A 57671-nucleotide genomic window follows, 5' to 3' on the forward strand; every position below is an offset into this window, starting at 1 on the left:
TCGGCGCCGACCGACCGCAGTGCATGCCGGCCGGCACCTGTGACTAGCCCTTGACGCACACCACCTGCCGTAGGGTGTGCACGATCTCCACCAGGTCGCGCTGCGCGGCCATCACCGCCTCGATCGGCTTGTAGGCCGCCGGCGACTCGTCCACCACGTCCTGGTCCTTGCGACACTCCACATGCGCGGTGGCCTTGACGTGCTCGTCGACGCTGATGCGGCGACGCGCCTCGGTGCGGCTCATCACCCGGCCGGCCCCATGGCTGCAGCTGTGGAAGCTGTCGGCATTGCCCAGCCCGCGCACGATGAAGCTTTTGGCGCCCATGCTGCCCGGAATGATACCCAGCTCACCCTTGCGCGCGCTCACCGCGCCCTTGCGGGTCACGAACACGTCCTTGCCGAAGTGGTGCTCGCGGCTGACGTAGTTGTGGTGGCAGTTCACCGCCTCGGCCTGCGCCTCGAACGGCTTGGCGATCACCGTGCGGACCGCCTCGACCACGCTGCGCATCATGATCTCGCGGTTGATCCGCGCATAGCGCTGCGCCCAGTCCACCGCGAACACGTAGTCCCCGTAGTACTGGCTGCCTTCCGGCAGATAGGCCAGGTCCTGGTCCGGCAGGTTGATCATCCAGCGCCGCATTTCCTCCTTGGCGAGCTGGATGAAGTGGTTGCCGATCGCATTGCCGACGCCGCGCGAACCGGAGTGCAGCATGAACCAGACCCGCTGCGCCTCGTCCAGGCACATCTCCACGAAGTGGTTGCCGGTGCCGAGAGTGCCGAGATGCTGCAGGTTGTTGGTCTTGCGCAGGCGCGGATGACGCTCGCAGATCAACGCGAAGTCGCTGGCCAGCTGCGCCCAGCCGTCCACCGCCGCGCCCGGCGGCGTCTGCCACGCGCCCTTGTCGCGCGCGCCGGGCGTGCGCCCGTGCGGCACCGCACGCTCGATCGCGCTGCGGATCGGCGCCAGGTTGTCCGGCAGGTCGCTGGCGACCAGCGAGGTGCGCGCGGCGATCATCCCGCAGCCGATGTCCACACCCACCGCGGCCGGCACGATCGCGCCGATCGTCGGCACCACCGAGCCGACGGTCGCGCCCTTGCCCAGGTGCACGTCCGGCATCACCGCGATCCAGCGATGGATGAAGGGCAGCTTGGCGATGTTCTGCAGCTGCTGGCGCGCCTCGTCCTCCAGCGGCACGCCGCGGGTCCACAGCTTGATCGGCGCCGCTCCCGGCTGCGCGATGACGTCGTACTGCTCGGCATTCATGGTGTTGCTCCTTGTGTAACGCATGTTCAAAGAAAAAAAGCGCGGTGACGAGGGAGGGTGGAACCTTCCGCATGGCGCCACTGACGCCGTGCGGCCGGGGCTCGAACCCGACCCTTAAAGGGCTACCAGATGGAGTTCCACCTGCATTCACCGCAAAACCAACGCATCGCCTCACGCGGCAAGTCCATACGCGGAACGATCGCTCTACCGCTGAGCTACCGCCATAGGGCGGGCGGGATTCGAACCCGCGACCGATGGAGTTCCGCCTGCATCCGCCAGGCAACGCGCACAACAGGACCGACGACGTCCGCGACAAGAGAGATGGAACATTCCCGCTCTACCAACTGAGCTACCGACCCCATCCCTGGAGTGGGCGGGATTCGAACCCGCGACCTGGAGCTTCGGAGGCTGTAGTTCCATCGGCATTCGTGGACGCCGGCGGCGAAACATGGAGGCCGCCATTGCCGCCTCCGTCAACGCGAATCTTGGTTCTCCCGCGGCCCGGCGGGCCCCATTGCCCGCCGGGTAACACCTTCCTTCAAGGCCTCACACCACGATCGAGCCGATCCGCTCGACCCAGCGCTTGGCGCCGGCGCCTTCGGCCGCGAACGTGGCCAGCAGGTCGAACACCGCGTCGCTGAAGCCGCCGACATGCAGGATGTCGTCGCGTTCGACCGTCTGGCTGGTGGCGACCGGCTGCAGGTCGATGCAGACCATGCGTGCCTGCGGGCACCGCGCCTTCAACTCGGCCCAGGCCTGCATGGTCGCGGTCGCGCCGCTACGGGTGTCGCGCCAGCTCTCGTTGTCCGACACCAGCACCAGCAGATCGACCGGCGCACGCTGCGCGTTCAACTGCAGCAGCGGCGCGCTGACGCTGGTCCCGCCACCGCACAACGCGGCCAGTTGCTGCGCCTGCGCGATCACGTCCTGGCGCTGCCGCAAGCGCAGCGACCGCACCTCGGTGTCGAACGGCAACACCGTGGCGCGCGGATTGACCCGCTGCACGCAGGCCGCGATCAGCGCGGCCACATCCACGCAGCGCACGCTGCTGCTGGCGCCACGGCGGAAGCCGGTCACCGGCGCCGCCATCGAGCCGGACACATCCACTGCCACCACCACGTTGCCGTCCAGCCGCGGCACCTGCCGCGTCGCGATCTCCATCGCCTCGCGCAGCGCCTGGCCGATCGGCGGCGGCAACTGGCTGGCCGCGGTGCTGGCCACCAGCAACTGGTACGGAAACACCCGGGCGCGCTGGATCTGCGCCGGATCGCGCAAGCGTGCCGCGACCTGCGCCACCATCGCCGGATCCTCGAACACCCCATGCCGCGCGAAGGTGTTGAGGTTCATGCGCAGGGTCTGCCACGAGGCGTTGCGGGCCAGCGCCGCCCAATGCGCCGCGGTCAGCGGCAAGGCGGTGTAGTACTGGAACGGCAACTCGGGCAACGCCCCGGACGGTGCGCGCTTGAACGCCTCGTACGCCTGCAGCAGTGCCGGCAGCGCCTCCTCGCGGTACGGCTTGCCGACCACCCACGCATACAGCGCCTCGCGCTCGGCGTCGGCCGGCTTCGGGTGGACCATGCGGATCACGTCGGCCAGCGACGGCTGCTGGCCGATCGCCGCCTGCACGATGGTCTGCGCCGAGGCCTGCTGCAGCCACCGCCGCACCAGGCACTTGGGCCGCGACCCCAGCGACTTGCGCCCGAGTTGGCCGCTGCGCACGATCTGCACGAAGTTGCGCAGCAGGCGGCCGTTGTCGATCACGCGCGGGAAAGCCCGTGCGAACAGGTCGGGATCGCGCGTGGTCAACGTGGCCAACAACAACGCCGGCATGTCCTTCATGTACGCGACCTGGCGTGCGTAGATCGCGGTCTGCGCGACGAAGGCCGGATCGACCTGCGCGCACAGCCCGAGCACCTGCTGCAGTTGCACCTCGGCACCCGCATAGTAGGTGCCGTTCAAGCAGCCGGTGGCCGCATACAGCGCAAGCGCCGCCTGCGGCGAGCGCGCATAGGCGGCGCCACCGGCGTCGTTGCGCACCGTCGCCGGCGGCAGCAGCGCGCCACGCGAGGACGAGAACAGAGAGAGGTTGGCCATGTCAGGCTCCTGGCGGGAACGGCCCGCGTTGGTGATGCCCAGATATCGCAATGGCCGTGCCAACTTTTTCGCGAACACCTCAACGCATTGATTAAAATAAGAAAATTGAGAAACGAGAGGCAGCGCTCGCTTGTTCGATGCCGAACATTCCTATAACTTCAGCGACACTCTTATAAGGATGGATATGGACAGGCCACAGGTGGTGTTCGGCATGCTCGGCACCCAACTGGATTCCGGCAGCGGCCCCGGGCGCTGGGAGAAGTGGCGCCCGACGGTGGCGCTGGGCATGCACGAGGACTTTCTGCTCAGCCGCCTGGAGCTGCTGACCGACCTGCGCCGCTACCAGAAGCTGGCGCAGCTAGTGAGCGAGGACCTGGGCCAGGTCTCGCCCGACACACAGGTGCAGTTGCACGACACCTACCTGGCCGATCCCTGGGACTTCGAAGGGGTGTACGCCACCCTGCACGACTTCTTCGCCGGCTACGCGTTCCGCCCGGACGAAGAGGACTACTATCTGCACATCACCACCGGCAGCCACGTCAGCCAGATCTGCGGCTTCCTGCTGACCGAGAGCCGGCACTTCCCCGGGCGCCTGCTGCAGACCTCGCCGCCGCGCAAACAGGGCAGCGGCGAGGCCGGCGCCTACACCGTGATCGACCTGGACCTGTCGCGTTACGACCGCATCGCGCAGCGCTTCCAGCAGCAGCAACTGCAGGACCGTGCGTTGCTGAAGAGCGGTATCGCCACGCGCAATGCGGCGTTCAACCGCATGATCGAACAGATCGAGACCGTGGCCACGCGCTCCAGGGCGCCGATGCTGTTGATGGGCCCGACCGGCGCCGGCAAGAGCCAGTTGGCCAAGCGCGTGTTCGAGCTGAAGAAGCTCAAGCACCAGTTGCCGGGGCGTTTCGTCGAGGTCAATTGCGCCACGCTGCGCGGCGACGGCGCGATGAGCGCGCTGTTCGGCCATACCAAGGGCGCCTACACCGGCGCGGTCAGCGACCGCCCGGGGCTGCTGCGCTCGGCGCACCAGGGCTTGCTGTTCCTCGACGAGATCGGCGAACTGGGCCTGGACGAGCAGGCCATGTTGTTGCGGGCACTGGAGGAAAAGCGCTTCCTGCCGGTCGGCAGCGACCGCGAGGTGGAGAGCGAGTTCCAGCTGATCGCCGGCACCAACCGCGACCTGCACCAGCACGTCGCGCATGGCCGCTTCCGCGAGGACCTGCTGGCGCGCCTGAACCTGTGGACCTACCACCTGCCCGGCCTGGCCGAGCGCCGCGAGGACATCGAGCCGAACCTGGACTTCGAACTGGAGCGCTGGTCGCGCGAGCAGCACCAGCGGGTGACCTTCAATCGCGAGGCGCGCAGCCGCTACCTCGCCTTCGCCACCGGCGCGGAGGCGCGCTGGCACGGCAACTTCCGCGACCTCAGCGCCTCGGTGATGCGCCTGGCGACACTGGCCAATGCCGGGCGCATCCAGCGCGAGCTGGTGGAGGAAGAAATCGAGCGCCTGCGTCGGCAATGGCGCGATGGCACCCCACCCTCGCCGCTGGACGCCCTGCTCGGCGACGCGGCGGCCCAGCTGGACCGTTTCGACCGCGTGCAACTGGAAGACGTGGTGCGGGTCTGCGCCACCGCCAGGTCGTTGTCGCAGGCCGGACGCGAACTGTTCGCCGTGTCCCGCACGCAGCGCGCCAGCACCAACGACGCCGACCGCCTGCGCAAGTACCTGGCGCGGTTCGGACTGGACTGGGAGCAGGTGCGCGAGGGTGGGCGCGTCGCGTCGCAGGACTGAGCCAGGCGGGCACGCCGGTGCCTTGCGGCCGGTCGCGCGGCGCGGCCGACTGGCCGGCAGGAAGCGGATCAGGAATCAGGTGGACCGGCGTCGCACCGGGCGCCAGCACCCTGCCCTGCGGCGCGCGCCGGGCTCAACCCGCGCACTTCGCACACAGCCCGTGCACTTCCAGGGTCTGCGCCTGCGGCTGGAAGCCCAGCGCCTTGGCGCGCTGTTCCAGTTGCGCGACCACGTCGCGGTCCTCCAGCTCCACCGCGCTGTGGCAGCGGTCGCAGATCAGGAACGGCACCGAATGCTGGGCGCTGCTCGGGTGGTGGCAGGCGACGAAGGCGTTGACCGATTCGAGCTTGTGCACGAAGCCGTTGGCCATCAGGAAATCCAGCGCGCGGTACACCGTGGGCGGCGCGTCGGCGCCCACGCCCTTGCCTTCGCGCACCCATTCCAGCAGGTCGTAGGCCTTGACCGGGCGCCCGGCCTCGGCGATCAGCCGCAGCACGTTGGCGCGGATCGGGGTCAGGCGCAGACCGCGCTCGCGGCTGACCCGCTCCACCACCTTGACGAAGTCGGCAGCGTCGTGGACGTGGTGGTGCGGCTCGGTGCAGGCGGTCTTCTTGCTGGACATGGCGGTCTCCCGGGAATCAGCTTCCCGCTGGGATCTTGATGAGCGCGGCGTCGATGCGTTTCAAGGCCTCTTCGCGACCGGCCAGGTAGACGGTCTGCGAGATGTCGGGGCTGACCTGGGTGCCGGTGATGGCCACGCGCAGCGGCTGCGCCACCTTGCCCATGCCGATCTCCAGGGCGGCGGCCGTGTCGTGCAGCGCGGCGGCGACGCCGTCCAGGCTCCACTGCGGCAGCGCGGCCAGAAGTTCGCGGGCCTTGCCCAGCGCCAGTTCGGCGCCCGGTTTGAAATGCTTGGCCACCGCCGCGTCGTCGTAGCTGGTCAGCGGGCGATACCAGACTTCGGCCTTCTCGGCCATTTCCTTCAGGGTCTGCACGCGCTCGCGCAGCGCCACCACCACCTCGGCCGCGGACGGGCCGGCGGCCGGGTCGATGCCGAGCTTGCGCAACTGGAATTCCAGCTGCGGCGCGATCGTCGCCGGGTCGTCGCTCTTGAGGTAGTGCTGGTTGACCCAGCCCAGCTTGGCCATGTCCAGGCGCGCAGCCTTGGAATTGACGTCCTTGACGTCGAACAGGTCGATCAACTCCTGGCGCCCGAACAACTCCTGGTCGCCGTGCGACCAGCCCAGCCGCGCCAGGTAGTTGATCAGCGCGTGCGGCAGGTAGCCGGCGTCCTTGTACTGCATCACGTCGGCCGCGCCGGTGCGCTTGGACAGCTTGGCGCCCTGCTCGTCGAGGATCATCGGCATGTGCGCGAACTTCGGCACCGGCGCGCCCAGCGCCTGGTAGATGTTGATCTGCCGCGGGGTGTTATTGATGTGGTCGTCGCCGCGGATCACCTCGGTGATGCCCATGTCCCAGTCGTCCACCACCACCGCGAAGTTGTAGGTGGGGTAGCCGTCGGGACGGAAGATCACCATGTCGTCCAGTTCGCTGTTGGCGATCTCGATGCGGCCCTTGATCAGGTCGTCGAACGCCACCACGCCCTCGGTCGGGTTCTTGAAGCGGATCACCCGGTTGGGATCGTCGCGGTACGGCAGGTTCAGCTCGCGCGCGGCGCCGTTGTAGCGCGGCTTTTCCTGCCGCGCCATCGCCGCTTCGCGCATGGCGTCCAGTTCCTCGCGGGTCTCGTAGGCGTAGTAGGCCTTGCCCTGCGCCAGCAACTGCTCGGCGACCTCGCGGTAGCGGTCCAGGCGCCGGGTCTGGTAGATCGGGCCTTCGTCGTAATCCAGGCCCAGCCATTCCATCGCCTCCAGGATCGCGTCGATCGCCGCCTGGGTGCTGCGCTCGCGGTCGGTGTCCTCGATCCGCAGCACGAATTCGCCGCCGCGGTGGCGCGCCTCCAGCCAGCAGTACAGCGCGGTGCGCGCGCCGCCGATGTGCAGATAACCGGTGGGACTGGGGGCAAAACGGGTGCGGCAGGCCATGGAACGCTCGAAACGACGGGAATCGGGCGATTTTACCTTGATGGTGCGGCGCCTGCTGGCGCCGCGGGATTGGGGATTGGAGATTCGGGATTGGTAAAGCAGCGTCTCACCGCGGGAACGGGGCTACGCGAAGCGGCTCAGCTCTGCGCGTAGCACGGCCGGTGCCAGTTGCCCGCGCCAGTCGCGGTCGTTGGCCACTTGTGCGTTGGCGCGACTGGCTTCGAACGCGGCGAAATCCAGTTCGGCGATCGCCCAGACCTGCTCGCCGCGGGTCTGCGCGACGATGCCGTCGGCGGGGAAGCCGGCGTCCATCGGCGCGTACAGCGTGGCCTCACCGGTGTTCACGTCCAGCGCCGGGCTCCACTCGGCGACGCCGGCGGTCACCGACTGGGCCACGAAGATGCGGTTCTCCAGCGCCCGCGCCAGGCAGCCCACGCGCACGCGGGTGGCGCCGGCCTCGGTGTCGGTGCAACTGGGCACCACCAGCAGGCGCGCGCCGGCCTCGTACTGGGCGCGGACCGGCAGCGGGAACTCGCTGTCGTAGCAGACCGCCACGCCGGCGCGCACGCCCTCGGCCTCGAACACCTTCAACGCCTCGCCGCCGTCGATCAGGCCGGTGGCCTTTTCGAAGCCGGTCAGTTGCAGCTTGTCCTGCCAGCCGTGGCCGCCGTCCGGGGTGAACCAGTAGGCGCGATTGCGGTAGCGCCCCTGGCCGTCGTCAAGCAGGAAGCTGCCGGCGACCACGTGCAGGCGATGGCGCCGTGCCAGGTCGGCGAACAAGGCCAGGTACGGCGCATGCAGCGCCTGGATCGCCGCCAGCGAGGCCGGCAGCCGCGCCGACACGTCGGCGCCGAAAGTCGCGGCCAGTTCCAGCGACAGATACTCGGGCAGCACCGCCAGCTGCGCGCCGGCCTGCGCGGCCTCGCCGAGCAGCGCGGCCTGCTTGTCGGCGAAGGCGGTGAAGTCGGCGGGCGCGCCGATCGGGTACTTGGCGACGGCGACTTTCATGCGACAGGCTCCAGCGCGCGGGTCCAGAAACCCAGGGTATGCGGCGTTTCGCCGCGGCCGACCTCGTTCCACGGCAGGTGCATGCGCAAGGCCGGCTGCGGTTGGTAGCCGCGCTTGCGCCAGAACGCGTCGTTGCCGCGGTAATCCGGCGGCCGTCGCGGATCGTCGGGCGCCCGCTCCACCGAACAGAACGCGGTCAGGCGGAAGCGGCCGAGCGCGCGCGCATGCGCCTCGCGCTCGTCGAAGAAGGCATGGCCGACACCGCGGCCGCGATACTGCGGCAACAACACCGACTCGCCGAAATAGAACACCCCGGCGGGGTCGATCTCACTGCCGGCAAAAGCCGCCGCGAACGCCTCGGCATCGTCGAGCAATGGCAGCCCGGTGGAAGCGCCGACCACCCGGTCGCCGTCGCGTGCCAGTACGAACACGCTGTCCGGCGAGGCGGCGTAGGCGGCCAGGTAGTCGCGTTCGTAGCCCAGATCGCCGTCGTAGAGGTACGGCCAGTCGCGGAACACCGCGATGCGCAACTGCGCGACCGCGTCCAGGAACGGCACGATCTCGGCGCCGCGCAGGCGCTGAATGGAGAGCGGAGAGTGCATCCGTGCACTCTACCGCAAGCGTTTCCCTGGCGCTGCCTGCCTGGCGGTGCCCTGGCGCGTGCGTCCTTGCCGCTTCCTTGCGGGGGCGTCCTGCCCGTCCTGTGAAGCCTGCGCTTCCTTGCACTGCCTGGCGATGTCCTTGCGCGCACGTCCCTGCCGCATCCCTGCATGAGCGTCCTGCCCGTCCTGTGACCGGCGGTGGCGTCCTGCCACCGTCGGTGTTCCTGTCGTCGATGGCCGATGTCGATCCGGCCCCGCTGTAGCGGCGATCGGCACGGCCACCCACCCTCATCGCCACCAGCGGCATAGCAGCGCCGCCTGTGCCGGCAAGACCAGCAGGCGCGCGCGACCTTGCGCCTCCCAGGTGACGAAACCCGCCGCCGACGCGCCGCTGGCGTCCTCCGCGTCCGCGTCCGCGGCCCCGCTCCGGACCGGATCGCGGCGCAGCGCGCGCCAGGGGCAGTAGCGCCATGGCACGGCATCGCCCGGCAGGGCCGCGCGCGCCTGCAGTGCGCCGCCCAGGAACGTCGCCGCGTCGCCGGCCAGTGCCGCGCGGCTGCGTTCGCTCAGGCGCAGCCACAGGGCGCCGCCGCGGTCGGCGGCGGTGACCAGTGCCGCCTGCGCGCTGCGCGCCAGCGTCGCCGGCAGGTTGCCGGGGTGCAGGCCATGGGTTTCCAGGGCGGCGGGCAGCAGCGCCTGCAGACGCCGATGCAGATGACGGTGCGCGACCATGTCCGATCTCCTCGCGACGGCTCAGCGCAACGACGCGCCGAGTTCGTACCAGTCGATCCGGCGGGTGATCCACATGATCGCGCCGAGGATGCCGAACAGCAGCAGCGAGCCCATCAGCAAGGCGTTGTCTTCCGAGGCCAGCAGGCCGTACAGCGCGCCGTACAGCACGGTGAGCATGCTGGCGAAGCCGGCCGCGCGCAGGCGGCTGCGCAAGACCCCGGACAGGTAGAAGAACTGCAATCCGATACAGGCCACCGCCGAGACCAGATAGGCCTGCCAGAACGGGATGTGCTCGGACAGGCTGAGCAGCAGCAGGAAGAAGATCGCCAGCGCCAGGCCGACCAGCAGGTACTGCAGCGGATGGATCGGCAGGCGCCTGATCAGTTCGAACAGGCCGAAGGCGACGAAGGTCAGCACCACGAACAGCAGGCCGTACTTGCTGGCGCGCTCGGCCTGCGTATACACGTCCACCGGGTCGACCAGATCCACCCGCAAGGCGTCCAGATCCTGTCCGCCAGAGGCCAGCTGCGACTGCGCACCGGTCGCCAGCGACGACAGCGCCCAGCTCGCCTGGAACCCCTGCGCGGTGATACGGCGCTCGTTGGGCAGAAAACGGCCGCCGAACAGCGGATGCGGCCACGGCGAACTCAGCGCGATCTGGTTGTCGTCGCCCACCGGCACGATCGACAGCGCCTGGGTGCCGTCGAGCACGAACTCCATCTGCACATCGTGCAGGTCGGTCAGCCGGCCCTGTTGCGTATCGCGCAATGCCGGCAGCACCGCGTGCACGCCCTTGGAGATGTTTGCCAGCCCTTCCGAGCCAGGCTGCAGCGGCAGCGCGCGGCCGTCGGCGCGCAGGTTGGGCGTACCGACCAGGCCGCGCACGTCCTGCAGGCCGATCGCCAGGTACGGTGTGCCGTAGCGGCGGCCGTCGGCAGCGGCATAGTCGAGATCCTCGAATTCGGCCTTGAGCCGCGCATGCCAGCTGTACACCTGCACCTTGAACAGACCGATATGGCGCTGTGACGGCTTCAGTTCGCCCTCCACCTGCAGCCGCCGCGGCGCCTGCAGCACGTAGCCGGTCTCGGTCTCGCGCTTGGTCACGCGCTTGCCGTCGGCGTCGAGCACCGCGACGTCGCGCTCCTGGGTCCACGGGATCACCCGCAGCGGCCCGAGCAGGCGCTGCTCGCCGGCCTTGCTCTGCGACACCCGTTCCACCGCCTCGTCGCGGTAGTGCTGGCGGTCCTGCACGGTGCCGCGAATCATCATCAGCGGGATCAGCAACAACAGGATCAATCCGCCGATGGTGGCGAATCGCAACAGCAGCTTCAGGGATTTCATGGCGGCCTCTGGGTTTGGGAGGGCGCCAGGATGCGGCCGCCGAGTGGGCGGGGTTTGAGGCGAATTTGAAGTGGATGTGAAGTGGGAGGAGCCGGGATTGGGGAATCGGGATTGGTGGCCGGCATCCCGTCGACGCGGCATGCCCTACTGTAGGAGCGGCTTCAGCCGCGAAGGGCTCTACCGGGAGCGCACGGTCGCGGCTGAAGCCGCTCCTACACGAGCGCTCTCCGGCTCAGGCCAGCGGCAACGCCAGGCAGGCCACCGCGCCACCGCCGTCGCGGTTGCGCAGGCTGGCGTCGCCACCGTGCAGGCGCGCCACCTCGCGCACGAACGGCAGGCCGAGGCCGGAGCTGCGCTGGCCGGTGGCCGGCCGCGCCAGCGAATAGAAACGCTCGAACACCCGCTCCAGCGCGTAGTCGGGAACGCCCGGACCGGCGTCCTCCACCACCAGCAGCACGCGCGCATCGGCGCCGCGTTCGGCGCGCAGCACGATGCTCGCGCCTTCCGGGGAGAAGGCGATGGCGTTGTCGAGCAGGTTGTGCAGCGCCTGCCGCAGCAGATAGGGATCGCCCGACACCACCAAGGTCGGATCCAGTGCCTGCACCTGCAACTGCAGTCCGCGCGCCTGCAGTTGCGGCGCCAGCGCTTCGGCCAGGTCCCCGCACAACGGCGCCAGCGCCACCGGTTCGCGCCGCTGCAGCCAGCCGTGCTGTTCCACCTCGGCCAGCGCCAGCAGCTTGTCGATGGTCTCGGTAAGGCGCTGCTGCTGCTCGGCGATGTTGCGCACGAAGCGCTGCCGTTCCGGCTCCGGCAGCGGCTCCTGCAGCAGTTCCGCGGCGCCGCAGATCGCCGCCAGCGGGCTCTTCATCTCATGGGTCAGCGACTGCACGTACTGCTCGACGTACTGCTTGCCCTCCAGCTTGCGGCGCATGGTCTCCAGCGCGCGGCCGAGATCGCCGATCTCGTCGCGGCGCGGCGGCGGCGGCGGCACCGGCGCACCGGCACTGACCGCCTGCGCATAGCGGTTGAGCCGGCCGATGCCGCGCAGCAGGCCCCAGGTCATCAGAATGCCGATCAGCGCGGAGATGCCGATCAGCCAGGCGCCGCGCAACAGGATGCTGCGCTGGCTGGCGACGATGAACGGCTCGATGCTGCGGTTGGGCTGGGACAGGGTCAGCACGCCGATCAGCCGCTGCGGCTCGGCCGGATCGTAGACCGGCGCGGCCACATGCATCACCGTGTGGTTGGGGTCGCCATCGGCCTCGGGACTGGAGCGGGCGCCGTACTCGCCGCGCAGGGTGCGGTACACGTCGTTCCAGCGCGCGTTGTCGCGGCCGATGTCCTGCCCGCGCGAGTCGAACACCACGATGCCCGCCGCATCGGTGATGGTGACGCGGTAGTCGACACTGTGCTTGGGGAAGCGCCAGACCATCGCACGCGGATCGCGCCGCTGCGCGGCGGCCAGGTCGCGGGCGAAGCGGCCGCTGGCGATGTGCCCGTCCTTCAGGTCCTGCGCGGCCATCTGCGCCAGCACGTTGGCCGCGTCCACCAGGGTCGATTCCATCGCCTGGCGCACACCCGGCTTGACCTCGTTGACGAACACCCGCATCACGAAGAAGGCGGCCACGCCGACGATCAGGAAGAAGCCCAGGAACAGCTTCAGCCCCAGCCGCACCTCAGGCCTCCAGCGCGTAGCCGAGGCCGCGGTGGGTGCGGATCGGGTCGTGGACGGCACCGGCCGCGCGCAACTTGGCGCGCAGGGTCTTGATGTGGGTGTCGACGGTGCGGTCGGCGCTGTCGGCGCTGCTGTCCCAGCCGCGGTCCATCAGTTGCGCGCGACTGAGGATGGCGCCGGGCCGCTGCAACAGCGCCGCCAGCAGCGCGTACTCGTAGCGGGTCAGCTCCAGCGGCGCGTCGCGCCAGCGGATGCGGCGGCCGTCGCGGTCGATGGCGAAATCGCCGTGCTGCTGCCAGCCGGCGTCGGCATCGCCGACCACCACCGCCGGGCGCCGCAGCCGCGCCCGCACCCGTGCGACCAGCTCGCGCGGCGAGAACGGCTTGGCCATGTAGTCGTCGGCACCCAGTTCCAGGCCGAGCACGCGGTCGATCTCCTCGTTGCGCGCGGTCAGGAACAGCACCGGCACCTGGCTGAAGCCGCGCAGCGTGCGGCACACCTCGAACCCGCTCAGGTCCGGTAGGCCCACGTCCAGCACCACCACGTCGATGCCGCCCTCGCGCAGCTGCGCCAGCGCCTCGCGCCCGAGCTGGCAATGCCGCACCGCGTAGCCCTCGCTGCGCAGCGCGTACAGCACGGTGTCGGCGATGGCGGATTCGTCCTCGACCACGAGGACACAGGCGGCGGCAGGCATGGACATGGCGCGCAGCATAGCCGCCGCGCGGGCGCCGCGGCAGCCTGTGTGGCCATCGCCGGCGTCGACCAGCCTCGCGCAGAACCCGATGCGGACAGGCGGAGCGTCAGCCGCTGCGGCCGCCGCGCGCACTGGCCGCGCCCGGCGGTGCCGCCAGTTCCACCCGATTGCGGCCGCCGTGCTTGGCCCGGTACAGCGCCGCATCGGCGCGCGCCAGCAGCGCCTGGCTGCTCTCGCCGGCGCCGGCCTCGGCGACGCCGATGCTGACGGTCAGGCGCAGGCCCGGCACGACCGCGTCGAACGCCTGCCGTTCCAGCACCTCGCGCAGCTGGCCGGCCAGTTGGCTTGCCTCGGCGCAGGTGGCACCGGGCAGCAACGCCAGGAACTCCTCGCCGCCGGTGCGGCCGAAGCTGTCGTTCCTGCGCACGCGCTGGCGCAAGGTCGTGGCGACCAGCCGCAGCACCTGGTCGCCCGCGGCGTGGCCGTGCTCGTCGTTGATCCGCTTGAAGTGGTCCACGTCCAGCGCCAGCACCGACAGCGGCATGCGCCCGCCGCGCGGCAACACAGTCAGCGCAGTGTCGAGTTCGGCCAGCACCTGGCGCCGCGAGGCGACGCCGGTGAGGCTATCGATGCGCACTTCGCGGCGGGCGCCGCGCAGGCGCCCGAGGGTCAGGAACAGCACGCCGCCCAGTACGACCAGCAACAGCAGCGCCGCGCCCAGCAACACGCGCCGCAGAGTCGCCTCGCGCTCCATCGCCTGCAGCCGGTTGCGCTGGGTTTCGGCCTTCTGCGCCAGTTGCAGCGCCGCCAGGTCGCGCTCGCGGCTTTCCGACTCGGCGATCAGGAATTGCGATTGCTCGCGCTGCATGCGCGTGTCCAGTTCCTGCTGCACGCGCATCTGCGCCTCGCGCGCATCCAGCGCCTGGCGCCAGGCGCCCAGCGCGCGCAAGGCCGTAGCCTTGAGGTCGAGCACGTCGCTGAGGCTGCGCAGATCGCCGTTGGCGCGGTAGCCCTGCTCGGCCCGCTCGACCAGCGCCAGTGCGGCCCGCGCATCGCCGCTGCGTTCGGCGATCAGCGCGTCCACATAGTCGCGCCGCGCGCGCATCAGCCGCGTGGCGCCCATCGCGACCAGTTGCGCCTCGGCCTGCTGCCGCTGCGCGCGTGCCTGCGGCAGGTTGCCCAGCAGCGCGTTGACCCGGGCCGCGCGCAGCAGCAACGACGCCTGCGAGCCTTCCTGCGGATGCCGGCCATGCAGTTCCGCCGCGCGCAGATAGGCGGCCAGCGCCGCCGGCAGGTCGCCGCGCTGTTCGGCGATCGCGCCTTCGCGCTCCACCGCCAGCGCCTGCATGTAGCCGCCATCGCCCTGTCTGGCCCGCTGCAGGACCTCGGCGACGACCTGCTGCGACAGGTCCGGCAGGCCCATGTCCAGGTAGGCGTCGGCGATGCCGATCAGGGTCAGCAGCGCCACCCAGCCGCCATCGCGCCGTGCGTCCAGCGCGCGCAGTTCTTGCAAGGTGCGCAGCGACTGCGCGTAGTGGCCGGCGTCGCGCTCGGCGAAGGCACGCATGCGCAGGGCCGCCGCGCGCAGGCGCGGGAACCGCTGCGCGTCGGTCAGCGCCAGGATCGTGGTGGCGGGCCGTAGATAGGCCGGGCGCTGGCCGTCGTTGTACAGCGCATAGGTTTCGCACAGCAGGTACTCCAGCCGGACCTGCACATGGGTGCGCGCGATCGCGCCGCGCGCGCCGCGCCGCGCCTGCTCCACCGCCGCAGCCGGACCCTGCGGAAAATGCTGGCAATCGAAGGCGTCCAGGCGTGCGCGCCGCACCGGGTCGCTGGCAGGCAGCAGCGCCTGCAGCCGCGCATGCGCGACGCGGTAGGCCTGCTCGTCGGCGGCCATGTCCTTGCCGTGCGCACCGACATCCTCGATCAGCGCATCGAACGCCGCAGTCTGTGCCGGGCGGGGGCTGGATGGCTCGGCACGGGCGGCGCCGCATGCGGCGAACGGCAGTGCCAGTGCAAGAACACCGAGCAACAGGGAAGAAGACATCGACATGCAGACCGTGGCACTCGCCGACCGCCACCCGGCATCGGCACTGCGCACCCGAACGCTGCGACGACGCCTGCGCCCGGGTGCACAGGCCCAATCGTCCACGCCGTCCGGCCGCAGGCCCGGAAAGCGCCGCGGCCGCGAGCGGCCGCCCGCCTAGTGTACCGCGGCTGCGGAGACGCCCTGCCCGGCATCGCGGCAGGCGTGGCCGGCCGACGTGGCGCCCCGTACACTGCGCGGATGAATTACCGCCACGCCTTCCACGCCGGCAACCATGCCGACGTCCTCAAGCACATCGTGCTGCTGGCGCTGCTCGATGCGTTCAAGCGCAAGGACAGCCCGTTCTTCGTGCTCGATACCCACGCCGGGCGCGGCCGCTACCTGTTTGCGGCCAGCGAGGCGCGCAAGACCGGCGAGGCGGTCGCCGGCGTGCTGCGGCTGATGGGCCAGCCGACCCTGCCGGAGGTGGTGGAGCGCTACCTGCGCGCAGTGCAGGCCGACAACCCCGTGGGAGCGCTGGTCGCCTATCCTGGCTCGCCGCTGCTGGTGGCGCAGGCACTGCGCACGCAGGACCGGCTGGCCGCCTGCGAACTGCAGCCCGAGGAAGCCGCTGAACTCAAGGCGTTGTTCGCCCATGACCGCCGCGTGCAGGTGCATGCCGGCGACGGCTATGCGGCGATCAAGGCGTTCCTGCCGCCGAAGTCCGGGGCCAACCGGATCGGCCGCGGACTGGTGTTGATCGATCCGCCCTACGAAGCGCAGGACGCCGAGTACCCGCTGATCGTGGCCGCGCTGCGCGAGACCCTGAGCCGCTGGCCGCAGGCGGTGTGCGCGGTGTGGTATCCGATCAAGCAGCGCCGCAGCCTGCAGCCGTTCTTCCGCAAGGCCGCGGCGTTGCCGGTGGCGTCGGCGCTGGTCGCCGAACTGCAGGTGCGCCCGGACGATTCGCCGCTGCGGCTCAACGGCAGCGGCATGCTGCTGCTCAATCCGCCCTGGCAGTTCGAGCAGGCGCTGGCGCAGGCGCTGCCGCCGCTGAAGGCGCACCTGGGCGAGGCTGGCGCCAGCACGCGCCTGGAGTGGCTCAAGCGCGAGGCGTGAGGTGCCGGCGCCGCGGCGTGCGCGCGCTCAGAAGCAGTCCCAGTTGTAGGCGACCCGGCTGAAATCGCCGCGCCGCAGGTCGTCCGGATCGATGAAGAAATTGGCGACGCCGCTGTCGCCCCACATCATCTCCTCGTCGCTGTCCAACTGCAGCAGCAGGACCTGCTTGTCCTGCAGGGTACGCGGGTCTTCCTGGGTGAACTCCGGGTAGCCGCCCAGCTTGTTGCCGCCACGGCTCAGCGCATCGAACAGCGCGTCGTCCACCGCATCCTGCGACACCGCGTTGCGCTTGGCGTAGGCGGCGGCCACTTGCTCCAGCGGCGTGCCCAGCACCTGCTCGAAGCGCACATCGCTGCTGCCGATGGTTTCCTCGCCGGCGTCGAACCGCATTGCCCGCGGCCGCGCCGGATCGAACGGCAGCGTGTCGGCCGCCGGCAACGGCACCTCGGCCTGCCGCGCCGACGCCTTCGGCTGCGGCCAGTACACCACGCGGAAATTACGTTGTTCGCTCAGCGCGGCCAGGTCGCTGCGCGCACCACCGAAGTTGGCCCCGTAGAAGTCGTCGTCGCCGCCGATGAAGAACTGCAGCATGCCCTGGCGCGGGTAGCCGGGCAGCGGCGGCATCCGCGCCAGATCGATCTGCGCCAGCAGCGCCAGCGGCTGGCCGTCGGCCGCGTGCGGATACGGCCTGTCGCCGGTCCAGTAAGGACGGCCGCCGACCTTGCTGGCCAGGCGATCGTCCTGCGCCATCGGCTGCAGTTGCACCTGCAGCACCGGCCGGCGCGTGGCCTGCAGGCGCGCCTGGTACGGAGCCAATGCCTGCGTCGCCAGTTGCTCCGCATCGGCGGCTGGAGCGGCGGTGGTGGCGGTCGGCGCGTCGTGGTGCTGCACGCGCAGCAGCCATCTGCCACCGCCCACCAGCAGCCCCACCAGCAGCGTGGCCAGGCCCAGCCCGATCGCCGCGGAGACGGCCACGGCATGCGAGGTCTTCATCGTCGTGCATTCCCTTGAACGAAGCGCCACTCTAGCAAGACCACCCCGACGGCACATCGGCAGGACGCTGCGTTCACGGGCGTAAGGTTTTGGTAATGCGAGAATCCAGGCTTCGTCGAGGATCATACGGCCATGGCTACCCGCAACCGCATGCCTCCGTGGCATGAAACCTTCACCCTGCCCAGTGGACGCGAATTGCTGATCCGGCCGATCCGGCCGGAGGACAGCGCGCCGCTGCAGGGTGCCTTCGGCCTGCTCGGGCCGACCGAGATCCGCGAGCGCTTCCTGCATTCGACGCAGGAACTGACCGAGGACATGGCGCAACGCCTCACCCACCCCAATCCGAAGTCGGAACTGATCCTGGTCGCCGCCGAGCCGCTGCCGCCGGGCGAGGCCGTGGTCGGCGCGGTGGCGCGCGCGGCGATCAACCCCGGCACCCGCGAGGCGCAGTACGCGATCCTGGTCAGCAGCTTCGTCTCCGGGCAAGGGTTGGGCCGGCAGCTGATGCGCAAGCTGGTCAAGTGGGCGCGCCGCAAGTACCTGGACCGGCTCTACGGCGACGTGCTCGAACGCAACGTGCCGATGCTGCAACTGGCCGAGTCGCTGGGCTTCCAGCGCATGCCGCATCCGGACAATCCGGACCTGGTGCGGGTGGTGCTGGAACTGGGCAACTGAGTCCCCGCGCACCGAACCACTCTCCGCCATCCCCGCCCGCGCTGCCAACCGGCGCGCCGCGTTTCCCGGGTTGCGCCGCGCCGGTCGCGGCACCCGGCTTTGCTAAACTCCACGGTCCATGCCGCCCCTTCCCTTCCCCGTCCCGCCGCTGCCCAAGTCCGGCCAGCTCCGCGCGCACTGGCGCGCTCCCGCGTCCTCCACTGCCCTGGCCTGGCACATCGCCTGCGCCGCGTCCGCGCACCGCGGGCCGTTGCTGGTGGTCGCCCGCGACAACCAGAGCGCGCATCAGCTCGAAGCCGACCTGCACAGCCTGCTCGGCGACGATCCGGGCCTGCCGGTGGTGCCGTTCCCGGACTGGGAAACCCTGCCCTACGACCAGTTCAGTCCGCACCCTGACATCGTCAGCCAGCGCCTGGCCGCGCTGCACCGGCTGCCGACGCTGACCCAGGGCATCGTGGTGGTGCCGGTGCAGACGCTGATGCAGCGGGTGGCGCCGCTGCGCTACATCGTCGGCGGCAGTTTCGACCTGCGCGTGGGCCAGCGCCTGGACCTGGATGCGGAGAAGCGGCGGCTGGAAAGCGCCGGCTACCGCAACGTGCCGCAGGTGATGGACCCGGGCGATTTCGCCGTGCGCGGCGGCCTGCTCGACGTGTACCCGATGGGCACCGACGCGCCGTTGCGCATCGAACTGCTGGACGAGGACATCGATTCGATCCGCGCCTTCGACCCGGAGTCGCAGCGTTCGCTGGACCATGTGCAGGCGGTGCGCATGCTGCCCGGGCGCGAAGTGCCGATGGACGATGCGAGCGTGGAGCGGGTGTTGACCGCGCTGCGCGAACGTTTCGACGTGGACACCCGGCGCAGTGCGCTGTACCAGGATCTGAAGGCCGGGCTGGCGCCATCGGGCATCGAGTACTACCTGCCGCTGTTCTTCCAGGAGAACCGCAGCAGCAGCGCGCGCGAGGCCACCGCCACCCTGTTCGATTACCTGGGCGAGCACGTGCTGCCGCTGATCGCGCCGGGCGTGGGCGCCGCCGCCGATGCGTTCTGGGCACAGACCCAGGCACGCTACGAGCAACGCCGCCACGACGTGGAGCGCCCGCTGCTGGCGCCGGAAGAGCTGTACCAGGCACCTGACGTGTTGCGCGAACGCCTCAACGGCCTGCCGCGCATCGACGTGTGGGCCGCCGACCATCCACGCATCGACGAGGCGCAGGCGCTGGGCGACCAGCCGCTGCCGCCGCTGCCGGTGGCGGCCAAGGACGCCGCGCCGGGCGCGGCGCTGAAGAGCTTCCTCGATCACTATCCGGGCCGGGTGCTGATCGCCGCCGATTCACCGGGCCGCCGCGAGGCGCTGCTGGAAGTGTTGGCGGCCGCGGAGTTGAAGCCGGAGGTGCTGCCAAATTTTGCTGCCTTCCTCCCTTCTCCCACCGGGAGAAGGTGGCGCGAAGCGCCGGATGAGGGTGCGGCGTCTGCGCGGCTCTCATCGAAGAAGACTGCTTCGTCCGCATCTTCTACAGCAGCGCAGGCAAAACTCCCTGGCGGTCGTACCCTCACCCCAACCCCTCTCTCCCACGGGGACTCCCTGCGGTCGCCAGAGGGAGAGGGGCTTGATGCTGCACGCTTTGCCATTGCCGTGGCGCCGCTCGACGACGGCTTCGCGCTGGAGGAGCCGCGCATCGCGGTGCTGACCGAGCGCCAGTTGTTCCCCGAGCGCGCAAGCCAGCCGCGGCGCAGCCGCCGCGTGGGACGCGAGCCGGAAGCGATCATCCGCGACCTGGGCGAGCTGTCCGAGGGCGCGCCGATCGTGCACGAGGACCATGGCGTCGGCCGCTACCGCGGGCTGATCGTGCTCGATGCCGGCGGCATGCCCGGCGAGTTCCTGGAAATCGAGTACGCCAAGGGCGACCGGCTGTACGTGCCGGTCGCGCAGTTGCACCTGATCAGCCGCTACTCCGGCGCCTCGGCCGAGACCGCGCCGCTGCATTCGCTGGGCGGCGAGCAATGGACCAAGGCCAAGCGCAAGGCCGCCGAGAAGGTGCGCGACGTGGCCGCGGAGCTACTGGAGATCCAGGCGCGTCGCCAGGCTCGCGCCGGATTGGCGCTGCAGGTGGATCGGGCGATGTACGAGCCGTTCGCCGCAGGCTTCCCGTTCGAGGAAACCCCCGACCAGCTGGCCGCGATCGACGCCACCCTGCGCGACCTGGCCAGCAGCCAGCCGATGGACCGCGTGGTGTGCGGCGACGTCGGCTTCGGCAAGACCGAGGTCGCGGTGCGCGCGGCCTTCGCCGCGGCCAGCGCCGGCAAGCAGGTGGCGGTGCTGGTGCCGACCACGCTGCTGGCCGAACAGCACTACCGCAACTTCCGCGACCGCTTCGCCGACTACCCGCTCAAGGTCGAGGTGCTGTCGCGCTTCAAGAGCAGCAAGGAGATCAAGGCCGAACTGGAGAAGGTCGCCGCCGGCAGCATCGACGTGATCGTCGGCACCCATCGCCTGCTGCAGCCGGACGTGAAGTTCAAGGACCTGGGCATGGTCATCGTCGACGAGGAGCAGCGCTTCGGCGTGCGCCAGAAGGAAGCGCTGAAGGCGCTGCGCGCCAACGTGCACCTGCTGACCCTCACCGCCACGCCGATCCCGCGCACCTTGAACATGGCCATGGCCGGCCTGCGCGACCTGTCGATCATCGCCACGCCGCCGCCGAACCGGCTGGCGGTGCAGACCTTCGTCACCCAGTGGGACAACGCGCTGCTGCGCGAGGCCTTCCAGCGCGAACTGGCGCGCGGCGGCCAGCTGTACTTCCTGCACAACGACGTGGAGAGCATCGGCCGCATGCAGCGCGAGCTGAGCGAACTGGTACCCGAAGCGCGCATCGGGATCGCCCACGGGCAGATGCCCGAGCGCGAGCTGGAAAAGGTGATGCTGGATTTCCAGAAGCAGCGCTTCAACGTGCTGCTGTCGACCACGATCATCGAATCGGGCATCGACATCCCCAACGCCAACACCATCGTCATCAACCGCGCCGACCGCTTCGGCCTGGCGCAGTTGCACCAGTTGCGCGGCCGCGTCGGCCGTTCGCATCACCGCGCCTACGCCTATCTGCTGGTACCGGACCGGCGCAGCATCACCCCCGATGCGCAGAAGCGCCTGGATGCCATCGCCTCGATGGACGAGTTGGGCGCCGGCTTTACCCTAGCCACCCACGATCTGGAGATCCGCGGCGCCGGCGAACTGCTGGGCGAGGACCAGAGCGGGCAGATGGCCGAGGTCGGCTTCAGCCTGTACACCGAGCTGCTGGAACGCGCGGTGCGCAGCATCCGCCAGGGCAAGCTGCCGGACCTGGACGCCGGCGAGGAAGTGCGCGGCGCCGAAGTGGAACTGCACGTGCCGGCGTTGATCCCCGACGACTACCTGCCCGACGTGCATACCCGCCTGACCCTGTACAAGCGCATTTCCAGCGCCCGCGACAGCGACGGCCTGCGCGAACTGCAGGTGGAGATGATCGACCGCTTCGGCCTGCTGCCGGATCCGGTGAAGCACCTGTTCGCGATCGCCGAACTGAAGCTGCAGGCCAATGCGCTGGGCATCCGCAAGCTGGAACTGGGCGAACACGGCGGGCGCCTGGTGTTCGAGGCCAAGCCCAACGTGGATCCGATGACCATCATCCAGATGATCCAGAAGCAGCCCAGGCTGTACGCGATGGATGGCCCGGACAAGCTGAAGCTCAAGCTGCCGCTGCCGGAGGCGGCCGACCGTTTCAATGCCGCGCGCGGCCTGCTGACCGCGCTGTCGCCACGCTGAGCGACGCGGGCGATCCTGCCCGCGTCCATCCCCGCGGCGCCGCTGGATGCGCACGCGCACGCCGGCCATCTTTCCCTGTCGCTGAGACGCCATCGCGCATGCGGTGGCGTATGGCACGCGCTCGCATGTGATTGATCGCTTCACCAGTGATCTTCACATGAAGATCACGGCTGCGCATCGACGCCTCGCGTTGACATGTTGACGCCTTCACGCGTCTTGCGATTGGCACGCCGCGTGCAACGACATGGGGACCCACCGCACCGGCGCGGTTATGGGATGCGTATCGTGGCACCGGTCTGAACCGCTCAGGCTCGCGTGCAGCCCGCGAGACAAATGGTTCACGCAGGCTAAATATTTCTAAATATTTCCCGTACGCGCCGATATCGCTGGTACCGCAGCCTGCGCGTGCCCTTCCGGGCGTGCCGCCGGCTCTTCACTCGCCCACTGCCGGAGACCCGCCATGCGCTCGACGCCCCCCGACGAACAGGATCCGCCGCTGCAGCTGATCGTGGACGGCGACATGACCATCCGCCGCGCGGCCGAACTGAAGCCGCTGCTGCTGCCCGCGCTGGAGCATCCCGGCGGGTTGCGCCTGCAGTTGCAGGAGGTGACCGACATCGACGCCACCGGCGTGCAGCTGCTGCTGGCCACCCAGGCGGCACTGCGCGCACTGGGACGCCCATTCCAGCTCGAGGGCTGCAGCACCGCGGTCGGCGATGCGCTGGCCCTGCTCGGCCTGGACGACGCGTTCGAGCGCGTCGGCGACGACACCCTTCACTAATCGGCAGCACGACATGAACATGGATCAATTGCTGCAGACCTTCATCGCCGAGAGCCGCGACCTGCTCGAGGACATGGAGCGCAATCTGTTGGAAGCCGAGCGCGGCGAAGCCGGTCCGGATGCGGTCAACGCGATCTTTCGCGCCGCCCACACCATCAAGGGCTCCGGCGGCCTGTTCGACCTGGCGCAACTGGTCGGCTTCACCCACGTGGTGGAGAGCGTGCTGGACCTGGTGCGCGAGCATGCCGTCGCGCTGGATTCGGAGCTGATCCAACTGATGCTGGCCTGCTGCGACCACATCCGCGCGCTGGTGGAAGCCGCGGCCGGCGGCAAGGCCGACGAAGCCACGCTCACCGCCGACGGCGCGCCGCTGCTGGAACGCCTGCAGACCTACCTGCAACCCGCCGCCACGCCGGCGGCCAAGGCGAGCGCCGCCGCGGCAGCGCCGGCCGCGCCCGCGCACACCGGCTACTGGCGGATCTCGCTGCAGTTGTTCACCGATGCGCTGCGCTTCGGCAACTCGCCGCTGCACCTGATCCGCTGCCTGCGCAGCCTCGGCAGCCTGGAAGCGGTGCGCACCCGCCACGACCGCGTGCCGGCGCTGCCGGACCTGGATCCGGAGGCCTGCTACCTGGGCTTCGACATCCTGCTGCGCAGCGACGCGCAACAGGCCGCGATCGAGGACATCTTCGAATTCGTGCGCGACGACTGCGACCTGCAGGTGCTGGCGGTGGACCCGCAGGGCGACGCCGCCAACCTGGATCTACCGCTGCTGGTGGCCGAGGCCGGCAGCCAGGCCAGTGCCGACGATTTCGCCGGGTTCGACAGTGCCGACGCGCCGGCGGCGGCCGCGCCCGCCTTGGCCAGCACGCCGGCGGCAGCGGCCGCCACCGCCGCAAGCGCCGGCCCGGCCAAGACCGCTGGCGCGCGCGGCGACGGCGGCTCGATCCGCGTCGACGCCGACAAGCTGGACCGCATGATCGACCTGGTCGGCGAGCTGATCATCGCCGTCGCCAGCACCGGCGCCAACGCCCAGCGTACCGGCGATGCGCAACTGCTGGAATCCACCTCGATCCTGGCCGGGCTGGTCGAAGAGGTGCGCGAAAGCGCGCTGCAGCTGCGCATGGTCAAGATCGGCGGCACCTTCAGCCGCTTCCACCGCGTGGTCCACGACGTCGCCCGCGAGCTGGGGAAGGACATCGCGCTGGTGGTCAATGGCGAGGACACCGAGCTGGACAAGTCGGTGGTGGAGAAGATCGCCGATCCGCTGACCCACCTGGTGCGCAACGCCATGGATCACGGCATCGAACCGGCCGAGGTGCGCCAGGCGCGCGGCAAGCCGGTGCGCGGCACGGTGCGGCTCAACGCCTTCCACGATTCCGGCAGCATCGTCATCCAGATCAGCGACGACGGCGGCGGCCTCAACCGCGACCGGATCCTGGCCAAGGCGCTGGAGCGCGGCCTGATCGAACCCGGCCGCCAGCTCTCCGACCGCGAAGTGTTCGCGCTGATCTTCGAGCCGGGCTTCTCCACCGCCGAGAAGGTCACCAACCTGTCCGGCCGCGGGGTCGGCATGGACGTGGTCAAGCGCAACATCGCCGCGCTGCGCGGCAGCGTGGACATCAGCAGCCAGCAGGACGTCGGCACCACCATCTCGGTGCGGCTGCCGCTGACCCTGGCGATCATCAACGGCTTCCAGGTCGGGGTCGGCAAGTCGGTGTTCGTGGTGCCGCTGGACGTGGTCGAGGAATGCGTGGAGTTCGCGCCGAACTACCAGAGCGAGTACATCGACCTGCGCGGCAACGTGCTGCCCTACGTGCGCCTGCGCTCGCTGTTCGCCATCGCCGGCGCGCCGCCGGCGCGCGAGAGCATCGTGGTGATCCGCCAGGGTGCGCAGCGGTTCGGCCTGGTGGTCGACACCCTGCTCGGCGAGTGGCAGACCGTGATCAAGCCGCTCTCCAAGGTCTTCGCCCAGGTCAAGGGCATCAGCGGCTCCAGCATTCTCGGCAGCGGTGGGGTCGCGTTGATCCTGGACGTGCCGTCGCTGCTGGGCCAGTTGCAACCCGGCGCCGAATCGCTGGCGGCCTGAGCCGCCGCGTCGCCCGCCGTCATTCCTACGTCGCGCCATCAACCAGGAATCGCCGCCATGTCCCAGAACCGGACGCCCCTTACCACCCTGCCGACGACCGCCGTCGTCGCCGTGGCCCTGCCCGCCGCCGCCGCTGTCGCCGCGCTGGCGCTGCCGCTGGCCAACGGCCTCGCATGGACCCTGGTCGTCGTGGCCACGCTGGTCGCCGGCCTGCTGCTGAGCCGCAGCGTGCGCGCGGCACAGCAGGTGGCCGCTGCCGCGCAGCGCGAGCTGGAGCTGGCCCGCACCGGCCTGCAGGCGCTGGCACAGGGCGAACTGGACCGCGTGGACGCCGCGACCGGCGGCAGCGAGATCGGCCAGGCCCTGCTCGCCGCGCAGCGGCCGCTGCGGCAGTTGCAGGCCGACGTCGCGCACATGACCCGCGCACACGCCGCCGGCGACTGCGACGTGATGCTGGATGCGACGCAAGCCAGCGGCGCCTACCGCACCGTGGCCGGCGATATCAACCAGCTGGTCGGCGCCCACATCGGCGTCTGCAAGCAGGCGATCGACTGCGTGGGCGAGTTCGGCCGCGGCAACTTCGCCGCGCCGCTGGCCGCGTTGCCGGGCAAGAAGGCCTACATCAACGACACCATCGAGCAGGTGCGGCGCAACATGCTCGGCCTGATCGCCGAGATGCGCCGCGTCGCCGAGGAGCACGATGCCGGCGAGATCGACGCCAGCATCGACAGCGCGCACTTCCAGGGCGACTTCCGCAGCATGGCCGACGGCATCAACCGCATGGTCGGCAGCCACATCGCGGTCAAGAAGCAGGCGATGGGCGTGGTCGCCGAGTTCGGCCGCGGCAACTTCGACGCGGACATGCCGCAGCTGCCGGGCAAGAAGGCCTTCATCAACGACACCATCGAGCAGGTGCGCGGCAACTTCAAGCGCCTGATCGGCGAGATCGCGCGCATGTCCGAGGAGCACGACCTGGGCGACATCGACGTGCAGATCGACTGCGCGCACCTGGACGGGCAGTTCTGCGCGATCGGCAAGGCCATCAACCGCATGGTCGCCGCGCACATCGCCGTCAAGAAGCAGGCGCTGAGCGTGGTGGCCGAGTTCGGCCGCGGCAATTTCGACGCGCCGATGCCGCAACTGCCCGGCAAGAAGGCCTTCATCAACGAGATCATCGAACAGACCCGCGGCAACCTGCGCAGCGTCGGCGATGTGATCAAGGTGATGGGCGCGATGGCCGAGGGCGACCTCAGCCGCCAGGTGCAGGGCCACTACGAGGGCGCCTTCGCCGACATGCAGCGCTACGTCAACGCCACCATCGACAAGCTCACCAGCATCGTCAACGAGGTCAACGGCAACGCCGTGACCCTGGCCAGCGCCGCCGAGGAACTGTCGTCCACCGCGCAATCGCTGAGCCAGGCGGCCAGCGAGCAGGCCGCCGGCGTGGAGGAGACCAGCGCGTCGCTGGAGCAGATGACCGGCTCCATCGCGCAGAACGCGGAGAACGCCAAGGTCACCGACAGCATGGCCGCCAAGGCCTCGCGCGAGGCCGCCGAGAGCGGCGAGGCGGTGCGCGCCACCGTCTCGGCGATGAAGGAGATCGCGCGCAAGATCGGCATCATCGACGACATCGCCTACCAGACCAACCTGCTGGCGCTGAACGCGGCAATCGAGGCCGCGCGCGCCGGCGAGCATGGCAAGGGCTTCGCCGTGGTCGCTGCGGAGGTGCGCAAGCTGGCCGAGCGCAGCCAGGTGGCCGCGCACGAGATCGGCGACGTCGCCAGCACCAGCGTGAGCCTGGCCGAGACCACCGGGCGCCTGCTCGGCGAGATGGAACCGTCGATCCGCCGCACCTCCGACCTGGTGCAGGAGATCACCGCCGCCTCCGAGGAGCAGAGCACGGGCGTCGGCCAGATCAACGCCGCGGTCGTTCAGCTCAGCCAGACAACACAGCAATCCGCTGCCAACGCTGAAGAATTGGCCGCCACGGCCGAAGAAGTAAGCAGCCAGGCAGAACAGTTGCAAACGCTCATGAGTTTCTTCACCACCGGCGCCAGCACCGCCCCGGCACCGACCCCGCAACCGCGGCGACTGCCCACGTCGATGCAGCGCACACCACGCGCACGCAGCTTCGGCGGCCCGGCGGCCACCGCCCAGGCCGCGCGCCTGGAAGAAGCCGCGTTCGTCTCGTTCTGATCTCTCCGTCCCGGCCGGTCACGCCGGGGCCTCTCCACTCGCACAGGTACCACGGCATGTCCAACTCTCTCTCGCTGTCCTCCAAGCTGTGGACCGGCTCGGCCATCGCCGTCGTGCTGCCATTGGCTGCTGCGGCGGGCGGGTTCGCCCTCGGCCTGAGCGCCGGGCAAACCCTGGCGCTGGGCATCGGCGCCACGGCGCTGGCCGCCGCGGTGCTGGCCTACACCGTCCATGCCATCACCCGCTCGCTGCGGATCGCCACCACCACCCTGGCGCGCTTTGCCACCGGCAATTTCGAGGTGGTGATGCCGACCATCCGCAACGACCAGGCCTGCGAGGTGCTGCTGGCGCTGCGGCAGGTGCAGACTGGGGTGCGCCAGATCAACGACGAGATCGTGCGCATGTCGCGCGAGCACGACGCTGGCGACATCGACGTGGTGATCGACAGCCACCGCTTCGATGGCGAGTTCAAGGTCATCGCCGAGGGCATCAACCGCATGGTCGGCGACCACATCGCCACCAAGAAGAAGGCGCTGGCCTGCGTGGCCGAGTTCGGCCGCGGCAATTTCGATGCGCCGCTGGAGACGTTCCCGGGCAAGAAGGTCTTCATCAACGAGATCATCGAGCAGGTGCGCCGCAACATGCAGGGGCTGATCGCGCAGATGCAGCACATGTCCGCGCAGCACGACGCCGGCGACATCGACGTGGTGATCGAGAGCCACCGTTTCGAAGGCGACTTCCGCAGCATGGCCGACGGCATCAACCGCATGGTCGGCGACCACATCGCCACCAAGAAGAAGGCGATGGCCTGCATCGCCGAGTTTGGCCGCGGCAACTTCGACGCGCCGCTGGACGCTTTCCCGGGCAAGAAGGCGTTCATCAACGACACCGTTGAACAGGTGCGCGCCAACCTGCGCGCGCTGATCCGCGACACCAGCCTGCTCGCCGACGCGGCCGCGGCCGGCCGCCTGGACGTGCGCGCCGACGGCAGCCTGCACCATGGCGACTTCCGCCGCATCGTCGACGGCATCAACCTGACCCTGGACACGGTGATCGGCCCACTCAACGAAGCCAGCGCCGTGCTCAAGGCGATCGAAGCCGGCGACCTGACCCGGGTGGCGGACGTGCAGTGCCAGGGCAAGCTGAAGGAACTGTGCGACAGCATCAATGCCACCGTTGCGCGGCTGGCGCAGGTGGTCGGCGAGGTCAACATCAACGCCGACGCCCTGGCCAGCGCCTCCGAGCAGGTCAGCGCCACCGCGCAGTCGCTCAGCCAGGCGGCGAGCGAACAGGCCGCCGGCGTGGAGGAAACCAGTGCGTCGCTGGAGCAGATGACCGCCTCCATCGCGCAGAACACCGAGAACGCCAAGGTCACCGACGGCATGGCGGCGAAGGCCGCACGCGAAGCCAACGAAGGCGGCGATGCAGTGCGCTCGACGGTAGTGGCGATGAAGCAGATCGCGCAGAAGATCGGCATCATCGACGACATCGCCTACCAGACCAATCTGCTGGCGTTGAACGCGGCGATCGAGGCCGCGCGCGCCGGCGAGCACGGCAAGGGCTTCGCGGTGGTCGCCGCGGAAGTTCGCAAGCTGGCCGAGCGCAGCCAGGTCGCCGCGCAGGAGATCGGCCAGGTGGCCGAATCCAGCGTGGAACTGGCCGAGAACGCCGGCAAGCTGCTGGAGCAGATGGTGCCGTCGATCCGCCGCACCTCCGACCTGGTGCAGGAAATCACCGCCGCCTCTGAAGAGCAGACCTCGGGCGTCGGCCAGATCAACGCCGCGGTCGGCCAGCTCAACCAGACCACGCAGCAGGCCGCGGCCAACTCCGAGGAACTGGCCGCCACCGCCGAGGAAATGAGCGGCCAGGCCGAGCAGTTGCAGCAGTTGATGAGTTTCTTCCGTACCAACCAGGTGGTGGCGCCGCGGCGCCCCGCCGCTCCGCAGGCCCTGGCGCGCAAGTCGGCACCGGTGCGCAAACGCAGTTTCGGCTTCGGCGAGACCGGCCTGGCGCTGGTGCCGGCGCCGGACGAAGCGCAGTTCGACACGTTCTGACAATCACACTTCCGTACATCCAACAGGGGGATCACGGTGTTCAAGCAAATGAAGATCGCTACCAGAATCGGACTCGGCTTCGCCGCCGTCTTGCTGCTTATGGTGGGCATGGGCGTGTTCACGGTGGACAAGCTGGCCAAGGTCAACCAGGCCTCCACCGACATCGCCACCAACTGGATGCCCAGCATCCATTACGTGCAGGCGATGAATACCAACCTGTCCGACCTGCGCGTGGCCGAACTGCAACACGTGGTCACCGAAAACCCGCAGGAAATGCGCGCCTTCGACCAGCAGATGGAGCAGATCCTGGCCGAGTACGCGAGTAACCGCGACCATTACGTCAAGCTCATTTCCTCGGATGAGGAAAAAGGCATCTATACGAACTTCAATGGCGAGTTCGACAAGTACCTGGCCTTGCACAAGCAGGTCCTCGACCTGTCGCGAACGCTGAAGACCAGCGAGGCGCTGGCCTTGTTCAACGGCGACCAGCGCAAGCTGTACGACGACGCGTCGACCATTCTCGACAGCCTGGTGGTGCTGAACACCAAGGGCGGCGAAGCCGCCAGCGCGGAGGGCGATGTGCTCTATGCCAGCTCGCGGCAGTGGATCATCGCCGTGATCGTGGTGTGCGTGCTGCTGGGCGCCGGCATTTCGGTCTTCATCGTGCGCGGCCTGATGCGCCTGCTCGGCGGCGAGCCGGCCTACGTGGCCGAGATCGCCAACAAGGTGGCGCAGGGCGACCTCAACCTGGAGGTGGCGGTGCGCGCCAACGACAGGAGCAGCGCGTTGTATGCGATGCGGACCATGGTCGAGCGGCTGAAGCTGGTGATCGACGGCCAGCGCCGCGTGGTCGCCGCCGCCAACCGTGGCGACTTCTCCGAGCGCATCGCCCTGGACGGCCTGTCCGGGTTCCAGCGCGACATGGGCCAGGGCCTGAACGAGTTGGCCACCACCACCGGCGACAGCATCCAGGACGTGGTGCGGGTGATGGGCGGCCTGGCCGAAGGCGACCTGACCCAGAGCATCGACAAGTCCTACGACGGCGCCTATGCCGAAATGAAGAACTACGTCAACGACACCATCGCACGCCTGTCGCAGGTGGTCAGCGAGGTCAACAGCAACGCCGAGGCGCTGGCCAGCGCCTCGGAGGAAGTCAGCGCCACCGCGCAGTCGCTGAGCCAGGCGGCCAGCGAACAGGCCGCCGGCGTGGAAGAGACCAGCGCCTCGCTGGAGCAGATGACCGCTTCGATCTCGCAGAACACCGAGAACGCCAAGATCACCGACGGCATGGCCAGCAAGGCCTCCAGCCAGGCGCTGGACGGCGGCGAGTCGGTGCGTGCGACCGTGCAGGCGATGAAGCAGATCGCGCAGAAGATCGGCATCATCGACGACATCGCCTACCAGACCAACCTGCTGGCGCTGAACGCGGCGATCGAGGCCGCCCGTGCCGGCGAGCACGGCAAGGGTTTCGCCGTGGTCGCCGCGGAAGTGCGCAAGCTGGCCGAGCGCAGCCAGGTGGCCGCGCAGGAGATCGGCGATGTGGCCAGTTCCAGCGTCGAGCTGGCCGAGAACGCCGGCAAGCTGCTGGACGAGATGGTGCCGTCGATCAAGCGCACTTCCGACCTGGTGCAGGAGATCACCGCCGCCTCCGAGGAACAGACCTCCGGCGTCGGCCAGATCAATGCCGCAGTCGGCCAGCTCAACCAGACCACGCAGCAGGCCGCGTCCAACTCCGAGGAACTGGCGGCCACCGCCGAGGAAATGAGCGCGCAGGCCGAACAGCTGCAGCAACTGATGAGTTTCTTCAAGCTGGAAGTCGCAGCCGCATCCAGGACCGCGACGCGGCGTCCGGCCGCGGCGCGCGGCCGCAGCGGGCAGGCCGGGGCCAAGCCGATCGCGCGCGTGGCCGGCGGCAAGCTGGTGCTGGCCGACACGCTGGACGAAACCCACTTCGAAACCTTCTGAGGCATGGCCATGAACGCTCCCGCTTCGCTCTCATCCTCCGACGCCGGCGACCTGGCGACGGACCAGTTCCTGACCTTCCTGCTCGGCAAGGAAATGTTCGGCGTCGGCATTCTCGGCATCAAGGAGATCATCGAGTACCGCACGCCGACCGACGTGCCGATGATGCCGCCCGCGCTGCGTGGGGTGATCAACCTGCGTGGCGCGGTGGTGCCGGTGGTGGATCTGCAGCAGCGCTTCGGCCGCGCGCCCAGCGAGATCAGCAAGCGCACCTGCATCGTCATCATCGAGGTCGCCAGCGGCGAGGAGCGCCAGGTGCTCGGCCTGCTGGTGGACGCGGTGAGCGAGGTGCTGGAGATCGCCACCGCCGACATCGCCCCGCCGCCGGCGTTCGGCACCGGCATCCGCCGCGATTTCATCCATGGCATGGGCAAGGTCGGCGAGCGCTTCGTCATCCTGCTCGCCGCCGATGCGGTGCTGGCGCCCCAGGAGTTCGCCAGCATGGCGGCCCTCGACGCCCACCTGGAAGAAGGCATCGCCGCCTGAGCGGCCTTTGCCGCGCAGCGCCCTGCCCCTCCCTCGAAACGGATTTCGCATGCCCACGCCCCCCGACACCGCCGCCCTGCACCACTTCGGCACGGTCCTGGTGGTCGACGACAGCCAGGTCCAGCGCGAACACGCGCTGGCCCTGTGCCTGCGGATGGGCGCCGTGGCAGTGGAAGGCGCGGCCGACGGCCATGCGGCGCTGGCGCGAGTGACCGAGGGTTCGCCGCTGGGGCTGCTGATCGTGGACCTGGAAATGCCCGGCATGGACGGCGTGCAGTTGCTCGAGGCGCTGGCCCGCAGCGACGTGCGCGTGCCGATCGTGGTCGCCTCGCAACGCGGCGCGGCCCTGATCGACTCGGTGTTGCAGGTCGGCCGCAGCAACGGCCTGCAGGTGCTGGCGGGCCTGGAGAAGCCGCTGCGCGCCGCCCAGCTCGCGGCCGCGCTGCGCGCCCATGCGCCGCCGACGCCGGCGCCGCGGAACGAGGCCGAAGCGCCGGGCGAGGCGACCATGGCGGCGATGCTGCGCGAGGCACTGCAGCGCGGCGAGATCGAGGTCGCCTACCAGCCCAAGGTGGACATGCGCAGCGGCCGGGTCGGTGGCGTGGAAGCGCTGGCGCGCTGGCGCCATCCCAGCGCCGGGCCGATCGCGCCGGACCGCTTCATCGCCGTGGCCGAGCGCGAAGGCCTGATCCATGCGCTCACCGCCTGCGTCGCCGACCAGGCGCTGGCGCGGCTGGCGGCGTGGAAGCAGGACGGGTTCCAGCTGACCCTGGCATTGAACCTGTCGCCGCGCATGCTGCAGGACCCGAATCTGCTCGACGAGCTGCTTGGACTGCTGCGCAAGCATGGCCTGGCGCCGTCCGACCTGGTGCTGGAAATCACCGAAAGCTCGCTGGTCTGCGGCAGCGCGCTGGGCATGCTGGCGCGGCTGCGGCTGCAGGGCTTCGGCCTGTCGCTGGACGACTACGGCACCGGCTTCTCCTCGCTGCAGCAACTCACCCGCATTCCCTTCACCGAGTTGAAGATCGACCGCATCTTCGTCCACGACGCGCACCGCAGCCGCAATCTGCGCACGGTTCTGGAATCGGCACTGGGCATGGCCCAGCGGCTGGGCCTGAGCACCGTCGCCGAGGGCATCGAGACGGTGGAGGACTGGACCCTGCTGCAGGAGCTGGGCTGCGACTTCGGCCAGGGCTACCTGCTGGCGCGCCCGCTGGGGGGCGGCGCGCTGCACGCCTGGCTGCTGGAGCACCAGCGCCTGCTGCAGGAACACGGCCCCACCGGCAACGCCAGCGCCCCCGCTGCTGCCTCCACCCACTGACCGGCCACGACCATGACCAGCCACGACACCATCACCGAGCAGGAATTCGGCCGGTTCCAGCGTTTCATCTTCGACGCCGCCGGCATCACCATCTCGCCGGCCAAGAAGGCCATGCTGTGCGGGCGCCTGGGCAAGCGCCTGAAGGCGCATTCGCTGCAGACCTACACCCAGTACCTCAAGCTGCTGGAAAGCCGCGAAGGCAGCGGCGAGGTGCAGACCGCGATCGACCTGCTGACCACCAACGAAACCTACTTCTTCCGCGAGCCCAAGCACTTCGACCTGCTGCGCAGCGTCGCCGCCGCGCATACCGGCAGCGCGCCGTTCCGCTGCTGGAGCGCGGCCAGTTCCAGCGGCGAGGAGGCCTACAGCATGGCCATGGTGCTGGACGACACCCTGCAGGGCCGCCCGTACGAAGTGGTCGGCACCGACATCAGCACCCGCGTGCTGGCCAAGGCGCGCACCGGCCACTACCCGCTGCTGCGCATCGAGCACATGCCTCCGGCCATGCTCAAGCGCTACTGCCTCAAGGGCCGCGGCGAGTACGAAGGCAGCATGCTGATCGATCGCCGCATCCGCGACCACGTGCGCTTCCTGCACGCCAATCTCAACGCGACGCTGCCCAACCTGGGCCAGTTCGATGTGGTGTTCCTGCGCAACGTGATGATCTACTTCAACGGCCAGACCAAGCGCGAAGTGGTGGCGCGGGTGCTCGGCACGCTCAAGCGCGGCGGCATCTTCTGCATCGGCCACTCCGAGAGTCTCAACGACGTCAACGGCGACGTGGTGCAGATCGCGCCGTCCGTGTACCGCAAACCATGAAGGCCGACGTGCCAGGAGGGAACCCCGCATGACCACGATCAAGGCCATGGTGATCGACGATTCGGCGGTGGTGCGCCAGGTGCTGGTCGCCGTGCTCAACGACGCGCCCGGCATCGAGGTCATCGCCGCCGCGGCCGACCCGCTGCTGGCGATGGACAAGATGCGCCAGCAATGGCCGGACGTGATCGTGCTCGACGTGGAGATGCCGAAGATGGACGGCATCACCTTCCTGCGCAAGATCATGAGCGAGCGCCCGACCCCGGTGGTGATCTGCTCCACGCTCACCGAGAAGGGCGCACGGGTGACCATGGACGCGCTGGCCGCCGGCGCGGTGGCGGTGGTGACCAAGCCCAAGCTCGGCCTCAAGCAGTTCCTCACCGATTCGGCCGAGGAAATGATCGCCACGGTGAAGAGCGCCGCGCGCGCCAACGTCAAGCGCCTGTCGGTGCGTGCGGCACCGGCGCCGGCGGAGCCGGAGATCAAGCACACCGCCGACGTGATCCTGCCCGCGCAGGGCAATCGCCCGCTGTCGCAGACCACCGAACGGGTGGTGGCGATCGGCACTTCCACCGGCGGCACCCAGGCGCTGGAGGAAGTACTGACCGCGCTGCCGCGGGTCAGCCCCGGCATCGTCATCGTCCAGCACATGCCGGAGAAGTTCACCGCCGCCTTCGCCGCGCGCCTGGACACGCTGTGCCAGATCTCGGTGAAGGAAGCGGCCAACAACGACCGCGTGGTGCCGGGACGCGCACTGATCGCACCGGGCGGCAAGCACATGCTGCTGCGTCGCAGCGGCGCGCAGTATTTCGTCGAGGTGCTGGACGGACCGCCGGTGAACCGGCACCGGCCGTCGGTGGACGTGTTGTTCCGTTCCGCCGCGCGCGCCGCCGGCGGCAACGCGCTGGGCATCATCATGACCGGCATGGGCGACGATGGCGCGGTGGGCCTGCTGGAAATGCGCCAGGCCGGCGCGCGCACCGTGGCCCAGGACGAACACAGCAGCGTCGTCTTCGGCATGCCCAAGGAAGCGATCAAGCGCGGCGGCGCCGAAAAGATCCTGCCGCTGAGCGCGATGGCGCGCGAGATCGGCCAGCAGCTGAGCTAGCGCAGCCAACGCGGCGTTGCCCGGATCGTAGGGGCGGCTTCAGCCGCGACCGGGCCTTTCCATGAAAGCCCTGCCCTATAGCCCAAAGCCGCCTTTATCGCAGGAGCGGCTTCAGCCGCGACGAAGCGTTCCGATGAAAGCGCGTCGCGGCTAAAGCCGCTCCTACAGCACAGCCGGGCGATACGCGCGCACTTGCAATCAAAATGCGCGGCGTGCGCCTCAGATCCGCAACACCCTCAGCCCGAATTGATGTGCTCCTTGCAGTAAAGGCGCCGGTAGGCGCTGGGGGTCATGCCCAGACGCTGGCGGAACACGCGCCGGAAGTAGCCGCTGTCGCTGAAGCCGGCGCGCTGCGCGACATCGTCGACCGCGCAGGTGTTGACCAGCAGCAGCTTCTCGGCGAAGGCGATGCGCTGGCGGTGGATCGCCTCGGTCAGCGTGGTGCCGAAGCTGCGCCGGTAGATGCGGCCCAGGTAGTCCGGGTTGCAGTGCAGTTGCGCCGCCAGCGACGAGGCGGTGAGCGCGGTATGGAACTGCGTGCCGATCAGTTGCTTGGCGCGGTACGCCAGCGCCACGCCCGCGCGCTCGGAGTCGTGCGGATCCGGCCAGGCGCCGGCCACGCATTGCAGCATCGACAGCACGATCGGCTCCAGCATCGGCAGCGTGCGCCGTTCCTCCTGCTCGGCCAGGAACCAGCGGAACAGGCCGACGAAACGCTCCGGATCGCGGATCGCGGTGCGCTGCGGCATCGACAGCGCCACCGCGTTGTCCGCCTGCGTCGCGCCCGGTTCCAGTTCGAAATGCACCCAGTAGAAGCGCAGGTCGTCCGGGAACTGGCCCAGGCCGGCATGCGTGCGGCCGGGCCACAGCAGCAGCGTCTCGCCGGGGCCGACGTGGAAGTCGCTGTCCTGTTCGCGAATGGAGAGGATGCCGCGTTCGACGAAGATCAGCTCGTAGGACTGGATCACCCGCGCCGGATGCGCACCCACCCCGCGGGAAATGAACAGGCCTCCGTTCTGGACCCGGATCGGATAGGCGACCGTCAATTCAAGCATGTCGGAAACGTCTCCCCGTGCGCGCAGCACGCTGCACTGCAGCAATCCAATGAACGTCACCACGCGCGCGCAGCCCGGCGACCATGGTCGGAATCGTACCGGTTTTATACCGCACAGACTCTTGTCGCGGTTGCGCGGCCGTGCGACTTTGCGCTGGCGCCGGACCGGGCGCGCCAGGAGCCGCCCCGTTGACTGCGACCGCCATTGGCCACGCCGCCGCAGACGCCGCACCGGCCGCGACCACGCCGCGGCTGTCGCGCCTGGAGAAGTTCGGCTACGGCCTCGGCGATGCCGGCGGCACGGTGGTCACCTGCCTGATCGCCAACTTCCTCACCTTCTTCTACACCGACGTGTTCGGCCTGACCCCGGCGTTGGTCGGCACCCTGTTCACTGTGCTGCGCGTGGCAGACGCGGTGTCCGACCCGGTGATGGGCCTGATCGCCGACCGCACCCGCAGCCGCTGGGGCCGGTTCCGTGCCTGGCAACTGTGGGTCGCGCTGCCGATCGGCATCGCCTGCGTGCTGACCTTCAGCGCGCCGCAACTGAGCGCCGGCGCCAAGATCGCCTACGCCTTCGCCAGCTATTTCCTGCTGTCGCTGTGCTACACCGCGATCAACGTGCCCTACTGCGCGCTGATCAACAGCATGACCGGCGACCACCGCGACGTGGTCTCGGCGCAATCCTGGCGCTTCGTGCTGTGCGGCATCGCCGGCTTCCTGGTGTCGGTCGGGTTGCCGTGGCTGGTGCGGGAACTGGGCAACGGCGACGCCGCGCGCGGCTACCAGCTTGGCGTGGGCGTGCTGGCGGCGCTGGCGGTGGCGATGTTCCTGTGCTGTTTCTTCGCCGTGCGCGAGCGCGTGCCGGTCAGCCTGCTCGGCGGCGCCGGCATCGCCGAACACCTGCGCGGCCTGCTGCGCAACGACCAGTTGCGGCTGGTGCTGCTGATGTCGTTCCTGCTGATCAACGTGTACAACATCCGCGGCGGCGCCTATCTGTACTTCATCACCTACGTGCTCGGCGGCAGCAGCGGCTACGCCTCGCTGTTCTTCGCGATGGTGGCGCTGGCCACGGTGCTCGGCGCGATCGTCGTCAACGCGCTGTGCCGCCGCTTCGACCCGCTGGCGCTGTACCTGCACACCAACCTGGCGCTGGCCGCGTTCGGCGTGGCGCAGTGGTGGCTGCCGACCGGGCCGGCGCAGCAGACGCTGTGGCTGGGGGTGATCTTCGTGCATTGCCTGGTGCTGGGCTTCGCGCTGCCGCTGCACTTCTCGCTGATGGCCTTCGCCGACGATTACGGCGCCTGGAAGAACCGGGTGCGCTCCTCCGGCATCAACTTCGCCTTCAACCTGTTCTGCATCAAGCTGGCCTGGGCCTCGAGCGCGGTGGTGATCAGCGCGCTGTTCGTCTACGCCGGCTACCGCGCCGGCGCTGCGCAGCAGAGCCCCGCCTCGCTGCAGGCCATCACCCTGCTGGAAACGCTGATCCCCGCCGGCCTGCACCTGCTGCTGGCCGCGGTGATCCTGCGCTGCCGGCTACGCCGGCCGCTGCTGGCGAGCATCGCCGCCGACCTCGCCGCACGCCCGGTGCACTGACCTTCCCCACTCTCCAGGATCTCCGCTCCATGCCGCATTCGCCCGTGCCGTCCCCGGAACTGCCTCTCGCCCACCTGCGCATCGCCGATCCGTTCTGGCAGCGCTACCAGCGCCTGGTGCAGGAGGTGGTGCTGCCCTACCAGTGGGACGCGCTCAACGACAACGTCGCCGATGCCGAACCCAGCCACGCCATCGAGAACTTCCGCATCGCCGCCGGCCGCAGCGACGGCACGTTCTACGGCATGGTGTTCCAGGACAGCGACGTGGCCAAGTGGCTGGAAGCGGTGGCCTACCTGCTGGCGCAGCATCCCGACCCGGCGCTGGAGCGCGATGCCGACGCCACCATCGAACTGATCGGCGCCGCGCAGCAGGCCGACGGCTACCTCAACACCTATTTCACGGTGAAGGCGCCGCAGGAACGCTGGACCAACCTGGCCGAGTGCCACGAGCTGTACTGCGCGGGGCACATGATCGAGGCCGGTGTGGCCTATTACCAGGCCACCGGCAAGCGTGCCCTGCTCGACATCGTGTGCCGGCTCGCCGACCACATCGACGCCACCTTCGGGCCCGGCCCGACGCAGTTGCACGGCTACCCGGGGCATCCGGAGATCGAACTGGCGCTGATGCGCCTGTACGAGGCCACCGGCGAGGCGCGCTACCTGACGCTGGCGCGCTACTTCGTCGAACAGCGCGGTACCACGCCGCACTACTACGACGAGGAGTACGCCAGGCGCGGCCGCACCTTCTTCTGGGGCGGACACGGCCCGGCCTGGATGATCCAGGACAAGGCCTACAGCCAGGCGCACCTGCCGGTGGCGCTGCAGGACACCGCGGTCGGCCACGCGGTGCGCTTCGTGTACCTGTATGCCGGCGTGGCGCACCTGGCCCGGCACAGCGGCGACGCCACTCTGCGTGCGGCCTGCGCGCGGCTGTGGGACAACGCCACTCAGCGGCAGATGTATCTGACCGGCGCGATCGGCGCACAGAGCTACGGCGAGGCCTTCAGCGTCGACTACGACCTGCCCAACGACACCGCCTACAACGAGAGCTGCGCCTCGATCGGGCTGATGATGTTCGCCAACCGCATGCTGCAGCTGGCACCGGACGGCCGCTACGCCGACGTGATGGAGCGCGCGCTGTACAACACCGTGCTGGGCGGCATGGCCCTGGACGGGCGCCACTTCTTCTACGTCAATCCGCTGGAAGTGCACCCGCCCACCGTGCACGGCAACCACACCTTCGATCATGTGAAGCCCGTGCGCCAGCGCTGGTTCGGCTGCGCCTGCTGCCCACCCAACATCGCCCGCGTGCTGACCTCGCTGGGCCACTACCTCTACACCCGCCACGACGACACCCTGTACGTGAACCTCTACGTCGGCAGCGACGCGCGGTTCGAGGTCGGCGGGCAGACCCTGACCCTGCGCCAGCGCGGCGAGTACCCGTGGCAGGACACGATCGACTTCGACGTGGCGTGCAGCGCCCCGATGGACGCGGCGCTGGCGCTGCGCCTGCCGGACTGGTGCCAGGCGCCGCAGTTGCTGCTCAACGGCGAGCCGGTGGCGATCGAGGCGCACCGCCAGCATGGCTATTGCGTGCTGCGCCGGCGCTGGCAGTCCGGCGACACCCTGCAACTGCGCCTGCCGATGCCGCCGATGCGGGTCAGCGGGCATCCGCGCGTACGTCACCTGGCCGGCAAGGTCGCGGTGCAGCGCGGGCCGCTGGTGTACTGCCTGGAGCAGGCCGACAACGGCGCCGACCTGCATCAGCTGCGTCTGCCCGCCAGCGCCGCACTGCAGGCCGTGCCCGGCAGCGGCGCGCTGGACGGCCAGGTGCTGCTGCAGGCCACCGGCGAACGCCTGCATGGCGATGTCGACGCAGCCGCGCCGCTGTACCGCTACGACGCGCCACCGCCGGCGCGGCAGCCGCAGACCCTGACCTTCGTGCCCTACTTCGCCTGGGCCAACCGCGGCGAAGGCGAGATGCGGGTGTGGGTGGACGCCAGCGACGGTTGAAGCCAATGCTGCGGGACGTATCGATGCATCCGGCTCGATCGTGGCGGACGCAGCTCACCGAAGCGACGACTCCTGCGGCGCATCACTGGCCGCAGCGCACGCACCGCACGGGCCAACGCAGGCTCTAAGCTAGGGCCATGGATGCCCTGGCCCTCGCCGCCCCGCCGTTCGCCCGCCTCGCCCTCGGCGCGCATCGCATCGCCGTGCCGGACGCCTGGCTGCTGGCGTTCGGGGTCGATGCCTTCGACAACGACGATTTCCAGCGCCACGGCCTGCAGCGGCCGCCGTCGATCGCGCGCAGCGTGCGCAAGCGCCAGGCCGAGTACCTGGCGGGGCGGCGCGCGGCGCTTGCTGCACTGCGCGCCGCAGGCAGTACCGCAACCGACCTGCCGATCGGCGCTGACCGCGCGCCGCTCTGGCCCGCCGGCTTCCTCGGCAGCCTCTCGCATACCGATGGCCTGGCGGTGGCCATCGCCCTGCCGACATCCGCCGGCGCCAACGGCATCGGCCTGGATGTCGAACGTGTGGTGGCGGCAGACCAGCTCGAGGCGATCCGCAACGTGGCCCTGGACGCCAGCGATTGCGACGCGCTGGCCGCGCTCGCCCGCGTCCGCGGCTGGCCGTACGCGCTGACCCTGGGCTTTTCGGCGAAAGAGAGTTTCTACAAGGCCGCGGCAGCGACGGTCGGCCGCTTCTTCGATTTCGACGCCCTGCGCATCGAAGGCTGCGACCCGGCCAGCGGCCACGTGGACACGCGCATCGCCACGCCGCTGGCGCCGGCATTGACGGTGGGGCAGCGGCATCGCCTGTGCTGGGTGGACGTGCAGCCGGGCCTGCTGCTCACCAGCTGCGTCTGGTAGCGCGTCCGGCGCGATCGCATGGCAGCGCGGATGCGGCAAGACGCGCGACATGCGCCACGCCGCGCAGCGCACGCCACCGCTCTGCGCGGTGTGTCGGCAGGCGCGACGACGCGCCGCCTGCCGCTGGGTCATGCCCTCACAGCGCGGCCAGGATCTGCTCGCGCCGGCGTGCGTACTCGGCCGTGTCGATAAGTCCCTGCGCTTGCAACTGTTCCAACGCGCGCAGGCGCTGCTCCACCGAGGCGGCAGGCGGCAACGGCGGCGCCGCCACGGCCGCCGGCCGGCGCCGCTGCGCGCGGATCGCCATCCACACCACCACGCCGATCAGCAGCGGAATGCCGAGCATGACCATCAGCACCAACCAGTGCCAGATGCTGAATCCACCCATCGCGTCCTCCTGCCGGTTGCGCGCCGATCCTGGCGCTTACTTCGCCTTGCCTTGATTGGCCACCGCCTCGGCCGCCTTCTTCGCCGCTTCCGGATCGCCCAGGTAGCGGTAGGACTGCACCTGCAGGCTGTCGTCCAGTTCGAACAGCAGCGGGATGCCGGTAGGGATATTGAGTTCGAGGATCTCTTCGCGCGACACGTCGTTCAAATACTTGTACAGCGCGCGCAGCGAATTGCCGTGGGCGGTGACCAGCACGGTCTGCCCGGCCTTGAGCTGCGGCGCGATGGCGTCGTGCCAGTACGGCAGCACGCGCTCGAGCGTGGTCGCCAGCGACTCGGTGGCCGGCAGCGCGTTACGGTCCAGCGTGGCGTAGCGGCGGTCGTGCAGCGGATGGCCCGGATCCTCGGCATCCATCGGCGGCGGCGGGATGTCGTAGGAGCGGCGCCAGATCTTGACCTGGTCCTCGCCGTGCTTGGCCGCGGTCTCGGCCTTATCCAGGCCCTGCAGGCCGCCGTAGTGGCGCTCGTTGAGACGCCAGCTCTTGTGCACCGGCAGCCAATCCTGGTCCAGTTCCTTCAGCGCGCCCTGCAGGGTGTGGATGGCGCGCTTGAGCACCGAGGTATGGGCGACGTCGAACTGCAGGCCCTCCTCGCGCATCAGCCGGCCAGCAGCCACGGCTTCCTGGCGGCCTTGCTCGGTCAGGTCGACATCGACCCAGCCGGTGAAGCGGTTATCCAGGTTCCACTGGCTCTGGCCATGGCGCAACAGTACGAGTTTGCGGGTCACTGCGACGGTCTCCGTTGGGGGATGCGTGGATGGTGCAGCCCTGGATTGTAGCTGGTGGCGGGGATTCGGGATTCGGGATTGGGGATTCGTTGAGAGCGCTTCCCGCGCGGCTCTGGCGATCAGGTGGCGCTTGGCCACTTCACTTGCTGGAGAACCAGGCCCTCGCGAATCCCAAATCCCCAATCCCGAATCCCCAATCCCGCCCCTCCACACCCCAGCCACAGCCACGGCGCGATCATCGACGCATGGACACTTCCACGCACCCCGTGTTCGGCGACTGGGACGGCAGCATCGTGCAGGCGCGCGCGCTGCAGGCGACGCTGGCGCGCCAGGTCAGCCTGCAGGACGAGGTGCCCGACCCGCCGCGCTGGCTGGCCGGCTTCGATGTCGGCTTCGAGGACGATGGCCAGGTCACCCGCGCCGCGGCGGTGCTGCTCGATGCGCAGACCCTGCAGTTGCAGCAAGCCGAGATCGCCCGCGTGCCTACCTCGATGGCCTACGTGCCCGGCCTGCTCAGCTTCCGCGAACTGCCGGCGCTGCTGGCCGCATTGGACCTGCTGCGGCAGCGCCCGGACCTGGTGTTCGTCGATGGCCAGGGCATCGCTCATCCGCGCCGGCTCGGCATCGCCGCGCACTTCGGCGTGGTCACCGGGTTGCCCAGCATCGGCGTGGCCAAGACCCTGCTGGCCGGTCGCTTCGAGGAACCCGGCGCGCAGGCCGGCGACCACAGCCCCATCGTGCATCGCGGCGAAGTGGTCGGTTGGGCGCTGCGCAGCAAGCTGCGCTGCAATCCACTGATCGTTTCGCCCGGCCACCGCGTGGCGGTGGACAGCGCACTGCAGTGGACCCAGCGCTACCTGCGCGGCTATCGCCTGCCGGAACCGACCCGGCTGGCCGACCGGCTGGCCTCGCGCCGCGGCGAGATGCCGGCGCCAGCCGCGCAGACCCGGTCGCTGTTCTGATCGGGCGCGGCAGTCGGCGGCCGGCGGCCGGCGGCCGCGGCGATCAGCGGTTGCTGATGACGATGCCGTTGTCGACGATCTGGATGTACATGCCTGCCGGCCGCGGCCGCGCGAGGAACTGGAGATTGACGCTGGCAATGCCGCTGCCGGCGGCGCAGTTGTCGGTCGCCATGCCGATCGCCATGTAGCGGATATTGGTGCGCAGGGTCGGGCCGGCGACACGATGGCCGTTGGCGACCGGATAGCAGCCGGCGCCTTGTCCACCGGTGACCAGCAAGGCTTTCGCGCCCCATAGATCGTTGATGATCTCCGTGGGCACGTTCATGTTCGGCACGCCTTGCGCCTGCGCCGCAAACGCCGCGCCTGCGAGCAGGACCAGGCCAGGGCGCGACCGGGCGGCGCGGCGACAGCGGATGTGCGATGCGACATTTTTCATGTGTGTGCTCCTTCGGGGCGAAGAGGGATCGACGCAGCGCCACGTGCCGCTCGCTAGCGCGTGCGACCGGCCGCGACGCGCACCGATTATTCACAGGCCCGCCGCCACGTCGCAGACAAGAAGCGCACGCACTTCGCACTATGCGATTCCGGCACGCCGGCATTACCGCGCGACATGGCGCGAACGCGTCGCGGATCGGCCCTTCGCGCATGACCGCATGCGGGACAGTCCGTCTTGCCATGGCGCCGCACCGCGACCGTCCGCGCATGCGAAGCTGCGCTTCCGTTTTTGCGACTGCGAGCGTCCGCATGCCCACCCTCATCGCCCCCCGCGTCCACGATATCGGCGGCTTCGAAGTGCGTCGCGCCGTTCCCAGCGTGCAGGCGCGCAGCGTCGGCCCGTTCGTCTTCATCGACCACATGGGGCCGGCGGTGTTCGAGCCGGGCCATGGGGTGGACGTGCGCCCGCATCCGCACATCGGCCTGGCCACGGTCACCTTCCTGTGGTCCGGCGAGATCGGCCACCGCGATTCGCTCGGCTCGGACCAGGTGATCCGCGCCGGCGACGTCAACTGGATGACCGCCGGCCGCGGCATCTCCCACTCCGAACGCACGCCGACCGCGTTGCGCGAGCACGCGCACCCGCTGCACGGCATGCAGACCTGGGTGGCGCTGCCGAAATCGGCGGAAGAAACCGCGCCGGCGTTCTACCACCATGCCGCCGCCAGCCTGCCGCAGCAGCGCCGCGACGGCGTGTGGCTGCGGGTGATCGCCGGCCGCGCCTACGGCGAGGAATCGCCGGTGACGGTGTTCGCCGACACCCTCAACGTGGCCCTGGACCTGGAGGCGGACGCGGAACTCGACCTGGATGCCCGACACGCCGAGCGCTCGCTGTACATCCTGGAGGGCGAGGCGCAGCTGGACGGCGTGGACATCCCGGCGCGGCACCTGGTCCTGCCCGAGCCGGGCGCGCGCGGGCGGCTGCGCGCCAAGACCCCGCTCAAGGCGATGCTGATGGGCGGCGAGCCGCTGGATGGCCCGCGCCACCTGTGGTGGAACTTCGTCTCCAGTTCGGTGGAACGCATCGAGCAGGCCAAGCAGGACTGGCGCGAGGGCCGCTTCGGAACCATCCCGGGCGACGACCAGGAATTCATCCCGTTGCCCGAACCGGGCCGCTGACACACCGGCCGCTGCCACATCGGGCGGACAGGGCAAGCGGTCTGCGCGGCCGCTCGCCCTCTCTCGCGTCCCTGTCACCATCGCCGCCGCCCCTTAATGACCTGCGTGGCGGCGCAGTCGGACGGGTGCTGCCATGCCATACCACGCGTACGGATATTCCGGAATCCGCATCCCAATTGTCAGCGCGGCCACGCTGGGCTATGGTGCAGGCGCGGCCGCGTGCGCGTGGCCGCACACGGGACACGCACTGCGTCGGGGGATGCACTGCCGGGATCCCGCACAGGATGGGCGCTCCCGCAGACGACGCCGCAGGCGTGCGTATGGAACGAACGCGTCGCATCGCGGCGTATGGGGAACATCGCGAATGAAGACACTCTTGCGCAAGGCGCTGCTGACCGCTGCGGCGGCGTTGCCCGCCGCTGCCGCCACCGCGCAGCAGGCACAGAACTGCCCACCGCTGCCGCCGCAGAGCAAGCTGCAATGGAGCGAGCGCAGCGACAAGGGCTTCATCGTCTGCCGCGCCAGCGATGCCGACGGACGTCAGGTGCTGGGCATGATGCTCACCGCGCGCGACCCGAACATTCCGCTGCAGCGCACGCTGCGCGAGGAAAAGGGCGCCATCGCCGGCGAAGCGGTGTATTGGTACCGGCCGGATGTGGGCGGCGTCGAGTTGCCGAACCAGGCCACACGCCGCATCACGGTTGCGGAACTGAAGAAGGACCAGTACGCACAGGTGTGGATCGATGCCGCCGACGCCCAGGAACTGCAAACACTGCAATCGCTGGTGCAGGGCCTGGACATGCGCCAGTCGAGCCTGGCGTTGGAGCGCTGAAGCCCGCAGGCTCGAGACATGACGTAAGAGCGGCTTCAGCCGCGACGGGTGTTCCCGGGAACGCCCGTCGCGGTGAAGCCGCTCCTGCGACGGACGGCACGACGCCGCAGAGAAGGCGTGCGCCCTGCGCACCGGCCTGCAGTTGCAGCAGGTCGCCGCCGCCGAGCACCGCCAGCGTCTGCGCCGGCAACCGGCGCTGGCTACGCCACCGGGATGCGTTCGGGCGCGAACTCCTGGTAGCGCGGCGCGGTCATCTTGTCGCGCGCCGGCAGGTTCACCCACCATTGGAAGCCGCGCATTCCGACAGCACGGGATGGCTTTGCGAGGGCTTCGCCCCGGACCCTCACCCCAACCCCTCTCCCGGAGGGAGAGGGGCTAAAGCGCGCTTCGACGATTCATTATCTGCTCGAAGCCATGACCTCCCTTCTCCCCTCGGGAGAAGGTGCCCCGAAGGGGCGGATGAGGGTACGGGCGCAGCCTCGTGCAGCATCCGAAAGCCCGGGCTGGATTCGCGAGAGCTTCGCCCCGGACCCTCACCCCAACCCCTCTCCCGGTGGGAGAGGGGCTAAAGCGCGCTTCGACGATTCATTATCTGCTCGAAGCCATGACCTCCCTTCTCCCCTCGGGAGAAGGTGCCCCGAAGGGGCGGATGAGGGTACGGGCGCAGCCTCGTGCAGCATCCGAAAGCCCAGGCTGGACTCGCGAGGGCTTCGCCCCGCCCCCTCACCCCCAACCCCTCTCTCGGGTGGAGAGGGGCTTCTTCTACGACCAAAGTACTAGGCCCCTGGCCGCCCCCGCCATTGACCCTCCAGGCCATCGGGGCGACCCTTGCGGCAATCTTTGGGGGAGCGTTCTGCATGAAAGGGTTTTCCAAGCTGGCCTGGGCCGCACTCGCCATCCTGGCGGCGTTCTGCCTCGGCACCATCGCCCTGCGCCGCGGCGAACACATCAATGCGCTGTGGATCGTGGTGGCCGCGGTGTCGATCTACCTGATCGCCTACCGCTTCTACAGCCTGTTCATCGCCGAAAAGGTGATGCAGCTCGACCCCACGCGGGCCACGCCGGCGGTGCTCAACAACGACGGCCTGGACTACGTGCCGACCAACAAGCACGTGCTGTTCGGCCACCATTTCGCCGCCATCGCCGGCGCCGGGCCGCTGGTCGGACCGGTGCTGGCCGCGCAGATGGGCTACCTGCCCGGCCTGCTGTGGCTGGTGGTCGGCGTGGTGGTCGCTGGTGCGGTGCAGGACTTCATGGTGCTGTTCCTGTCCAGCCGCCGCAACGGCCGCTCGCTCGGCGACCTGGTGCGCGAGGAGATGGGCCAGGTGCCCGGCACCATCGCCCTGTTCGGCGCGTTCCTGATCATGATCATCATCCTGGCGGTGCTGGCGATGGTGGTGGTCAAGGCGCTGGCGGAAAGCCCCTGGGGCATGTTCACGGTGATCGCGACCATGCCCATCGCGATCCTGATGGGCGTGTACATGCGCTACATCCGCCCCGGCAAGATCGGCGAGATCTCGGTGGTCGGGCTGATCCTGCTGCTGGCGGCGATCTGGTTCGGCGGCAAGGTCGCGGCCGATCCCACCTGGGGCCCGGCCTTCACCTTCACCGGCACGCAGATCACCTGGATGCTGATCGGCTACGGCTTCGTCGCCTCGGTGCTGCCTGTGTGGCTGCTGCTGGCGCCGCGCGACTACCTGTCCACCTTCCTCAAGATCGGCACCATCATCGCGCTGGCGATCGGCATCCTGGTGGTGATGCCGGAACTGAAGATGCCGGCGCTGACCCAGTTCGCCGCCAGCGGCGACGGCCCGGTGTGGAAGGGCGGCCTGTTCCCGTTCCTGTTCATCACCATCGCCTGCGGCGCGGTGTCCGGCTTCCACGCGCTGATCTCCTCGGGCACCACGCCCAAGCTGCTCGCCAACGAGTCGCACATGCGCTACATCGGCTACGGCGGCATGCTGATGGAATCGTTTGTGGCGGTGATGGCGCTGGTGGCGGCCTCGATCATCGACCCGGGCGTGTACTTCGCGATGAACAGCCCGGCCGCGGTGATCGGCGCCGACGTCGCCGCCGCCGCGCACCACATCAGCACCACCTGGGGCTTCGCCATCACCCCGGAGCAACTCACCGCCACCGCCGCGGCGATCGGCGAACCCACCATCCTGCACCGCGCCGGCGGCGCGCCGACGCTGGCGGTGGGCATCGCGCAGATCCTGCACCAGGCCATCCCCAACAGCAGCGACGCGATGATGGCCTTCTGGTACCACTTCGCGATCCTGTTCGAGGCGCTGTTCATCCTCACCGCGGTGGACGCCGGGACCCGCGCCGGCCGCTTCATGCTGCAGGACCTGCTCGGCAACTTCGTGCCGGCGCTGAAGAAGACTGAGTCGTGGACCGCCAACATCATCGGCACCGCCGGCTGCGTGGCGCTGTGGGGCTACCTGCTGTACACCGGCGTGGTCGATCCGTTCGGCGGCATCCAGACGCTGTGGCCGCTGTTCGGCATCTCCAACCAGATGCTGGCCGGTATCGCGCTGATGCTGGGCACGGTGGTGCTGTTCAAGATGAAGCGCGACCGCTACGCGTGGGTGACCGCGGTGCCGGCAGTGTGGCTGCTGATCTGCACCACCTACGCCGGTCTGATCAAGATCTTCGACGCCAACCCGTCGCAGGGCTTCCTGGCGCAGGCGCACAAGTTCCAGGACGCCATCGCCAGCGGCACCGTCACCGCACCGGCCAAGTCGGTGGCGCAGATGCAGCAGATCGTCACCAACGCCTACGTCAACACCGGGCTGACCGTGCTGTTCCTGTGCGTGGTGTTCGCGGTGCTGGTGTACGCGATCAAGACCATCCTCGTCGCGCGCCGCACCCCGCAGCGCAGCGACCGCGAGACCGCGTACGTGGCCCTGCAGCCGCACCAGATGGCGGACCTGTAATGGGCGGCGCACTGGTTCCGGTCGGCCAGTACCAGGCGCACCGCCGACTGTGGCGGCGCCTGGTGCAGACCGCACGCCTGTGCTGCGGCATCCCCGACTACGACAACTACGTGCGGCACATGCTGGAAAAGCACCCGGACCGCGAGCCGATGGACTACAAGACCTTCTTCCGCGAGCGCCAGGAAGCGCGGTATGGCGGCAAGAGCGGGTTTCGCTGTTGTTGAAAGGCTGGGATTGGGGAGTCGGGATTGGGGATTGGTGGCGGGGCGCCTGAGTGCGCCTGACCATTCGACCGGATCACACGGCGGCTCTCGTTCTGAACGCGGCGATGCCCGGCAATGGCATCGCCGCGTTGCTGTTGTAGGAGCGGCTTCAGCCGCGAGGCCTTACCGATAGCGCGTCGCGGCTGAAGCCGCTCCTACGGAAAAGCACGCGGATGCCATGCACTCGCGAGGCTGCTCCCAATCCCCAATCCCGATTCCCCAATCCCAGCTCTTCAAGCCGCCGCGTCACGCACCAATGCCGCATAGGTCTGCGGCAACTCGCGCATGTGTTCCATCACCGCGGCCACGCCGAGCTGGCGCAGGGTCGCGGCGTGCCCGGCGGGAATGTGGGCGGCGCCAGTAAAGCCGATCACGGTCATGCCCGCGGCCAGCGCGGCGCTCGCGCCGGTGGCGCTGTCCTCGATCACCAGGCAGCGTTCCGGCGCCACGCCCAGCGTGTTCGCCGCCAGCAGATACACGTCCGGCGCGGGCTTGGGCCGCGCCACCATGTCGGCGCTGAAGATGCGTTCGCCGACGCGCTCGGCCAGGCCGGCGCGCGCCACCGAGGCGACCACGCTCTCGCGCATGCTGTTGGAGGCGACCGCGATCGGCAGCGGCAACGCCAGCAAGGCCTCGCGCACGCCGGCGATCGGCTGCACTTCGGCCGCGATCAGCGCTTCGGAGCGCGTGCGGATCTCCTGATACAGGCCCGGCGGCAGTTCCAGCGCGTACTGCCGTTGCACGCGCTGCACGATCTCCTGCGCGGTGAGGCCGAAGCTGCCGGCGAGAAGCTGTTCCAGTTCGGCCCGCGGCACATAGGCGCCCAGCGCGTCGAGCATCACCCGGTCGGCCAGCACTTCGCTGTCGACGAGCACGCCGTCGCAATCGCTGATCAACAGGTCGAAGGGGGTCGCCGTCATCGCGCGCTCCTTGGGGAAAACCGCCATTATGCCGCCGTGCGCATGTCCCTCGCCTGTGTGGCGTCGATAGTGGCGGCGCGCAGGCCGGCCACGGACGCGCATGACGCGCGCAGGACGCAGGCGCACGCGCGTCTGCGCATTGGCCGCGCCTGGACGCCCTGCCCGTTCGCGACTGCAACCACGCCGTGATGGCATTCCGATTGGCAAGCGTTTGTTTCCGGTTAAACCACCCGGCACCGAACGGAACGCCGCCCAAGATCCGCAGACAACGTCACAAAACTGCCGCGAAACCCCGGCAAACCGCTGCTAGGATCGACAGCGGCGCCAGGACGTGCGCCGTCATCCCAGGACCGCGAACAGGAAAGGAGCCTTGCATGCGTACGCCCGTCCCCGCCCTGATCGCACTCGCGACCTCGCTGTTCTTCTCGGTCAGTTGCGCCGCACAGTCCGGCGCCAAGGAGCATTCCGCCATGTCAGCCTCGCTGCAGGATCATTCGGTCGCCTTCCGCGACCCCGCACTCGCCGACATCGCCGCCGCCATCGCGCGCGGCGACGTCGCCCGCATCGCTGCCCTGGCGCCCAGCACGGACCTGTCCGCGCACGGCGACCAGAACGTCACCCTGCTCGAATGGGCCATCTGGAACGAACAACCGCGCGCACTGGCGGCGCTGCTCGACGCCGGTGCCGACCCGTCGCTGCCGGGCATGGATCAGGAAACCGTGGTGCACATGGCCGCCATGGCCAAGGATCCGCAATACCTGCAGATCCTGCTGCAGCACGGCGCCCCGGTCGACCCGGTGAGTGCGCGCGCGCACTGGACGCCGCTGTTCCGCGCCGTGCAGAGCAAGCGCGATGCGCAGATCGAAATGCTGCTCAAGGCCGGCGCCGATCCGAAACGGGTCGACGCCACCGGCAACTCGTTGCTGCACCTGGCCGCGCAGAGCAGCGCCGGCAATCCGTGGGTGCCCAAGCTGCTGCAGGCCGGGGTCGACCCGAACCTGCGCAACGCCCAGGGCAAGACCTTCCAGGCGTACTTCTTCAACACGCCCGAGCGCCTGCTCAACGCCAACGCGCAGCAGGTCCGCAACGACGTGCGCGCCTGGCTGAGCGCCCACACCATCCCGTTGGAAGCGAGCCGCTGACGCGGTCGGTCGCCACATTCGCACGGAGCCGCGCATGAACCAGAACGAGCTTTCCCCGTCCGATCCGTCCACCTCCTTCTCCGACGCCGTCCGCGGCCAGCAGCCGCAGGCCGTGGACCGGCAACTGCCGCCACTGCTGCAGGACCTCTACCACACCGCCGCCGAGCGCCGCGCCGGCGGCGCCGAGACCTTCGCCGCCTTGCCCAATGGCTGGTCGCGCATGGACGACGCCGCGCTGCAGCGCGCCGGCATCGACCCCAGCCTGCAGCACGACGCCAAGAGCGGCTTCGATGCGGCGTTCTACCGCAACCCGCAGGGCAACGTGGTGCTGGGGTTCTGCGGCACCGACGAACTGAAGGACTGGAAGCACAACATCGGCCAGGGCCTGGGCTTTTCCGACGCGCAGTACGCCTCGGCGATCCAGCTCGGCAGCCAGGCCAAGCAGGCCTTCGGCGACAACCTGCTGATCTCCGGGCACTCGCTGGGCGGCGGCCTGGCCGCGGCCTCGTCGATGGTCAACGACGTGCCGGCAGTGACCTTCAACGCCGCCGGGGTCAACAACAAGACTCTGGAGCGTGAAGGCCTGGATGCCGACGCCGCCAAGGCCTATGCCGCCGACGGGCTGATCCGCGGCTATCACGTCAAGAACGAACTGCTGACCTATCTGCAGGAGGACAACCTGCTCACCCGCGGCCTGATGCCCGACGCCGCCGGCCACCAGATCCAGTTGCCGGAACCGGACCCGCTGTCGTTCGGCCAGCGCCTGGTCCCCGGCATGATGCTCAAGCATCGCCTGGACCTGCACGGCATCGACTCGGTGATGAAGGCCGAGGATCTGCAGGCGCAAAGCCAGGGGCAAGCGCAATCGGCCGGCCTGTCGACCGGCAGCCGCCTGTTCAACGACGCGGTGGTGCAACTGGACGGGCAGCGCGACCGGCTCGGCCTGCACGACGATGGCGCCTTTCTCAACACCGCCGCCAGCGTGGCAGCGCGCGCCGGCCAGGACGGCCTGCAGCGTATCGATCAGGTCCTGCCGAGCCGCGATGGCGACCGCCTGTTCGCGGTCCAGGGCCAGCCGGAAAACCCGGCGCACCTGCGCAGCCAGGTACAGACCGCGGACGCGGCCCACGAGCCGTCGCAGGCCAACGTCGGCCAGTTGCAGCAGCAGAACCTGCAGGCGCCGCCGCAGCAGCAGGAAGAACGGCAGCGCAGCGTGGCGATGCAGTAATCGCCGCCACGGGTGGGTCATGGCAGGCGTCCGCGAGGACGCCTGCCGAATCAGACCAGGACGGCGAAAGCGACAGGCATGCTGCGAGCCAAGGTCATCCGATAGGAAGCCTTGGAGGTGAGAGCCGCAGCACGCGGAACCCCACCGCAACGCTCGCCTGACGCGGTCGGCACGAACGCTTACCTCCTGCGGTGGCGCGCCCGCGTGGCTCAGCCAGCGCCGGCCATCGCGCGCAGCACGATGCCCACCACGTAGGCCAAATAGGTGCCGGTGGCATAGCCCATCGTGCCCAGCAGCACGCCGACCGGGGCCAGCGCCGGATGGAACGCGGCCGCCACCACCGGCGCCGAGGCCGGGCCGCCGACGTTGCTCTGCGAGCCGATCGCGAAATAGAAGAACGGCACCCGCAGCAGCTTGCCCAGCGCCAGCAGCAGCAGGACGTGCACGATGAGCCAGATCAGGCCGAGCGCGAAGATCCAGGGGCGGTCGAACAGCGCCAGCAGGTCCATCTGCATGCCGATGCAGGCGATCAGGAAGTACAGCAGCAGCGTGCCGATGCGCGAGGCGCCGGCGCCCTCGAGGGTGCGCGCGCGGGTGAAGCTGAGCAGCAGGCCGAAGGTGGTGGCCAGCACCACCACCCACACGAACGGCGAGCCGAGGCTGAACTGCTTGGCCCAACCCACGTTCGCGTCGAACCACGCCGCCGTGGGCGTGGCGATCGCATGCGCCAGGCCGACCGCGCCGAAGGCGACGCCGACGATCAGCATCAGGTCGGTGAGGCTGGCCACGCGCTCGTGCTGGGCCTGGAAGTGGGCGATACGCTGCTTGAGGTCGTCGATGCCGCGGGTGTCGGCGCCGGTGCGCGCGTCGATGGCCGACGCACGCTGTGCCAGGAAGATCAGCAGCGCCATCCACACGTAGCCGACGCCGACGTCGACCACCGCGAACTGGCCGAAGGTGGTGGCATCGACCTGGAACACCTCGCGCATCGCCAGCATGTTGGCGCCACCGCCGATCCAGCTGCCGGCCAACGCCGCCATGCCGGCCCAGGTGTCGCCGGCCACGGTGACCGGGTGCAGCCATTTCATCACCTGGAACGCGACCACCGCGCCCAGCATGATGCTGAAGGACGCGCCCAGGTACATCGCCACCAGCTTGGGCCCCAGCCGCAGGATGCCCTTGAGGTCGACGGTGAGGGTGAGCAGCACCAGCGCCGCCGGCAGCAGCACGTCGCGCGCGACCGGGTTGTAGAGCGAATTGTGTTGTCCGTCGATCAGGCCGACGGTGTTGTAGATGCCCGGAATCAGATAGCAGAGCAGCAGCGCCGGCACGACGCGGTAAAAGCGCTTCCAGAATCCCGACGGCCGCGCCGCGGTCCAGAACACCGCACCCAGGGTGGCGGCGATCAGGCCGAAGATGACGATGTCGTTGGTGATCAGCGGCGTCGAGGGCATCGGGCTGTGGGGCGGGGATTCGGGATTCGGGATTTGGGATTTGGGATTCGCGACTGGGGAGCGGAAGTTGAGCGTTGGAAGGGAAACGAAGATCGAAACAGCGCAGCGACGTGCGGCGACTTCGTAGGACGGCCGCGGCTACGAGCACCCTGCTTTATGTGGGAGGGGCTTCAGCCCCGACGCTTTAGCGGTAAGGCGTCGGGGCTGAAGCCCCTCCCACAAGGGCAAGGGCGATCGCATTACCGGGATCGCGGGAAAATCCCGAATCCCGAATCCCCAATCCCGGGACCTGGGCCATGACCGAAAAGGGGCCCGGAAACCCGAGCCCCAGGTCCCCTCACTCCCCGATATGCTGCTTCAGCCAGCCGTTGACCGTGTCGTGCCAGAGGATGCTGTTCTGCGGCTTCAGCACCCAGTGGTTCTCGTCCGGGAAGTACAGGAACTTGGACTCGATGCCCTTGCGCTGCAGCGCGCCGAACGCGGCCAGGCCCTGCTCCATCGGGATGCGGAAATCCTGCTGGCCGTGGATCACCAGCATCGGCACCTTCCACTTGTCCACGTGCAGGATCGGGTTGAACTTCTCGTAGCCGGCCGGGTTCTGCCACGGCGTGCCGCCGTTCTCCCACTCGCTGAACCACAGCTCTTCGGTGGCGTAGCCCATCATGCGGTTGTCGAACACGCCGTCGTGGTCGACCAGGCACTTCCACGGCTTGTTCCAGTTGCCGGCCATCCAGTAGACCATATAGCCGCCGTAGCTGGCGCCCAGCGCGCAGGCCTTGTCGCCGTTGAGGAAGCCGTACTGCTTCTGCGCCGCGTCCCAGCCCTTCTGCAGGTCTTCCAGCGGGCGGTCGCCCCAGTGCTGGCTGATCGCATCGGTGAAGGCCTGGCCGTAGCCGGTGGAACCGTGGAAGTCGATCATCACCACCGCGTAGCCCTGCCCCGCATAGGTCTGCGGGTTCCAGCGGTAGCTCCAGCCGTTGCCGAAGCTGCCCTGCGGGCCACCGTGGATCAGGAACGCCACCGGATAGGTCTTGCCTTCCTGGTAGTTGTACGGCTTGACCACGTAGCCGTGCACGGTGTCGTTGTTCCAGCCCTTGAACGAGAACTGCGCATAGTCGCCGAACTTCACGTCCGGCAGCAGTTCGCCGGCGCTGGGGGTGATGGCGCGCGGCTGCTGGCCGTCGGCATCGGCGACCACGATCTGGTCGCCGCTCTTGAGGCTGTTGCGGGTGAAGGCCAGGGTGTTGCCGGCCAGCACCGGCGCGCCGACGCTGCCGTCGGCGGCCACGGTGCGGACCTTGCCATCGGCCACGTCGACCGCGAACAGCGGGTGCTGGCCCATGTCGTCGGCGGTGGTGTAGACGGTCTTGCCGTCGGCCGACAGCACGATCTCGCCGGCCGAACGATCCCACTGCGGGGCGATCTCGCGGGTCTTGCCGCTGGCCACGTCCATCGCCATCAGGCCGAAGCGGTCGGCCTCGAAGCCGGGCCGCTTCATCGCGCGGTAGTACAGGGTCTTGCCGTCGGCGGAGAACACCGGGCCGGCGTCCCACGCGGGGTTGGCCGCGGTCAGGTTGACCGGCGCGGCCTTGCCGGCGGCGTCCAGCCGGTACAGGTCGAAGTTGGTCGACCACGGCTCCTCGCGGCCGGCCACGCGCACGCTGGCGACCAGCGACTGCCCGTCCGGCGCCCAGGTGTAGTCCTCGCTGCCGCCGAACGGCTTGGAGGGGATGTCGCCGGCCAGGGTCACGCTGACCGCCGAGGCGCCGGCCACCGGCTTGGCCTTGGCGCCGGCGGGCAGCGGCGCGACGAACAGGCTGTTGCGACGGCCGTCGTTCCAGGTGTCCCAGTGGCGCACGAACAACTGATCGAACACCACGCCGCTGGCCTTGGACTGCTTCTTGGCGTCCAGGCGCTTCTGCGTGCAGGCCAGATCCGAGCCGCAATCCTGGAACACGCCGGCGCTGAAGGCCACGCGGTCGCCCTGCGGGGCGATGCGGTAGCTGTCCACGTCCAGCGCGAAATCGGTGAGCTGGCGCGGCGCGCCGCCGGCCAGCGGCAGCGCGTACAGCTGCTGGCGGCCGGACTTGGCGCTGAGGAAGTACACGGTCTTGCCGTCGGCCGACAGTTCCGGCGAATTGACGTTCCAGCCTTCCGGGGTCAGCCGCTTCGGCGGCGCCGCATCGCGGGTGCGCAGGTCGCGCAGCCACAGGCTGGTGCTGGACTTCTCCAGCGCCTTGTCCATCTGCCGCTTGGCGAAGATCACCGTGCCGCCGTCGGGCGTCAGCAGCGGCGAGGACACCCGGTCCAGCGCGACCATGTCGCGGACTTCGAAACCGCGGGTGGCGGCCAGCGCGGGCAGCGCGGTCAGCAGGGCCAGGGGCAGCAAGGCGTAGCGCAGGGTCATCGGGCGTCTCCGGAACACGGCAAAACGTCGATGGTAGGGGCCGTGGTGGGCGTGGCGCAAAGGACTGAAGTCATGGAGGGGCTGGGATTGGGGAGTCGGGATTGGGGATTGGGAAGAGCGAGGTGCTGGCTCGGCGGGGACTACGAAGAGTCGCACTGGCCCGGTGGTGGACAGCAGGCAGACCACGTCCGTACGCGCGGCAGGGTGCGAGGGGATCGGTATTGATAGTGCGATGCGTCAGCTTGGCGAAGCGCAGGAGGCCGGTGACGACGCTGGCCTTGGTGGTGAAGCACGCGCCATTCAGTGCGATTCGTTCTTGGATCTCGGCGCTGCACGCGGCGCGGACCAGCCGACAAAAAACTGCTGCGGCACGCTGTGCGCGGGCTCGGCAGCAAACGCGAAGCCCGGCGCGGGGCCGGGCTTCGGATGTTGCGTTGCGGGAGGCGGTTGCGCCGGTTAGGTGCGCGGCGCGGCCGCGGCTTCGCCCTTGCGGCCGGTGCGGTACAGCAGCCAGCCGACGAAGGCCAGCAGGGACAGGCCGGCCCACTGGTTGAGGTGGAACGCCTCCGGCAGTGCCAGCACGTCGGCGCGGCCCGAAGCCACGATCGGCACCGCGATGGCGATGCCCATCAGCGCTTCGCCGGTGATCAGGCCCGCGGCGAACAGCGTGCCCGGACGGTGCACGCGGTCGCGCCCCTCTTCGTCGTCGGCGCGGATCTTGTGGAAGCGCTCGACCAGATGGGTCAGCAGGCCGCCGAGGAAGATCGGCACCATCAGTTCGAGCGGCAGGTAGATGCCGATCGCCGCGGCCAGCACCGGCACGCGGAAGTGCTTGCCGGTCTTCTTCAGCCACTCGTCCAGGGCGATGATCGCCGCGCCGACGCCGGCACCGATGCCGATCATGGTCCACGGCAGTTCGCCGCCGAACAGGCCCTTGGCCACCGACGCCATCAGCGTGGCCTGCGGCGCCGCCAGCGCATTGGGATGCTGCGGCGTGGCCGCGCCGATGCCGTAGGCCTGGGCCAGCAGGTTCAGCACCGGCGCCATGATCAGCGCGCACGAGAACGCACCGATCGCCAGCATCAGCTGCTGCTTCCACGGCGTGGCGCCGACCAGGTAACCGGCCTTCAGGTCCTGCAGGTTGTCGCCGCCGACCGCGGCAGCACAGCAGACCACCGCGCCGATCATGATCGCGGCGACCGCGCCGATCGGCGAATCGCGCCCGAGCAGCAGCACCAGCACCGCCGAGGCGAACAGGATGGTGGAGATGGTGATGCCGGAGACCGGATTGTTCGACGAGCCGATCAGGCCGGCCAGGTAGCCGGACACCGACACGAACAGGAAGCCGGCGACGATCATGATGAGGGTCATCGGCACGCTGACGTGCCACTGGCCGACGATGGCCTGATACAGGCTCAGCAGCGGCAGCGTGCACAGCAGCAGCGCCACCAGCATCCACTTCATCGGCAGGTCGCGATCGGTCTCGGCCACCGCGGTGCCGCCGGTGCTCTTGCGCGCCGCGGCGAAGCCGCTCTTGACGCCCGACAGCAGCGACTTGCGCAGCGAGAACAGGGTCCACACGCCACCGATCAGCATCGCGCCCACGCCGAGGTAGCGCACCTTGGCCGACCAGATGCCGAACGCGGCCTCGGCCGCCGGCGCATTGGCCAGGCTCTGCGCCAGCGCCGGATCGGAGCCCATGAAGAACTGCTGGTACAGCGGAATGGCCAGATGCCAGGACAGGATCGAGCCGGACAGCACCACGATGCCGACGTTGAGCCCGACGATGTAGCCCACGCCCAGCAGCGCCGGCGACAGATTGGTGCCGACGTAGCCGACCATCTTGCTGCTGCCGATGTACGCGGCCTGCGCCCAGGTATCGGGAATCACCTTCAGGCCGCTGGCCGCGCCGAGCTTCACCAGCCCGCCGATCGCCGCCGACAGGCCGAGGATCTTCAGCCCCGGCCCGGGGTTCTCGCCGGCCTTGAGCACTTCCGCGGCGGCCTTGCCTTCCGGGAACGGCAGCGGATCCTCGACGATCATCGAGCGTCGCAGCGGCACCGAGAACAGCACCCCGAGCAGGCCGCCCATGCCGGCGATGCCCAGCACCCACCAGTATTTGAAGTCCGGCCAGTAGCCCATGATCACCAGCGCCGGAATGGTGAAGATCACCCCCGCCGCGATCGAGGAACCGGCCGACGCGCCGGTCTGCACGATGTTGTTCTCGAGGATGGAGCCGCCGCCGAGCAGGCGCAGCACGCCCATCGACACCACCGCCGCCGGAATCGCGGTGGCGATGGTCAGGCCGGCGAACAGACCGAGGTAGGCATTGGCGGCGGACAGCACCACGGCCAGCACGATCGCCAGCACCACGGCACGGAACGTGAGCTGGCGCGGCGCGGCAGCGTTGTTCATGGTTACCCCTGAAACGACAAAAACGCTTTGCACGCTAGCGTCTGGGGCCGGGCAAGTCCAGCCTCGC

Annotated in this window: 43 protein-coding genes and 1 pseudogene; 23 read left to right on the plus strand and 21 right to left on the minus strand. The window is 69.3% G+C overall.

Going from position 1 to position 57671, the window contains the following annotated elements:
- Positions 1–43: 43 nt before the first annotated feature.
- Positions 44–1264 (minus strand): RtcB family protein, encoded by a 1221-nt coding sequence (locus tag AC1PK7_RS13805; RefSeq protein ID WP_481098502.1) that lies wholly within the window; start codon positions 1262–1264, stop codon positions 44–46.
- 546 nt (positions 1265–1810) lie between these two features.
- A complete protein-coding gene (locus AC1PK7_RS13810) occupies positions 1811–3358 on the minus strand; it encodes an RNA-binding protein (protein WP_481098503.1) in 1548 nt (515 codons plus the stop codon).
- 130 nt (positions 3359–3488) lie between these two features.
- On the opposite strand from AC1PK7_RS13810, the gene rtcR reads away from it, so the two are divergent.
- A complete protein-coding gene (gene rtcR, locus AC1PK7_RS13815; protein ID WP_481098504.1) occupies positions 3489–5153 on the plus strand; it encodes an RNA repair transcriptional activator RtcR in 1665 nt (554 codons plus the stop codon).
- 133 nt (positions 5154–5286) lie between these two features.
- On the opposite strand, the gene AC1PK7_RS13820 is transcribed toward rtcR, so the two are convergent.
- The 9 genes from AC1PK7_RS13820 to AC1PK7_RS13860 form a co-directional block, all read right to left on the minus strand.
- Positions 5287–5775, minus strand: a complete 489-nt coding sequence (locus AC1PK7_RS13820; RefSeq protein ID WP_010343476.1) for a transcriptional repressor — start codon at positions 5773–5775, stop codon at positions 5287–5289.
- A 16-nt stretch (positions 5776–5791) separates the two neighbouring features.
- A complete protein-coding gene (gene gltX, locus AC1PK7_RS13825; RefSeq protein WP_481098505.1) occupies positions 5792–7198 on the minus strand; it encodes a glutamate--tRNA ligase in 1407 nt (468 codons plus the stop codon).
- Between the two features lie 123 nt (positions 7199–7321).
- Positions 7322–8206, minus strand: coding sequence for a carbon-nitrogen hydrolase family protein (locus tag AC1PK7_RS13830; RefSeq protein ID WP_371182746.1), 885 nt, complete (start codon positions 8204–8206; stop codon positions 7322–7324).
- Entirely contained in the window at positions 8203–8808 is a 606-nt protein-coding gene (locus AC1PK7_RS13835; protein WP_371182748.1) for a GNAT family N-acetyltransferase, read from the minus strand. The genes AC1PK7_RS13830 and AC1PK7_RS13835 overlap by 4 nt, the downstream gene beginning before the upstream one ends.
- A 288-nt stretch (positions 8809–9096) precedes the next feature.
- A complete protein-coding gene (locus AC1PK7_RS13840) occupies positions 9097–9540 on the minus strand; it encodes a hypothetical protein (RefSeq protein WP_481098506.1) in 444 nt (147 codons plus the stop codon).
- A 21-nt stretch (positions 9541–9561) separates the two neighbouring features.
- Complete coding sequence (gene creD, locus AC1PK7_RS13845; RefSeq protein ID WP_420007338.1) at positions 9562–10881, minus strand: cell envelope integrity protein CreD; 1320 nt, start codon at positions 10879–10881, stop codon at positions 9562–9564.
- Positions 10882–11113: 232 nt separating this feature from the next.
- Positions 11114–12556, minus strand: coding sequence for a two-component system sensor histidine kinase CreC (gene creC / locus AC1PK7_RS13850; protein WP_481098507.1), 1443 nt, complete (start codon positions 12554–12556; stop codon positions 11114–11116).
- A 1-nt stretch (position 12557) separates the two neighbouring features.
- Positions 12558–13268: a two-component system response regulator CreB gene (gene creB / locus AC1PK7_RS13855; RefSeq protein WP_481098508.1), complete on the minus strand. Its 711-nt coding sequence runs from the start codon at positions 13266–13268 to the stop codon at positions 12558–12560.
- An 88-nt stretch (positions 13269–13356) separates the two neighbouring features.
- A complete protein-coding gene (locus AC1PK7_RS13860) occupies positions 13357–15297 on the minus strand; it encodes a GGDEF domain-containing protein (protein ID WP_481098509.1) in 1941 nt (646 codons plus the stop codon).
- A gap of 240 nt (positions 15298–15537) precedes the next feature.
- On the opposite strand from AC1PK7_RS13860, the gene AC1PK7_RS13865 reads away from it, so the two are divergent.
- Positions 15538–16395 carry a 23S rRNA (adenine(2030)-N(6))-methyltransferase RlmJ gene (locus AC1PK7_RS13865; protein WP_209246385.1) on the plus strand — a complete coding sequence of 286 codons (858 nt, stop codon included), beginning with the start codon at positions 15538–15540 and terminating at the stop codon, positions 16393–16395.
- Between the two features lie 27 nt (positions 16396–16422).
- On the opposite strand, the gene AC1PK7_RS13870 is transcribed toward AC1PK7_RS13865, so the two are convergent.
- Positions 16423–17388, minus strand: coding sequence for a YwqG family protein (locus AC1PK7_RS13870; protein WP_481098510.1), 966 nt, complete (start codon positions 17386–17388; stop codon positions 16423–16425).
- Positions 17389–17520: 132 nt separating this feature from the next.
- Between AC1PK7_RS13870 and AC1PK7_RS13875 the strand changes: the two genes are divergently transcribed.
- From AC1PK7_RS13875 to AC1PK7_RS13925, 11 genes are all read left to right on the plus strand, one after another.
- A complete protein-coding gene (locus tag AC1PK7_RS13875; RefSeq protein ID WP_010343463.1) occupies positions 17521–18063 on the plus strand; it encodes a GNAT family N-acetyltransferase in 543 nt (180 codons plus the stop codon).
- A gap of 118 nt (positions 18064–18181) precedes the next feature.
- Positions 18182–21862 carry a transcription-repair coupling factor gene (gene mfd / locus AC1PK7_RS13880; protein WP_481098511.1) on the plus strand — a complete coding sequence of 1227 codons (3681 nt, stop codon included), beginning with the start codon at positions 18182–18184 and terminating at the stop codon, positions 21860–21862.
- 460 nt (positions 21863–22322) lie between these two features.
- A complete protein-coding gene (locus AC1PK7_RS13885) occupies positions 22323–22643 on the plus strand; it encodes an STAS domain-containing protein (protein WP_010343460.1) in 321 nt (106 codons plus the stop codon).
- Positions 22644–22656: 13 nt separating this feature from the next.
- Positions 22657–24732: a chemotaxis protein CheA gene (locus tag AC1PK7_RS13890; protein WP_481098512.1), complete on the plus strand. Its 2076-nt coding sequence runs from the start codon at positions 22657–22659 to the stop codon at positions 24730–24732.
- A gap of 57 nt (positions 24733–24789) precedes the next feature.
- Positions 24790–26928, plus strand: a complete 2139-nt coding sequence (locus tag AC1PK7_RS13895; protein ID WP_481098513.1) for a methyl-accepting chemotaxis protein — start codon at positions 24790–24792, stop codon at positions 26926–26928.
- A gap of 56 nt (positions 26929–26984) precedes the next feature.
- On the plus strand, positions 26985–28982 hold the full coding sequence (locus AC1PK7_RS13900) for a methyl-accepting chemotaxis protein (RefSeq protein WP_481098514.1): 1998 nt from the start codon (positions 26985–26987) through the stop codon (positions 28980–28982).
- 48 nt (positions 28983–29030) lie between these two features.
- Positions 29031–30947, plus strand: a complete 1917-nt coding sequence (locus AC1PK7_RS13905) for a methyl-accepting chemotaxis protein (RefSeq protein ID WP_481098515.1) — start codon at positions 29031–29033, stop codon at positions 30945–30947.
- Positions 30948–30956: 9 nt separating this feature from the next.
- The gene (locus tag AC1PK7_RS13910) at positions 30957–31490 is read left to right on the plus strand and encodes a chemotaxis protein CheW (protein ID WP_267112670.1); all 534 of its coding nucleotides are present in this window, start codon (positions 30957–30959) and stop codon (positions 31488–31490) included.
- A gap of 49 nt (positions 31491–31539) precedes the next feature.
- On the plus strand, positions 31540–32811 hold the full coding sequence (locus tag AC1PK7_RS13915; protein ID WP_267112669.1) for an EAL domain-containing response regulator: 1272 nt from the start codon (positions 31540–31542) through the stop codon (positions 32809–32811).
- Positions 32812–32823: 12 nt separating this feature from the next.
- Positions 32824–33630 carry a CheR family methyltransferase gene (locus tag AC1PK7_RS13920; RefSeq protein WP_010341212.1) on the plus strand — a complete coding sequence of 269 codons (807 nt, stop codon included), beginning with the start codon at positions 32824–32826 and terminating at the stop codon, positions 33628–33630.
- A gap of 28 nt (positions 33631–33658) precedes the next feature.
- Positions 33659–34735, plus strand: coding sequence for a protein-glutamate methylesterase/protein-glutamine glutaminase (locus tag AC1PK7_RS13925; protein ID WP_010341213.1), 1077 nt, complete (start codon positions 33659–33661; stop codon positions 34733–34735).
- A 236-nt stretch (positions 34736–34971) separates the two neighbouring features.
- Here AC1PK7_RS13925 and AC1PK7_RS13930 read toward each other — a convergent pair whose 3' ends face one another.
- Complete coding sequence (locus AC1PK7_RS13930) at positions 34972–35790, minus strand: helix-turn-helix transcriptional regulator (protein ID WP_481098516.1); 819 nt, start codon at positions 35788–35790, stop codon at positions 34972–34974.
- A 188-nt stretch (positions 35791–35978) separates the two neighbouring features.
- Here AC1PK7_RS13930 and AC1PK7_RS13935 point away from each other — a divergent pair, with 188 nt between their 5' ends.
- The 3 genes from AC1PK7_RS13935 (at position 35979) to AC1PK7_RS13945 (ending at position 40254) form a co-directional block, all read left to right on the plus strand.
- A complete protein-coding gene (locus AC1PK7_RS13935; RefSeq protein WP_481098517.1) occupies positions 35979–37382 on the plus strand; it encodes an MFS transporter in 1404 nt (467 codons plus the stop codon).
- Positions 37383–37411: 29 nt separating this feature from the next.
- The gene (locus tag AC1PK7_RS13940) at positions 37412–39394 is read left to right on the plus strand and encodes a glycoside hydrolase family 127 protein (protein ID WP_481098518.1); all 1983 of its coding nucleotides are present in this window, start codon (positions 37412–37414) and stop codon (positions 39392–39394) included.
- A gap of 137 nt (positions 39395–39531) precedes the next feature.
- On the plus strand, positions 39532–40254 hold the full coding sequence (locus AC1PK7_RS13945; protein ID WP_481098519.1) for a 4'-phosphopantetheinyl transferase family protein: 723 nt from the start codon (positions 39532–39534) through the stop codon (positions 40252–40254).
- A 136-nt stretch (positions 40255–40390) separates the two neighbouring features.
- Here AC1PK7_RS13945 and AC1PK7_RS13950 read toward each other — a convergent pair whose 3' ends face one another.
- Positions 40391–40642: an SHOCT domain-containing protein gene (locus AC1PK7_RS13950; RefSeq protein ID WP_481098520.1), complete on the minus strand. Its 252-nt coding sequence runs from the start codon at positions 40640–40642 to the stop codon at positions 40391–40393.
- 36 nt (positions 40643–40678) lie between these two features.
- A complete protein-coding gene (gene gpmA, locus AC1PK7_RS13955; protein ID WP_010342084.1) occupies positions 40679–41428 on the minus strand; it encodes a 2,3-diphosphoglycerate-dependent phosphoglycerate mutase in 750 nt (249 codons plus the stop codon).
- Between the two features lie 245 nt (positions 41429–41673).
- Between gpmA and nfi the strand changes: the two genes are divergently transcribed.
- Positions 41674–42390, plus strand: coding sequence for a deoxyribonuclease V (nfi, locus tag AC1PK7_RS13960; RefSeq protein WP_481098521.1), 717 nt, complete (start codon positions 41674–41676; stop codon positions 42388–42390).
- A gap of 43 nt (positions 42391–42433) precedes the next feature.
- Here the strand turns inward: nfi and AC1PK7_RS13965 are convergent, their stop codons facing one another.
- Positions 42434–42715 (minus strand): hypothetical protein, encoded by a 282-nt coding sequence (locus AC1PK7_RS13965; RefSeq protein ID WP_481098522.1) that lies wholly within the window; start codon positions 42713–42715, stop codon positions 42434–42436.
- A 419-nt stretch (positions 42716–43134) separates the two neighbouring features.
- Between AC1PK7_RS13965 and AC1PK7_RS13970 the strand changes: the two genes are divergently transcribed.
- Positions 43135–44004, plus strand: a complete 870-nt coding sequence (locus tag AC1PK7_RS13970; protein WP_209246415.1) for a pirin family protein — start codon at positions 43135–43137, stop codon at positions 44002–44004.
- 364 nt (positions 44005–44368) lie between these two features.
- A complete protein-coding gene (locus AC1PK7_RS13975; RefSeq protein ID WP_010342081.1) occupies positions 44369–44836 on the plus strand; it encodes a hypothetical protein in 468 nt (155 codons plus the stop codon).
- 203 nt (positions 44837–45039) lie between these two features.
- Here the strand turns inward: AC1PK7_RS13975 and AC1PK7_RS13980 are convergent.
- A pseudogene (locus AC1PK7_RS13980) lies at positions 45040–45135 on the minus strand (pirin family protein); the annotation flags it as partial.
- 558 nt (positions 45136–45693) lie between these two features.
- On the opposite strand from AC1PK7_RS13980, the gene AC1PK7_RS13985 reads away from it, so the two are divergent.
- Positions 45694–47775: a carbon starvation CstA family protein gene (locus tag AC1PK7_RS13985; RefSeq protein WP_481098523.1), complete on the plus strand. Its 2082-nt coding sequence runs from the start codon at positions 45694–45696 to the stop codon at positions 47773–47775.
- Positions 47775–47999, plus strand: a complete 225-nt coding sequence (locus tag AC1PK7_RS13990) for a YbdD/YjiX family protein (RefSeq protein ID WP_010341969.1) — start codon at positions 47775–47777, stop codon at positions 47997–47999. The genes AC1PK7_RS13985 and AC1PK7_RS13990 overlap by 1 nt, the downstream gene beginning before the upstream one ends.
- A 272-nt stretch (positions 48000–48271) precedes the next feature.
- Here the strand turns inward: AC1PK7_RS13990 and AC1PK7_RS13995 are convergent, their stop codons facing one another.
- Entirely contained in the window at positions 48272–48958 is a 687-nt protein-coding gene (locus tag AC1PK7_RS13995; protein WP_481098524.1) for an HAD-IA family hydrolase, read from the minus strand.
- Between the two features lie 374 nt (positions 48959–49332).
- Between AC1PK7_RS13995 and AC1PK7_RS14000 the strand changes: the two genes are divergently transcribed.
- On the plus strand, positions 49333–50100 hold the full coding sequence (locus AC1PK7_RS14000; RefSeq protein ID WP_371182792.1) for an ankyrin repeat domain-containing protein: 768 nt from the start codon (positions 49333–49335) through the stop codon (positions 50098–50100).
- Positions 50101–50134: 34 nt separating this feature from the next.
- Positions 50135–51328: a Tle-like phospholipase domain-containing protein gene (locus AC1PK7_RS14005; RefSeq protein ID WP_481098525.1), complete on the plus strand. Its 1194-nt coding sequence runs from the start codon at positions 50135–50137 to the stop codon at positions 51326–51328.
- A 209-nt stretch (positions 51329–51537) separates the two neighbouring features.
- Here AC1PK7_RS14005 and AC1PK7_RS14010 read toward each other — a convergent pair whose 3' ends face one another.
- From AC1PK7_RS14010 to AC1PK7_RS14020, 3 genes are all read right to left on the minus strand, one after another.
- Positions 51538–52782, minus strand: coding sequence for a DUF819 family protein (locus AC1PK7_RS14010; protein ID WP_481098526.1), 1245 nt, complete (start codon positions 52780–52782; stop codon positions 51538–51540).
- Positions 52783–53119: 337 nt separating this feature from the next.
- Positions 53120–55189: a S9 family peptidase gene (locus AC1PK7_RS14015; protein WP_481098527.1), complete on the minus strand. Its 2070-nt coding sequence runs from the start codon at positions 55187–55189 to the stop codon at positions 53120–53122.
- Between the two features lie 456 nt (positions 55190–55645).
- Entirely contained in the window at positions 55646–57604 is a 1959-nt protein-coding gene (locus AC1PK7_RS14020) for an OPT family oligopeptide transporter (protein ID WP_481098528.1), read from the minus strand.
- Positions 57605–57671: the final 67 nt, after the last annotated feature.

Source organism: Xanthomonas sp. NCPPB 3174 (assembly GCF_056725205.1).

Excerpts from the sequence above, each read along its gene's own strand:
- mfd (WP_481098511.1), top strand. The coding sequence starts at position 18,182 with ATGCCGCCCCTTCCCTTCCCCGTCCCGCCGCTGCCCAAGTCCGGCCAG.
- AC1PK7_RS14000 (WP_371182792.1), top strand. The coding sequence starts at position 49,333 with ATGCGTACGCCCGTCCCCGCCCTGATCGCACTCGCGACCTCGCTGTTC.
- AC1PK7_RS14005 (WP_481098525.1), top strand. The coding sequence starts at position 50,135 with ATGAACCAGAACGAGCTTTCCCCGTCCGATCCGTCCACCTCCTTCTCC.
- AC1PK7_RS13965 (WP_481098522.1), bottom strand. The coding sequence starts at position 42,715 with ATGAACGTGCCCACGGAGATCATCAACGATCTATGGGGCGCGAAAGCC.
- AC1PK7_RS13915 (WP_267112669.1), top strand. The coding sequence starts at position 31,540 with ATGCCCACGCCCCCCGACACCGCCGCCCTGCACCACTTCGGCACGGTC.
- AC1PK7_RS13890 (WP_481098512.1), top strand. The coding sequence starts at position 22,657 with ATGAACATGGATCAATTGCTGCAGACCTTCATCGCCGAGAGCCGCGAC.
- AC1PK7_RS13905 (WP_481098515.1), top strand. The coding sequence starts at position 29,031 with ATGAAGATCGCTACCAGAATCGGACTCGGCTTCGCCGCCGTCTTGCTG.
- AC1PK7_RS14020 (WP_481098528.1), bottom strand. The coding sequence starts at position 57,604 with ATGAACAACGCTGCCGCGCCGCGCCAGCTCACGTTCCGTGCCGTGGTG.
- AC1PK7_RS13910 (WP_267112670.1), top strand. The coding sequence starts at position 30,957 with ATGAACGCTCCCGCTTCGCTCTCATCCTCCGACGCCGGCGACCTGGCG.
- AC1PK7_RS13830 (WP_371182746.1), bottom strand. The coding sequence starts at position 8,206 with ATGAAAGTCGCCGTCGCCAAGTACCCGATCGGCGCGCCCGCCGACTTC.
- nfi (WP_481098521.1), top strand. The coding sequence starts at position 41,674 with ATGGACACTTCCACGCACCCCGTGTTCGGCGACTGGGACGGCAGCATC.
- AC1PK7_RS13840 (WP_481098506.1), bottom strand. The coding sequence starts at position 9,540 with ATGGTCGCGCACCGTCATCTGCATCGGCGTCTGCAGGCGCTGCTGCCC.
- AC1PK7_RS13865 (WP_209246385.1), top strand. The coding sequence starts at position 15,538 with ATGAATTACCGCCACGCCTTCCACGCCGGCAACCATGCCGACGTCCTC.
- gltX (WP_481098505.1), bottom strand. The coding sequence starts at position 7,198 with ATGGCCTGCCGCACCCGTTTTGCCCCCAGTCCCACCGGTTATCTGCAC.
- AC1PK7_RS13870 (WP_481098510.1), bottom strand. The coding sequence starts at position 17,388 with ATGAAGACCTCGCATGCCGTGGCCGTCTCCGCGGCGATCGGGCTGGGC.
- AC1PK7_RS13820 (WP_010343476.1), bottom strand. The coding sequence starts at position 5,775 with ATGTCCAGCAAGAAGACCGCCTGCACCGAGCCGCACCACCACGTCCAC.
- AC1PK7_RS13975 (WP_010342081.1), top strand. The coding sequence starts at position 44,369 with ATGAAGACACTCTTGCGCAAGGCGCTGCTGACCGCTGCGGCGGCGTTG.
- AC1PK7_RS13940 (WP_481098518.1), top strand. The coding sequence starts at position 37,412 with ATGCCGCATTCGCCCGTGCCGTCCCCGGAACTGCCTCTCGCCCACCTG.
- AC1PK7_RS13950 (WP_481098520.1), bottom strand. The coding sequence starts at position 40,642 with ATGGGTGGATTCAGCATCTGGCACTGGTTGGTGCTGATGGTCATGCTC.
- AC1PK7_RS13805 (WP_481098502.1), bottom strand. The coding sequence starts at position 1,264 with ATGAATGCCGAGCAGTACGACGTCATCGCGCAGCCGGGAGCGGCGCCG.
- AC1PK7_RS13925 (WP_010341213.1), top strand. The coding sequence starts at position 33,659 with ATGACCACGATCAAGGCCATGGTGATCGACGATTCGGCGGTGGTGCGC.
- AC1PK7_RS13970 (WP_209246415.1), top strand. The coding sequence starts at position 43,135 with ATGCCCACCCTCATCGCCCCCCGCGTCCACGATATCGGCGGCTTCGAA.
- AC1PK7_RS13875 (WP_010343463.1), top strand. The coding sequence starts at position 17,521 with ATGGCTACCCGCAACCGCATGCCTCCGTGGCATGAAACCTTCACCCTG.
- AC1PK7_RS13835 (WP_371182748.1), bottom strand. The coding sequence starts at position 8,808 with ATGCACTCTCCGCTCTCCATTCAGCGCCTGCGCGGCGCCGAGATCGTG.
- AC1PK7_RS13945 (WP_481098519.1), top strand. The coding sequence starts at position 39,532 with ATGGATGCCCTGGCCCTCGCCGCCCCGCCGTTCGCCCGCCTCGCCCTC.
- AC1PK7_RS14015 (WP_481098527.1), bottom strand. The coding sequence starts at position 55,189 with ATGACCCTGCGCTACGCCTTGCTGCCCCTGGCCCTGCTGACCGCGCTG.
- AC1PK7_RS14010 (WP_481098526.1), bottom strand. The coding sequence starts at position 52,782 with ATGCCCTCGACGCCGCTGATCACCAACGACATCGTCATCTTCGGCCTG.
- AC1PK7_RS13930 (WP_481098516.1), bottom strand. The coding sequence starts at position 35,790 with ATGCTTGAATTGACGGTCGCCTATCCGATCCGGGTCCAGAACGGAGGC.
- creB (WP_481098508.1), bottom strand. The coding sequence starts at position 13,268 with ATGCTGCGCGCCATGTCCATGCCTGCCGCCGCCTGTGTCCTCGTGGTC.
- AC1PK7_RS13990 (WP_010341969.1), top strand. The coding sequence starts at position 47,775 with ATGGGCGGCGCACTGGTTCCGGTCGGCCAGTACCAGGCGCACCGCCGA.
- AC1PK7_RS13810 (WP_481098503.1), bottom strand. The coding sequence starts at position 3,358 with ATGGCCAACCTCTCTCTGTTCTCGTCCTCGCGTGGCGCGCTGCTGCCG.
- AC1PK7_RS13885 (WP_010343460.1), top strand. The coding sequence starts at position 22,323 with ATGCGCTCGACGCCCCCCGACGAACAGGATCCGCCGCTGCAGCTGATC.
- AC1PK7_RS13895 (WP_481098513.1), top strand. The coding sequence starts at position 24,790 with ATGTCCCAGAACCGGACGCCCCTTACCACCCTGCCGACGACCGCCGTC.
- creD (WP_420007338.1), bottom strand. The coding sequence starts at position 10,881 with ATGAAATCCCTGAAGCTGCTGTTGCGATTCGCCACCATCGGCGGATTG.
- AC1PK7_RS13995 (WP_481098524.1), bottom strand. The coding sequence starts at position 48,958 with ATGACGGCGACCCCCTTCGACCTGTTGATCAGCGATTGCGACGGCGTG.
- AC1PK7_RS13985 (WP_481098523.1), top strand. The coding sequence starts at position 45,694 with ATGAAAGGGTTTTCCAAGCTGGCCTGGGCCGCACTCGCCATCCTGGCG.
- AC1PK7_RS13920 (WP_010341212.1), top strand. The coding sequence starts at position 32,824 with ATGACCAGCCACGACACCATCACCGAGCAGGAATTCGGCCGGTTCCAG.
- AC1PK7_RS13860 (WP_481098509.1), bottom strand. The coding sequence starts at position 15,297 with ATGTCTTCTTCCCTGTTGCTCGGTGTTCTTGCACTGGCACTGCCGTTC.
- AC1PK7_RS13900 (WP_481098514.1), top strand. The coding sequence starts at position 26,985 with ATGTCCAACTCTCTCTCGCTGTCCTCCAAGCTGTGGACCGGCTCGGCC.